This window comes from Shinella sp. WSJ-2 (genome assembly GCF_003432075.1).
Taxonomy (GTDB): Bacteria; Pseudomonadota; Alphaproteobacteria; order Rhizobiales; family Rhizobiaceae; genus Shinella.
The window spans coordinates 170,000-226,782 of record NZ_QWBU01000007.1; the positions used below are offsets into that span (position 1 = coordinate 170,000).

The window sequence follows — 56,783 nt, forward strand, 5'->3', positions numbered from 1 at the left end:
ATGGGCGCCCAGTCCGTCGACGTGCTGACCAATGCTTTCCGCGAGATCGCCGCAATGAAAGCGCAGGAACGCGTTGGCCAGAACTGAGTGGCCTACGTCATTAGATAGGAGGGGCGCGTTTTCATCCGACCCAACCAAGCTTCGATTTGCGGGAATGCGGCGATGAGCGCCGCTCCTTCCGGGGCTTTTTCAAACAGGTCGAACATCGGCACGGCATGAAAATCCGCCAGCGACGGCCGCGAACCGGCAAGCCACTGTTGCCCGCCGAGCATATCCGAAAGCGCTATGATGAAGGCACGCACCTTGTGGAGGCCGGACGCGATGCGAGCCTCGTCCAGACGCTCGCCTTCCCGCGGCTCGACGCGCTGGACATAGACGTCCCAGACCATCGGCAGATAAGCGTAGTTGTCGAGCATCGCGATGATCTGGTTCATCCGTGCCCGTTCACGTAGCTCTACAGGCTGAAGCGCCGGTCCGGGGAAGGCTTCATCGACATAACGCGTAATGGCGCTGGTCTCGTAGAGCGAAAATCCATCATGTTCGAACGAGGGAATGCGGCCGAACGGGTGGCGGACGAAATGGTCGGCCGGCACGCCGTGCTCCGCAAAGACATCTACCGGAACAAGGTCGTATGCTACCCCCTTCTCTTGAAGGGTAATTCGCACAATCCGCACATAGACACTATAGGCTGCGCCGTAGACGATGACGGATGAACGCATCTTATTTCCTCGCTGCAGCACAATACTGCTTCAATTATGCCTGCTGTTTCGCGAGACCCGCCAGTTGCGTCATCACCTGCGCAGCTCCCGTCAGGCGCTTTTCCGGCGTCGGATAATCGCGTGACAGGAACAGGCTCTGGTCGGCGCGGATCTTCACCAGCGTGCCCTGCTTGGCGATGTAGCCGACAAGCGCCGCCGGGTTGGGAAACTGCTTGTTGCGGAATTGCACGACGACGCCCTTCGGGCCGGCATCGAGTTTTTCGACATTGGCCACGCGGCAGAGCGACTTGATGTAAACGATCTTCAGGAGGTGCTGCACCTCGATCGGCAACGGGCCGAAGCGGTCGATCAGCTCGGCGCCGAAGGCGTCGATATCGCCAAGCTCGGTGATCTCGCCGAGGCGGCGATAGAGGCCGAGACGCAGGTGCAGGTCCGGCACGTAATCGTCGGGGATCATGACCGGCGTGCCGACGGAAATCTGCGGCGACCAGCCACTGTCGGCCACCTCTTCATCACCCTTGATCTCGGCGACGGCCTCTTCAAGCATCTGCTGGTACAGTTCGAAGCCGACTTCCTTGATATGGCCTGACTGCTCTTCGCCGAGCAGGTTACCTGCGCCGCGGATGTCGAGGTCGTGGCTGGCGAGCTGGAAGCCCGCACCGAGCGTATCAAGCGATTGCAGCACCTTCAGGCGTCGTTCCGCCGTGCCCGTCAGCGTACGGTTAACCGGCAGCGTCAAAAGTGCGAAGGCGCGCACCTTCGAACGGCCGACACGACCGCGCAGCTGGTAGAGCTGGGCAAGGCCGAACATGTCGGCGCGGTGGATGATCATCGTGTTCGCCGTGGGCACGTCGAGACCGGATTCGACGATGGTCGTCGAGAGCAGCACATCGTACTGGCCCTCGTAGAAGGCGTTCATGATGTCTTCGAGTTCCGTCGCCGGCATCTGGCCGTGAGCGACCGCGACTTTCAGCTCCGGCACGTCCTGGCGCAGGAAATCATGGATTTCTGAGAGATCGCTCAAGCGCGGGCAGACATAAAAACTCTGGCCGCCACGATAGTGCTCGCGCATCAGCGTCTCGCGGATGACCAGCGGATCGAAGGGCGAGATGAAGGTGCGCACCGCCATGCGGTCGACCGGCGGCGTGGTGATGAGCGAGAGTTCGCGTACGCCCGTCATGGCAAGCTGCAGCGTGCGCGGGATCGGCGTTGCCGAGAGCGTCAGGACATGCACGTCGCTCTTCAGCTCCTTAAGCCGCTCTTTGTGCTTCACGCCGAAATGCTGCTCTTCGTCGATGATCAGCAGGCCGAGATTGGCGAACTTGATCGACGAACCGAGCAGCGCGTGGGTGCCGACGACGATATCCGTCTTGCCCTCGGACAATTCCTTCTTCGTCAGCGCCAGCTCCTTGCTGCCAACGAGACGAGAAGCCTGCTGGACGCGGATGGGCAAGCCGCGGAAGCGTTCGGAAAACGTCTTGAAATGCTGGCGGGCGAGCAGCGTGGTCGGCACGACGACGGCCACCTGCACGCCATTCATCGCCGCGATGAAGGCGCCGCGCAACGCCACTTCCGTCTTGCCGAAACCAACGTCGCCGCAGACGAGGCGGTCCATCGGACGCCCGGCGCCAAGATCCTCGCGCACCGCGTCGATGGCATTGGCCTGGTCGTCCGTCTCGTCATAGGGGAAACGGGCGGCGAATTCGTCATAGATGCCATCAGGTGCTGTTAGTACCGGAGCATGGCGCACGAGGCGCGCGGCGGCGATCTGGATCAGGCCGCCGGCCATGTCGAGCAGGCGCTTCTTCAGCTTGGCCTTGCGCGCCTGCCAGGCGACGCCGCCCAGCTTGTCGAGCAATGCATCGGTGCCCTCGCCGCCATAGCGCGAGAGAAGGTCGATGTTTTCGACCGGCAGAAAGAGTTTTGCCTCGTCCGCATAGACGAGTTCGAGGCAGGCATGCGGCGCGCCCGCCGCCTCGATGGTGCGAAGTCCGACGAACCGGCCGATGCCGTGCTCGGCATGCACGACGATCGAGCCTTCATCGAGGCCGGCGACTTCCGTGAGGAAATCCGCGCCGCGCTTGCGCCGCTTCGAACGCCGCACCATGCGGTCGCCGAGAATATCCTGTTCGCCAATCACGACGACATCGCCCGCTTCGAAGCCGCTTTCGAGGCTGAGCACGGCAGAACCCGCCTCGCCCGGCTTCAGTTTCGCGAGATCCCCGAATTTCTCGACCGGCACGACATTGCCGAGGCCGTGTTCGGAGAGAACTTGCAGCAGACGGTCGAGCGAACCTTCCGACCAGCCGGTGACCAGAACCTTGGCGCCGGACGCGCGCCGGTCGGCGATATATTTGACAGCCTGATCGAAGACATTGACGCGCGCGCCTTCGGCATCCTCGCTGCCCGCCGGCCGCGCCCAACGGACACCCGTGCGCGCCTCGACGGTCACGACCTGCCGCGCCTCGCCTTCGTGCTCGTTGAAGGGCGTCAGGCGGATGGCGTTGCGCTCGTCCAGCTCGCGCGCGAAGCGCTCGGCATCGAGATAGAGGAGACCGGGCGGCACCGGCTTGTAGGGGGTCGATTGCGCGATTTGCCCTTTGCCGGGCGTCGCGGAGGCAAGGCGGGCATCGTAATAGTCGCGCACGAGGCGGGAGCGTTCGACGGCGGCCTCGCGGACGGTATGGTCGGTGACGATGCGAAAACCGTCGAGATAATCGAAGGCGGTTTCCAGTTCGTCGTAGAAGAGCGGCAGCCAGTGCTCCATGCCCGCATAGCGCCGGCCCTCGGAGACGGCCTGATAGAGCGCGTCGTCGCGCGTCGCAGCACCGAAGGAGGAGAGATATTGCTTGCGGAAATGCGAGATCGTCTCCGGCGTCAGCGTCACCTCGCTCATCGGGTTGAGATCGAGGGATCGCGCCTGCCCCGTCGTGCGCTGGCTGGCCGGATCGAAGGAGCGGATGCTTTCCAGCGTATCGCCAAAGAAATCGAGACGCACCGGCTCCAGGCTGCCGGGCACGAACACGTCGAGAATGCCACCGCGCACCGCGAATTCACCGACCTCGCGCACCGTCGCGACGCGGTCGAAACCGTTGCGCTCCAGCCGTGCGGCGATATCATCCATGCGGATCGTGTTGCCGGGTTTTGCGGAGAAAGCCAGGCTCTCGATGGTCGGCCGCGGCGCCGTCTTCTGCAGCATGGCGTTGACCGTGACCAGCACGATGGCCGCATGCGGCTTCTTCTGGTGCGCAATGAGAGCCGACAGCGCCGAGAGGCGGCGTGCGGACACTTCGGCGCTCGGCGAAACGCGGTCATAGGGCAGGCAATCCCAGCCTGGCAGCGTCAGCACTGGAATATCCGGCGCGACGAAGCCGAGCATCTGCTCCAGATCGGAGATGCGCTGGCCATCGGACAGCACATAGGCGACGGGGCCGGTCTTGCGGGCGAGATCGGCGAGGATCAGCGGCTCGACGCCCGCGGGAACGGCGCCGATCGTCAGCGGTCGGCCGGCGGCCGCGATGCGTTCGGGAGAAAATCCGGGGATCATGCGTTTGCGTCTTTGAAGAGCGGAGAGAAATTGGGGCGGTAGGCGGCAATACGCGGGAAGAGACCGTCGCGGAATTCTTCCGGCACCGGCTTTTCGCCGGTCACCCATTTGACAAGATCGTTGTCCTCCTCGGACATAATGCGCTCCAGCTCATCCAGTTCCATGTCGGAGAGCGTGGCGATCTCGGCATCGGCGAAACTGCCCAGCACCAGGTCCATCTCGCGGATGCCGCGGTGCCAACAGCGGAAGAGGATGCGCTTGCGGCGCGGGTCGATCTCGGCGCTCGAGCGTGTCGTTCCCGTCATGATCGTCCTGCCTTCCCTGAAATGCGGTCCGGCGCTTCTATAAACCGGCAAAAGCCGCTTGTCAGCCTTGCCAAAGGCACCATCTCCGGCGATTTTGCCGGCCATGAGACCCGCATTGCTTGATCCCCTCTTCGCACCTCTCTCCACGCTTCCCGGCATCGGCCCGAAGCTGGGCGAACTGTTCGCGCGCCTCTTGGGGCAGGAAAGCATCGAGGATTGCCGGGTCATCGATCTCGTCTTCCATTTCCCGCATTCGATCGTCGACCGGCGCAACCAGCCGGGCATCGCCAATGCCCAGCAGGGTGTCATCGTGACGATAACCGGCCGCGTCGACCGCCACCAGCCGCCACCGCCCGGCAAATCGAACATGCCCTACCGGGTCTTCCTGCATGACGAGACCGGCGATCTGGCGCTCACCTTCTTCCGCGCCAAGGGCAACTGGCTGGAAAAGGCACTACCGATCGATGAGACCGTCGTCGTCAGCGGCAAGGTCGACTGGTTCAACGGCCGCGCCTCCATGGTGCATCCCGACTATATGGCGCGGCTCGGCGAGGCCGACAATGTGCCGCTGGTGGAGCCCGTGCACGGCCTCACAGCCGGCCTTACCTCGCGCGTATTGCGCAAGGCGGTAGAGGCGGCGGTCGCCCGCGTGCCACATCTTCCGGAGTGGATCGATCCGCCGCTTGCCCAGCGCCAGAGCTTTCCCAGTGCCTATGATGCGATCCATCGCCTGCACGACCCGCGCGACGAGACCGATCTCGACCCGCAGGCCCCTGCCCGCCGCCGCCTCGCCTATGACGAATTCCTGGCCGGGCAGGTATCGCTCGCCCTCGTGCGCCAGCGCCTGCGCAAGGTCGCTGGCCGGCCCGTCATCGCGACCGGCGTACTCAGCCGTCCCGTCCTCGATGCCCTGCCCTTTTCGCTGACCAACAGCCAGCAGACGGCAATTGCCGAAGTGCTGAAGGACATGGCCGGCGAGCAGCGCATGCTGCGGCTTCTTCAGGGCGATGTCGGCGCCGGGAAGACGGCCGTGGCGCTGATGGCTATGCTCGCCGCCGTCGAATCCGGCGGCCAGGCCGTGCTGATGGCCCCGACGGAAATTCTGGCGCGGCAGCATTTCGCGACGCTGTCTCGCATGGCGGCACCCGCCGGCGTCACCATCGACGTACTCACCGGCCGCACCAAGGGCCGCGAGCGCGATGCCATCTTGGAGCGCATCGCATCGGGTGAAACGCAGATCGTCATCGGCACGCACGCGCTCTTCCAGGACAACGTCGCCTACAAGGATCTGGTGCTGGCGGTGGTGGACGAGCAGCACCGCTTCGGCGTGCACCAGCGCCTGCGGCTGACCGCCAAGGGCATTTCCCCGCATATGCTGGTCATGACGGCGACTCCCATTCCGCGCACCCTGGTGCTGGCCGCCTTCGGCGACATGGATGTCTCGAAGCTCACGGAAAAACCGGCCGGCCGCAAACCGATCCAGACCGTCATCATGCCGCAGGAGCGCGTCGGCGACATCGTCGACCGTCTGCGTGCGGCGCTGGCGGAGGGCAAGAAGGCCTACTGGATCTGCCCGCTGGTCGAGGAGACCGAGGAAAGCGAGCTGATGTCCGTCGAGGAGAGGCATGCGACGCTCGCCAGTTTCTTCGGCAATGCCGCTGGCCTCGTGCATGGACGCATGAGCGGGCCGGAGAAAGACGCCGCCATGCTCGCCTTCAAGAACGGCGAGACCCGCCTTCTCGTGGCAACCACCGTCGTGGAGGTCGGCGTCGATGTGCCCGATGCCTCCATCATGGTCATCGAACATGCCGAGCGCTTCGGCCTCGCGCAGCTCCACCAGCTGCGCGGCCGCGTCGGGCGTGGCGAGGAAGCGTCGAGCTGCGTGCTGCTCTATAAGGGCCCGCTCAGCGAAAATGGCCAGGCGCGGCTCTCCATCCTGCGCGAGACGGAGGACGGTTTCCGCATCGCCGAGGAAGACCTGAAGCTTCGCGGCGAAGGCGAGCTTCTCGGCACGAGACAGTCCGGCACACCCGGCTTCATCGTCGCAAGCCTCGAAGCGCATGGCGACCTGCTGGAAATCGCCCGCAAGGACGCCGCCTATGTGCTGGAGCGCGACCCGGATTTGACAAGCGAGCGCGGCGAAGCCATCCGCACACTGCTCTATCTCCACCGCCGCGACGAGGCGATCCGGTTCCTGCGGGCGGGCTAACCACAAAATCGTGATTTCGCTGATACCGGCCGTGAAGGCATACTTCTCGCGTAAAGCGAAGAAGGAGAAATGCCATGAAGACAGTTCTCGTAGTCGCAGCGACGCTCGGCCTTTCGGCATCCGCAGCCTTTGCGGACTGCGCCTGGCACAACAAGACCTCGGCGGAGGTCAAGGTCGACAAGACCATCACGACCGCTAGCGTCACCACCACGGAAAAGCAGTCCCGCCTGCCTGCCGAAGACGGCAAGGTGCTTGTGGGCGACCAAAAGAGCGCCGACGTCACGGAATAATGTGTTCGAGTCGTCTCGTTTTCGAGACGGCTCCAGATTCCGTTACGTCCGCCTCCCTCTCCTCCGTCATCCTCGGGCTTGACCCGAGGATGACGGAGGAGAGGGTCTTGTTCAGAAAAAGAAAGCGCTCGCGCGTTTTCCTTAGACTTATTTCTTTGCCTTGCGCTCTTCGTTCTCGATGAGTTGCAATGTCTTTTCCGGCGGCGTGACGAGGCCAACGGAGATGATAAGTTTAGCGGCATCCTCCGCGCTCATATCGAGTGGCACGAGTTTTTCCCTGGGAACATAGACAAGCCAACCGGCCGTCGGAAACGGCGTCGGTGCCACGAAGCAGGCGACCATATCCTTACCCATCGACTTGAATTTCGTCGCGATCTCGCCGCGTGCATCCGTCGCCACGAAGACGATGGCCCAGAGCCCCGGCCCCGGATATTCGATCATCGCGGCCTTGTTGAACGAGGTACCCTTGTCCTTCAGCACGGTCTCGAAGATCTGCTTCAGGCTCTTGTGCACCGTGCGCACCAGCGGCGTGCGGTTAAACAGCCCGTCGCCGAACTCGACGATGGAGCGGCCGATCAAGTTCTTGCCGAGGAAACCGACAAGCGTGATCATCACCAGCGCGATCAAGAGGCCGAAGCCGGGAATGGCGAACTGGAGGTAGCTTTCCGGGTTGTAGCGCGCGGGGATATAGGGCTTAACCCAGCTGTCGGCCCAGTGGATGAAGGTCCAGGTCAGCCAGATGGTGATGGCGATCGGCGCGCAGATGACGAGGCCGGTCAGAAAATTGTTGCGCAGGCGCGTGGCCAGCGACGGTCTCGGAAGAAGGTCGGTCATCGAATATCCAGCCTGGGCGAGCGTGGGAGGTCGCTCAGCCGTAGAAACCCGGATGATAGGTAACGGTTCCCCCGCCGTAAACCGGAGAAAACGCCACATGCATGAAATACTCTGGAGGCACACCGCCCAGCGTCAGCGCGCTGTCTGACACGAAACCGAAGCGGCTGTAATAGGCCGGATCGCCCAACAGCACGCAGCCGGCGGCACCGAGCGCCTTCAACCGCGCCAGCCCTTGCTGAATAAGCTTGCCGCCAATCCCCTTGCCCTGATGCGCAGGATCGACCGAAATCGGCCCGAGACCGTACCAATCCGCTGTGCCATCAAAAAGCGTAACCGGGGAGAAGGCGACATGACCGATGATTCGGCCATCCACTTCCGCCACCAGAGAAAGGGTCAGCGCCCCGGCCGCACGCAGGCGATCAATGATCAAATGCTCGGTACCATCCGCATGCGGCGCGCTCCTGAAGGCCGTTTCCGTCAGTGTGCGGATCGCATCGACATCGCCTTCGCCTTCCTGCCGCAGGATCATTCCACCGTCACCGATTTTGCGAGGTTGCGCGGCTGATCGACGTCAGTGCCCATGAAGACCGCCGTATGATAGGCGAGCAGCTGGATCGGCAGCGAATAGATCATCGGCGCGATGATCTCGTTAACCTCGGGCAGGATGATCGTCGCCATGGTTTCCAGCTTCGAGGCGGCCGCACCCTTGGCATCGGTGATGAAGATGATCCGGCCGCCGCGAGCCGCGACTTCCTGCATGTTCGATACGGTCTTTTCGAAGAAGCGGTCATGGGGGGCAATGACAATGACCGGCATGTTCTCGTCGATCAGCGCAATCGGACCGTGCTTAAGCTCGCCGGCGGCATAGCCTTCGGCATGAATGTAAGAGATTTCCTTGAGCTTCAGCGCGCCTTCCATAGCCAGCGGATAGCTGGTGCCGCGGCCAAGATAGAGCACGTCCTTGCACTTCGAAAGATCGCGCGAAAGCTGCTCGATCGACGGCTGGATCGTGTTGAGAACGCTCGCCATGATGCGCGGCATTTCAGAAAGATGACGCACCAGCTCGTTTTCGTCCGCCTCGCTGATCACGCCGCGCGCGCGGCCGGCACCGATGGCAAGGGCAGCAAGAACCGTAAGCTGGCAGGTGAAGGCCTTGGTCGAGGCAACGCCGATTTCCGGGCCGGCAAGGATCGGGAACACGGCATCCGATTCGCGGGCGATCGTCGATTCCTTCGCATTGACCACGGCGCCGATCTTCAGGCCGTGCTCCTTGCAATAGCGCAGCGATGCCAGGGTATCGGCCGTCTCGCCGGACTGCGAGATGAACAGCGCTGCCGATGCCGGGTTGAGCGGAATTTCGCGATAGCGGAACTCCGAGGCGACATCGATCTCGACCGGCAGGCGGGCATATCGCTCGAACCAGTACTTGCCGACGAGACCCGCAAGATAGGCCGTGCCACAGGCTGAAATGGCAAGGCTCGGGGTCTTTGCAAAGTCGATGTCTGCGGTTGCCGGACGCACGGTGTGCGAGAGGAAATCGACATAGTGGCTCAGCGCGTGTGAAACCGCTTCCGGCTGCTCATGGATTTCCTTTTCCATGAAGTGGCGGTGGTTGCCCTTGTCGACGAGATAGGCGGCAGCCGAAGATATCTGCTTGGGACGCTCGACCCTCACGCCGTCAACGTCGAAGATATGTGCGCCATCGCGACCGAGGATCGCCCAGTCGCCGTCGACGAGATAGGTAATCTCGTTGGTAAAGGGCGCGAGCGCAATGGCGTCCGATCCCAGGAACATTTCGCCCTTGCCATGTCCAATGGCGAGCGGCGGGCCGTTGCGCGCGGCCATGATGGTCGACGGGTCGTCCTCGAAGATCACGGCGAGCGCATAGGCGCCGGTAACGCGGCGCAGCATGGCATGCATGGCCTCGCGGCGGCCGAGGCCGTCCCGGCGCAGTTTCGCGATCAGCTGCGCGACGACTTCCGTATCGGTCTGGGTCGTGAAGGTGGCGCCGGACGCGGCAAGCTCATCCTTCAAAACTGCAAAATTCTCGATGATACCGTTATGCACGAGAGCGACGCCGTCAACGAAATGCGGATGGGCATTGCCTTCCGTCGGCGCGCCGTGGGTTGCCCAGCGGGTATGCGCGATACCGATCTTGCCCGCGAGCGGTTCCTCATGAAGGCGCTTTTCAAGATTGAACAGCTTACCCTCGGCGCGACGGCGCGAGAGCCTGCCATCCGAAATCGTGGCAACGCCTGCGGAATCGTAGCCACGATACTCGAGGCGCTTAAGCGCATCGACAAGGCGCCCGGCGACAGGCTCGGTTCCGACGATGCCAACAATTCCGCACATAAAAAGCTCCAGATTCCAGACGGTCTTTGTGTGCTCTTTCGTAGAGTTTTTTTACCGCGGCGCAACGCGGCCGTGCTCACTTTCGATTGCAAGCGTTAATGTGGGCGCGCCCACAGGGTGACTCATTGGCCGGCTTTCTTCTTCGCGTCCTTGATCGCCTGGTTGCGCTCGCGGATGAGCACGGCGCGGCCTTCCTTGTTTTCCTGGCGCGCGCGGCCGAAGGCGACGGCATCATCCGGCACATCGGCGGTGATGACGCTGCCGGAGGCGACATAGGCGCCTTTGCCGACCGTCACGGGTGCGACGAGCGCCGTGTTGGAGCCGATGAAGGCATCCGCGCCGATACGGGTGATGTGCTTGTTGATGCCATCATAGTTGCAGGTGATGGTGCCTGCGCCAACATTGGTGTGCGCGCCGATGAAGGCATCGCCGATATAGCTGAGGTGGTTGACCTTGGCGCCTGCGCCGATCTCCGCCTTCTTGATCTCGGTGAAATTGCCGACCTTGGCACCTTCGCCAAGCTGCGCACCGGGGCGCAGACGGGCATAGGGGCCGATTTCGGCGTCGGCCCCGACCTGCGCACCCTCGATATGCGAGAAGGAATGGATGACGGCGCCGGTCTCGATGGTAACGCCTGGGCCGAATACGACATTCGGCTCGATGGTCACGTCGCGGGCGATCATCGTATCGAAGGACAGGAAGACAGTCTCGGGTGCGATCATCGAGACGCCCTCGATCATCATCTGATGCCGGCGGCGCTGCTGCCAGAGGCGTTCGATGACGGCGAGCTCGGCGCGGGTGTTGCAGCCGGTCAGCTCCTCCTCGGGTGCCTCGACGGCAATGGCGCGCCCGCCATCGGCTCTGACGACCTCGACGATATCGGTCAGGTAATATTCGCCCTTGGCATTGTTGTTGCCGATGCGGTCGATCAGCCCCAGCGCCTTGCGGCCGTCGATGGCCATCAGGCCACCGTTGCAATAGGTGATGGCACGCTCGGCCTCGCTGGCATCCTTGTGTTCGCGAATGGCCAGAAGCGCGCCGTTCTCGGTGAGCAGACGCCCATAGCCCGTCGGATCGGCGGTGCGAAAACCGATGACCACGACATCGGCACCGTCGGCGAGTCCGTCGCGGGCGGCGATCAGCGGCGTTTCGGTGATGAGCGGCGTATCGCCGAAGACGACGAGCACGTCGTCATAACCCTTGGCGATCGCGTTACGGGCGGCCAGCACGGCATGGGCGGTGCCTAGTCGTTCGGTCTGGATATGGACGGAACTTTGCACGGCGGCGTTCCTCGCCGCGGCTTCGACCTTCTCCGCATCGCGGCCGAGCACCAGCGCGATATCCGAAATGCCGGCCTTCGCTAGCGCGTCGACCACATGGGCGATCATCGGGCGGTTGGCGACGGGATGCAGCACCTTCGACTGCGCGGACTTCATGCGCGTGCTTTCGCCTGCGGCCAGGATCACGGCCAGGCAGGTGCGTTTCGTCCGGTCAGCAGTCATGGAATCCCTCGTTCATCCGAATTGACGGCGTTCCTTAGCAAAAACGCGGCAAGGAAGACAAAGGGATTTCTTACTTGGCGCTGCGCAGGCGGCTTTCGGTCAGGAGGCCGTTTTCGTCGAGGATCGGATAGGCGACGGAGACGAGATGCGCGTTGACGCGTTTGAGGTCGCGCAGCATGTCGAGATGCAGCGAGCTCGTCTGGAGGCTGTCGAGACGGCCGTCGCGCAGACGCTCCAGGTGCCGTTCGGAGGATTGCTTCTCCATGCGCCGCACGTCGACCTTCACTTCCATCAGCTGGCGGGCAAGGCCGGCGTCGCGCGTGACGAAAATGGTCTGCGCGATACGCAGGTTCTCGATCGTCAGGTTGAAGAGGTTGGCAAGCTCCTTATAGCCGTCGTCGGAGAACTTCAGACCATTTGCGATCTTCTTGCGTACCTGCTCCTGCAAGCCCTTTTCGATGATGTCGCCGACATGTTCGAGATTGATGGCATAGTCAATGATGACGATAGAGCGCGCGGCACATTCGCCCGTCACGCCCTGGCGGCCGAGACGAGAGAGATAGATCTTCACGTCCTGCTGCAGCGCATCGACCTGGCGTTCCAGTTCGCCGATATCCTTCATCGGCGCGAGATTGTTGTCGTTGAAGGCCCGCATTGTGCGAATCAGCATGGATTCAATGAGATCGCCGACACGCAACACTTCGCGCGTCGCACCCGAAAGCGCCACGACAGGGCTCGAAAGCGCAGTCTCATCGAGGTATTTCGGCCCGGTCTCCGGCTGCTTTTCCTCTGGAATGAGTTTTTCCATGAGGCGCGACAGCTGGCCGGACAGCGGAAAAAGCACCAGCGCGACCACCACATTGAACGCAAGGTGCACATCGACGGGCAGCTTGGAGGCGGGAATGGGTAGCGTCGCGAGGAGCGCTGCGACCTGTCCGGCAAAAGGCAACACGACAAGGCACCCGACACCGCGCACCAGCAGGTTCCCGAGCGTCACGCGCCGGACCGAGGCAGTCGATTTCAGTGTCGCTATGACCGGCGGAACTGCGCCTCCGAGATTGGCGCCAAGCACGAGGATAACCGTAAGGGCCGGCGACAGAATGCCCATGGCGGTCAGCGACAGGATCAGCACCACCACCGCGAGGCTGGAGGACGAGATGATCGCCAGCACCGTCGAGAACGCGAGCGCGACCGGCCAGGCGCCGTCGAGCAGCTTCAGAAAAGCGGCGAGCGCCGGCGACTGGCGCATCGGCTCCGTCGCAAGGCTGAGCAGATGCAGTGAAAGCAGCATGAGGCCGATACCGACAAGCGCGGAACCGAGGCCCTGCCGGGCCGTCGAACTGCTCGACTTATAAAGCACGACGCCAACGAGGATGATCAGCGGCGAGATCGATTCGATGCCCGTCGCGACAAGCCACGCGGTGACCGCCGTCCCGACATTGGCGCCAAGCAGCACGATCTGCGCCATCCGGGCGCGCACCAGATTGCGTTCGACGAAGGAGGAGACCATCAGCGCCGTTGCAGTGGAGCTTTGCAGGGCAACTGTGGCGACGAATCCGGCAAAGAAGGAGCGGAACGGCCCGCGCGTGCCGAGCGCCAGCCCGGAGCGCAGTTTCACACCAAAGGCGCGCGTCATGCCATCCTTCACCTGTGCGAGGCCGAACAGGAGCAGCGCGACCGCGCCGAACAGGTTGATCATGACAACAGTCGATTCCACCGTAATATTCCTCCTGGCCCTCAAAAGGGACTCAAACCCGCTTCCCCCCGCATCGGATCACGATCTACGCCATACCGATAGCGTATTGTGACGGGAATACGTCAATAATTTCAAAAATATTTGTTTCGCCGACGAACAAAATCGGCAAGCACTGTCCAAGCTGCGCCAGGTGTGATTTTCCCGTGGCATCAAGGCGGCCTGCGCACTTCAATTCGCGCAAACTTTCCGATAAGAGACGAACTCCGGCCGCATGGCCGCCGATTTTGAGGAAATGTAGACGATGCTCGAAGCCCTGAGAAGCGCCGCCCAGACCTGGGTGGCAAAAGCCCTGATGATCGTATTGGTCGGTTCCTTTGCGATCTGGGGTGTTTCGAGCTCATTGGTAACGGGCGCTTCGAATTCCGTCGTCACTGTCGGCGATGTCAGCGTTTCGCCGACGGATTTCCGCCTCGCCTATGAGCGGCAGGTCGCAACGCTCTCGCAGCGCTTCGGCACGCGTCTCAATGCCGAGCAGGCTGGCGCCTTCGGCGTCGAAAACCAGGTCTTTGCCGAACTCGTCGCCGGCGCGGCGCTCGACCAGCTGTCGCGTGACATGAACCTCGGCCTCTCCGAGGGCCGCCTTGCCCAGCTGATCGCCGACGATCCGGCCTTCAAGGGCGTCAACGGCCAATTCGACCGCACCGCTTTCTCCGCCGTGCTGCGGAACGCAGGCCTGCGGGAGAACGACTATATCAACAACCGCAGCCAGGTTGCCGTGCGCACGCAGATCGTCGAAGCGGTTTCCGACGGCTACAAGGCACCCGAAGCGCTGACCACGGCGCTACGCCAGTATCGCAACGAATCGCGCACCATCGACTTCCTGCTGCTCAGCAACGCCAATATCGACCCGATCAAGACGCCGGGCGACGACGTGCTGGCGCCCTGGTTCGAACAGAACAAGGCGAAGTACCGCGCGCCGGAATATCGCAAGTTCGTCTATGTCGCGCTGGAGCCGAAAGACCTCGTCGACACCGCCGCCATCACCGAGGACATGGTGAAGGCCGAATACGAGCGCATCAAGGACAAGTATCGCACGCCGGCCACGCGCACGATCGAGCAGCTGACCTTCAAGGATCGCGCCGCCGCCGATGCCGCCGCCGCCAAGCTTGCTTCCGGCACCACCTTCGACACGCTGGTGACCGAGGAAGGCAAGACCGCCGCCGACGTACTGCTGGGTGATTTCACGCAGGCGAACGTTCCCGACCAGAAGCTCGCCGAGCCGGCCTTCGCCGTTGCGGCCAATGGCGGCACGACGCCCGTCATCGACGGCACCTTCGGCCCGATCATCTTGCGCGTGACCAATATCCGCCCGGAGACGACCAAGACCTATGATGAGGTGAAGGAAGAGCTGCGCAACGAGCTGGCGCTCTCGGAAGCCGCCGATGGCATTCTCGCCGTGCACGACCGCATCGAGGATAGCCGTGCCGAAGGCCTGACGCTGGCCGAGGCCGCCGCCAAGAACAACCTGAAGGCCGTCACGGTCGAAGCCGCCGATGCGCAGGGCAACGACCAGAAGGGCGACGAGATCGCAGCGCTTCCGGAAAAGGCCGCCCTGCTCGGCGAAGTGTTCAAGACCGATGTGGGTACCGAAACCCAGCCGATCAATGTCGGCCGGGAAGGCTATGCCTGGTTCGAAGTGCTCGACGTGATCCCGGATCGCGACCGCACGCTCGACGAAGTGCGTGACCGCGTCGCCGCGGACTGGACGGCCGAACAGCAGCGCCAGGCGCTGGCCAAGAAGGCCGGCGAACTGGCCGAGCGCGTACGCAAGGGCGGCGATCTCGCCACCATCGCCAGCGAACTGGGCCTGAGCGTCGAAAACAAGACAGGCCTGCACCGCGGCGCCCAGGATGCCGTCCTCAGCCCTGCGACCATCGCCTCGGCCTTCTCCGGTCCGGTCGGCACGGTTGCCAACACGCCGGGCACGGATGGCGAAGGCCAGATCCTGCTGAAGGTTACGGAAGTCAATGCAGACGCGACGACCGATGCGCTGTCCAACGATGAACAGCAGATCGAAGCGGTCGCCCGCGCCAGCGGCGACGACATCCTCGACCAGATGGTGAGCGCGCTCCAGACGTCCTACGGCGTCTCGATCAACCGCACGCTCGCCGAGCAGAACATGACGCGATAGGGAGACGGGAGCCGCATGTCCGACCTGAAACCCTTTATCGCCAAGGTCGCCGCCGGCAATGCGCTGGACCGCGAGGAAGCCCGCGGCGCCTTCGAGATCATCATGTCGGGTGCCGCCACCCCTTCGCAGATCGGCGGTTTCCTTATGGCGCTGCGCGTGCGCGGCGAGACCGTGGACGAGATCTACGGCGCTGTCGGCTCGATGCGTGCCCGCATGCTGCCGGTCAGCGTCCCTGCCGATGCGATGGATATCGTCGGTACGGGTGGTGACGGTGCGGGCACCTACAACATCTCGACGCTCGCGGCGATCATCGTCGCGGGTGCCGGCGTTCCGGTCGCAAAGCACGGTAACCGTGCGCTTAGCTCGAAATCCGGCACGGCGGATGCACTCTCCTGCCTCGGCGTGAAGCTCGATATCGGCCCCGCCGAAATCGCCCGCTGCGTGCACGATGCCGGCCTCGGCTTCATGTTCGCCCAACTGCACCATTCCGCCATGAAACATGTCGGCCCGTCGCGCGTCGAACTCGGCACGCGCACGATCTTCAACCTGCTCGGGCCTCTGTCCAACCCCGGCGGCGTCAAGCGCCAGCTGCTCGGCGTCTTCTCGCCGCACTGGCTGGTGCCGATCGCCGAAGTGATGCGCGACCTCGGCTCGGAAAGCATCTGGGTCGTGCATGGCGAAGGTCTCGACGAGATCACCACCACGGGCACGACGCAGGTCGCAGCCCTCGAAGACGGCAAGATCCGCACCTTCGAGCTGACGCCGGCCGATTTCGGCCTGCCGCAGGTGGCGCTCGATGATCTGCGCGGCGGTGACGGCACGCACAATGCCGCAGCCCTCCTCTCGGTGCTTGGCGGGGCGCATATGCCCTACCGTGATATCTCGCTGGCCAACGCCGCCGCCTCCCTCGTCGTCGCCGGCAAGGCCGAGACGCTGAAGGACGGCATGAAGCTCGCAACCGAATCGCTTGAAAGCGGCCGTGCCCGTACCGTGCTGGAACGCCTCGTTGCGGTTTCCAACGAAGGCGCGGCGGAGTAGGATTGGCCATGACCGATATCCTGAAGAAGATCGAAGCCTACAAGCTCGAAGAGATCGCCGCCGCCAAGGCACGTGTCGCGCCGGCCGAGCTGCGCGCCCGCATTCGCGACCAAGAGCCGCCGCGCGGCTTCTTCGCCAGCCTCAAGGACAAAAAGGCTCAAGGCCGGTTCGGCCTGATCGCCGAGATCAAAAAGGCCAGCCCCTCCAAGGGCCTCATCCGCCCGGATTTCGATCCGCCGGCGCTCGCCAAGGCCTATGAGGCCGGTGGTGCCGCCTGCCTTTCCGTGTTGACGGACACGCCGAGTTTCCAGGGCGCACCTGAATTCCTCACCGCCGCCCGCGACGCCTGCGCGCTTCCCGCGCTGCGCAAGGATTTCATGTTCGACAGCTACCAGATGCTGGAAGCCCGCGCCTGGGGTGCGGATTGTATCCTGCTCATCATGGCTTCGCTCAGCGATGAAACCGCCAAGATGCTGGAAGACGCCGCCTTCTCGCTCGGCATGGACGTGCTGATCGAGGTGCATGACGAAGAAGAGATGGAACGGGCGTTGAAGCTCAAGTCCAAGCTCGTCGGCATCAACAACCGCAATCTGCGCACTTTCGAAGTCGATCTCGCCGTTTCCGAAAGGCTCGCCGGCATGGTGCCGGACGATCGCCTGCTCGTCGGCGAAAGCGGCGTCTTCACCCATGCGGATTGTACGCGCCTCGGCAAGGTCGGCGTCTCCACTTTCCTCGTCGGCGAAAGCCTAATGCGCAAGGACGACGTGACGGCGGCAACGCGCGAGCTGCTGACCGGCGCTGCCGGTATGCTGGCGGCGGAATAATGGCCGAAGAGGCTCGCACGCTCACCCATATCGGTGTCTCCGGCGAAGCGCATATGGTCGATGTCGGCGACAAGGCCGAGACCGTGCGCATCGCCGTCGCCGAGGGTTTCATCCGTATGGCGCCGGAAACGCTCGACCTGATCCTCAAGGGTGACGCCAAGAAGGGCGACGTGATCGGCACGGCGCGGCTGGCCGGCATCATGGCCGCCAAGCAGACGTCCAATCTCATCCCGCTCTGCCATCCGCTGATGCTGACCAAGGTGACGGTCGATATTCGCGAGGATCACGCCCTGCCCGGCCTGCGTATCGAGGCCATGGCGAAGCTCACCGGCCGCACCGGCGTCGAGATGGAGGCGCTGACCGCCGTCAGTGTCGCATGCCTCACGATCTACGACATGGCCAAGGCCGCCGACCGCGAAATGGAGATCGGCGGCGTGCGCCTTGCCGAAAAATCCGGCGGCCGCTCCGGTGATTACAAACGCAGAGATCCCTGATGTCCCTTCTTCCCGTTGCCGACGCCCTCGAGCGCCTGCTTTCCGCGGCCAAGCCCACGCAACGGACGGAAAAGGTCTCGCTTCATGAGGCCGACGGCCGCGTGCTGGCCGAAGACGTCGCCGCCCTCCTCACCCAGCCGCCCTTCGACAATTCGGCCATGGACGGCTATGCCGTCCGCCACGCCGATATCGCCGGACTCGGATCGATCCTCAAGGTCGTCGGCACCTCGGCCGCCGGCCATGCCTTCGACGGCACGGCCGGCCCCGGCGAGGCTGTGCGCATCTTCACCGGCGCGCCGCTGCCCGCTTTCGCCGATACCGTTCTGTTGCAGGAAGACGCGGAAAAGCTGGATGGCGACCGTATCCGCACAACGTTCCTGACGCCGAAGGGGCGCCATATCCGCCCGCGCGGCCAGGATTTTGCCGAAGGCGACGTGCTGCTCAGAGCCGGCGACGTGCTCGATGCCGGCCGCCTCACCGTCGCTGCCGCGATGAACCACGCCGAACTCGCTGTCTACGCCCGCCCCCGCATCGCCGTGCTCGCTACGGGTGACGAGCTCGTCACGCCCGGCACGCCGCCCGGCGTCAGCCAGATCATCGCCTCCAACACCTACGGCGTCTCCGCCATCGCCCGCGCTTCCGGTGCTGAAATAATCGACCTCGGCATTGTCGGTGACGACAAGCAGACTATCCTTGAAGCCGTACAGAAGGCGCTCGCGCTGGATATCGACGTGCTCGTCACGCTCGGCGGCGCGTCGGTCGGCGATTTCGACCTCGTGCAGCCCGCACTCGGCGAAGCCGGCATGGAACTCGATTTCTGGCGCATCGCCATGCGCCCCGGAAAGCCGCTGATGGTCGGCCGCCTCGGCGATGTCAGGATCGTCGGCCTGCCGGGCAATCCCGTCTCCAGTCTTGTCTGCTCCTTGCTGTTCCTGGAGCCGCTGGTGCGCTGCCTCGCCCACCTTCCGGCAAAGAACCGCGTTCACAAAGCCATCGCCACCGTGCCGGTCAAGGAAAACGACCATCGGCAGGACTACATTCGCGCCCGCATCACCCGCGGTCCGGATGGCTTGCTACGCGTGACGCCCTTCGACAAGCAAGATTCCTCGATGATGCGGATTTTCGCCGAATCCGAAGGTCTGCTCATCCGTCCGCCGAACGCGCCTGCCATAGAAGCGGGCGCGGCGTGCGACGTGCTCCTCATGCGCCAGCCAAGCCCCTGAACAGTATTATTGTTTCAGCAGCCTCTTGCGGAACACATATGGAACAGATAGTGTCTGTTCTGGATTTGTTTCACGATTCTCGGTGGAGATGCCATGCTGACGCGCAAACAACAGGAACTGCTCCTGTTCATTCACGAGCGTATGAAGGAATCCGGTATTCCGCCGTCTTTCGACGAGATGAAGGATGCCCTGGATCTGGCCTCCAAATCCGGCATCCACCGTCTCATAACAGCCCTTGAGGAGCGTGGCTTTATTCGCCGCTTGCCCAACCGCGCGCGGGCGCTGGAGGTCATCAAGCTTCCTGAAGCCTATGCGGCGGCGAGTCAGCAACCCCGCCGCGGCTTCTCGCCTACGATCGTCGAAGGCAGCCGCGGCAAGCAGCCGGTCGCGCCGACACCACCGCAGCGGGTCGCTGCGCCGCAATCGGATGTCATGTCCTCTTCGGTCTCGGTGCCCGTCATGGGCCGGATCGCCGCCGGCGTACCGATCTCGGCCATCCAGAACAACACGCATGACATCACTGTCCCCGCCGAAATGATCGGTAGCGGCGCTCACTATGCGCTGGAGGTCAAAGGCGATTCGATGATCGAGGCTGGCATCTTCGATGGCGACACGGTCATCATTCGCGATACCAGCAGCGCCAATCCCGGTGAAATCATCGTGGCGCTCGTTGACGATGAAGAAGCCACATTGAAACGCTTTCGCCGCAAGGGTGCGTCGATCGCACTCGAAGCCGCCAACCCCGCCTACGAAACCCGCATCTTCGGACCGGATCGCGTGAAGATCCAGGGCAAGCTGGTGGGCCTTATCCGGCGCTATAACTGAACACACCTCACTAGAGGCGCTCGTCGGCTAGCTTGCGCTCAGAGAGTGCGTAGCTACTCTATCAATTATGCGCCTTGATATGAAGGACGCCAGGCTTGCGGTTCTGGGACTGGTTTTCTAGATTTTGCCAATCCAGATGTTGGACTCAAAAATCGTTCGAGCTAGTCGCCGCGGCTTCTTCGACCTCGCCTTGGGGTCTACTCTGGGCACGGTCTCCCTCGGCGTTGCTGGTCGCGTAAGTTCCGGTTCGCCAGTCGTAGGTGCGGTGGCGCGACCATGGGCGATCCAGCGTTTCGACGGCAGGCGTGATGCTGGCTTCGAGTACGAAGGGAGCATTTTCCTCCTCGCCGGGGATGATCTCCAGAGCTCCGGTTCTCCGCAGGTGACGGGCGGTGATGAGCTTGGCGCCGGAGCGGCAGGCAGCGATCCGAAGCGGCACCTGCGTGACGACGAGGTCTGCGAGATCACACGCGATGCCGAGGAAGGCAACGTCTTCCAGCGTAACGATACGCCATTCGTTTGGTGAAACGGCCACGCAGAAAGCCTTGTTCTCGCAGATGAAATCCGCCTGCTTTGCCGCCGTCGCGAGCGCGGACAGCATGGCCGCTTTCGCCCTTTCGCGATTTGCCTTGTGGCGTGACGATTTTCGCTTTTTCGTGGTTTCGACAGCGGCAGCTTCCTCTTCAACTGTCAACCCGGCGGTCTTTCTCATCGTCGGCTTGATGACCTCGCCCAGCCGCAAGGCCCGGCGCCATTGCGCATAGATAAAATCCGGCGGCCTGGCACGGTTAATCGCAATGCCACTGTCGCGCAGGATGGCGACGAGGCGACCGTCTTCCGAGATCAGGACCTCGGGCCTTCTGTGATCACCCGGCCAGAAGGCGATGCCAATGCCGATCAGCACAAGGAATGTTCCGGCATGGCGAAGGCGCGTGCGCAGGATGCAGACCAGCCCGCCTCCGAAGCCGATCAATAGAAAGGCCGTGGGCGGAATGCGGCCAGTGACGATCTCGCCCTTCCAACTCGCCACCCAGTTGGACAGGGCGATCATCCACTCGATCCCCTTGCCCATGATGGCGAAGGGAACGGCATCCAGCCCGAAGGGCATCAGCAGTACAGCGACGAGGCCGAAGGGCATGACTATGGCGCTTATGGCGGGCATGGTCAGAAGGTTACCAGCCAGCCCATAAGCCGGAATCCGGTTGAAGTGGCCGACCGAATAGATCAACGTCGAAAAACCGCCGATCAGCGAAGAAAGGACCAATCCACCGAGGAAGCGGCCGGCCGAACCGCCCGCGGTCGGCAACACCCCGCCCCGGCTCTCCGGTTTCACCGGCCGTTCGCGCCATGCCGCATAGCCGGCGACAAGTCCCAGCGTTGCGGCATAGGACATCTGGAAACCGGGATTGGTGACCGCCGACGGCGTGACCACCAAAATGAGGATGGCCGAAAGCGCGACATTGCGCAGGCTGATCGCCGACCGGCCGAACAGAACGGCGACGAGCATAACGCAGATCATAATCCACGACCGAACTGCCGAAATCGCCCCGCCCGAGACGAGAATATAGAGCGTCACCATAACGAGCGCTCCGGCGGCGGCAATTTTCTTTGCCGGATATCGCTCGGCAAAGCCGGGAATGAGCGCCATAAGCATGCGTGCGCCGACGAGAAACGTGCCGGCCGCCAGCACCATGTTGAGCCCCGATATCGCCAGCACATGGGCCAGCCCCGCCTGCCGCAACGCCTCCACCGTTTCCGGGCTGATCGCACGCTGTTCGGCTGTCACCAGGGCGGCGGCGATAGCGCCGGCATCGCCGCCGATCCGGCTGCGGATATGCTCGGTCAAATTGTTGCGCCATGTCGCAATTTCCCGCCGGATCCGCTCTTCAAGACCGGCCGGTTTCGCTGCAACCTGTTGCGGTGCTTTGTAGAAATAGCCCACCGCGCCATTACCGGCGAAATAGGCGTCGAAGGCGAAATCGTTGAGCCCGACCAACGCGGGGCCGGAGGGCGGATTGAGCCGTGCACGACCGGCAATGCCACCGCCGATTGGGATCGGTTCGTGCAGGTTGCGCGCGAGAATCGTCACAACATTCGGCGCTCGTTTTAGGATGGGATCATGTGTTGCCGTCAATGCAATGCGGTAGCGAATAGCGCCCCGCTCGTCGCTTTCGCGCGACAGCACGCGGCCGGTAATCTGCGTGGTCACGGGTGCGTCGAGCAGGACAGTATCAAGCCGTGCGCTTTCGAAGGCTGCAAGCAGCATGCCGATAGGAACGAGAAATGCCGCCCCCGCGGCGAGCGCCAGCCAGTTCTCACGGTGGCGCAGGCGCCAGGCGGGCCAGAAGGCGGTACAGGAGAAAAGAAAAAGGGCGAGAACAGAGGGATCGGAGAGGGCGGCAAACCAGAGAGCGGCTCCCACCCCGAGGGAGACCGGTACGAACAGAAAGAAGTGGCCATGTACCCGCTCCTCAGCAAAGGCAGCGCGCATGTTTTTGGGTGGAAAAAGGGTGTGACGAAGCCGGCCTTCGACCCTTCTCAGAGCGGCAGGCAAGGCACCGCCGTGCGGCACGTCATCGAGTACACTTGGTAGGGATGGGACGTCGGAAAACGTTCGCCAGGCGTCGGCCTCGCGCAGTGCCTCCCGTTTCTCCGCTTCCTTCACCCTGGCCATGAACCCGGCCCCTTTTTCTGCCACCATAATGCAATCAGCCGCAAAAATCTTCAATCAACAGTAGGCGAATAAAATACTAAGCCAGCAAGATAGGATGCGCCCTCCGCAATTGCGCGGACACGCGCAAAGGTTGCTTGCAACTTCGTCGAAAGGGTAGATATTGCGTTGCCGGAACGCCTATTTTCGCAGTGCACAATTTGCCTTTCGTATTGCTTGGCAGAGCACCGTAAATGGGCTAGCAAAACGAGCATGTTCATGGGTGCGGCACAACTGCGTGCCACCATTCGAAACAACGGAGGATCGTCATGACAGGAACTAGCGCGGGTGTATCGATCGGTGGGAAGACAGTCGAGCTGCCGACGCGATCCGGGACGATCGGCCCCGATGTGATCGACATCGGCACGCTCTACAAGAATACCGGCGCCTTCACTTACGATCCTGGTTTCACCTCAACCGCATCCTGCGAATCGAAGATCACCTATATCGACGGCGACGAAGGCGTACTGCTGCATCGCGGCTATCCCATCGACCAGCTGGCGGAACATGGCGACTTCCTGGAAGTCTGCTACCTGTTGTTGTACGGCGAACTGCCGACGAAATCTCAGAAGGACGATTTCGATCATCGCGTGACGCACCACACCATGGTGCACGAGCAGATGAGCCGATTCTTCACGGGCTTCCGTCGCGATGCCCATCCGATGGCCGTTATGTGCGGTTGCGTCGGCGCGCTGTCGGCTTTCTATCACGACTCCACCGACATCACGGATCCGCACCAGCGCATGGTCGCGTCGCTGCGCATGATCGCCAAGATGCCGACGATCGCTGCGATGGCCTACAAATATCATATCGGCCAGCCGTTCGTTTATCCGAAGAACGACCTCGACTACGCGTCGAACTTCCTGCGCATGTGCTTTGCCGTGCCCTGTGAAGAATATGTTGTGAACCCGGTTCTGGCCCGCGCCATGGACCGCATCTTCATCCTGCATGCCGACCACGAGCAGAACGCCTCGACCTCGACCGTTCGTCTTGCCGGTTCCTCGGGCGCCAACCCGTTTGCCTGCATCGCGGCCGGCATTGCCTGCCTCTGGGGGCCGGCCCATGGCGGCGCCAATGAAGCGGCACTCAACATGCTCGCCGAAATCGGCTCGGTCGAGCGCATTCCCGAATATGTCGCTCGCGCCAAGGACAAGAACGACCCGTTCCGCCTGATGGGCTTCGGCCACCGCGTGTACAAGAACTACGATCCGCGCGCCAAGATCATGCAGAAGACGACGCATGAGGTTCTCGGCGAGCTCGGCATCAAGGACGATCCGATGCTGGAAGTCGCGATGGAACTCGAGCGCATCGCGCTGACGGACGAGTACTTCATCGAGAAGAAGCTCTACCCGAACATCGACTTCTATTCCGGCATCACCCTGAAGGCGCTGGGCTTCCCCACCACCATGTTCACCGTGCTCTTCGCGCTCGCCCGCACGGTCGGCTGGATTGCCCAGTGGAACGAAATGATCGAAGACCCGGAACAGCGCATCGGCCGTCCGCGCCAGCTCTATATCGGCGAACCGAGGCGCGATTACATGCCGGTCTCCAAGCGCTGATCGCAGAGATCCCTAAAAATAGCAAAGCCCGGTCAAAACTGACCGGGCTTTTTTGTTGCGAGAAGATCGAGGATCACCGTCGCCCCGGTCTCTCCCGGCGGACGCGCCGTCTGCATGCGGCCATAAACGAGGTCATAGCCTTCCAGCATGGCGCGGCGTTCCGCAGTCTCCGCCGACAGGCGCTCGAACCAGCGTGCGAGGCTGCCGGGGCGGACCTGCTCGTTCAGATATTCCGGCACGACCGTGTAATCCGCGATGAGATTGGGGATCGCTGCAGTCCATATCTTGATCTTGCGCAGGAAAAGATTGGCGAGCCAGTCGAACCTGTAGGTGGAGATGACGGGCACGCGGGCGAGCGCGAGTTCCAGGATAACTGTGCCGGATGCTGCAATCGCCGCATCCGCCTGCGCAAAGGCCTGCCACTTCTCGTCCTGCGAGACGGTGATGACGGGCTTTACCGGCCAATCGGCCGTCAGCCTCCGCACCAGCGCCTCCTGACGCGGCACGGTGGGCAGAAGGAAACGAATGCCGGGATTGCGGGCGGAAAGCTCACGGGCTGCATCGCCGAACACCGGAAGCAACCGGGTGATTTCCGTGGAGCGCGAACCGGGGAGCAGCAGGCACGTTTTTTCGGAAGGGTCGTAATCGGTCCGGCCAAGCCTTGCATCACGAACGTGCTGGACCTGCGGATCGCTGACCAGGCGATGGCCGACATAGACGGTCTCCGGGCCGCCGAGGCGCTGCATGGCGGCGGGTTCGAAGGGTAGCAAGGCGAGCACGCGATCGACGTAGCCGCGCATGCGCGGAGCGCGCTCTTCCTTCCAGGCCCAGACGCTCGGGCAGACATAGTTGACGACCGGCAGGTCCGGCAGGGCCTTTCGCACGCGCCGCGCGACGCGATGGGTGAAATCCGGGCTGTCGATAATGACGAGCACATCGGGGCGGGCGGCAATCAGGGCGTCTGCCGTCTGCCGAATGCGGCGCAGCAGCGACGGTAGGCGCTTCAGGACCTGCGAAATACCCATGATGGAGAGTTCGGAGAAGTCGAACAGGGATTTCAGGCCCTGCCGCTCCAATGCGTCCCCGCCGACCCCGACAAGGTCGACAGGGCCTCTATAGGTCTCCCGCAGCGCCGCGATCAGATCGCCACCCAGGAGATCACCGGAGACTTCGCCGGCAATGATGCCGATCCTAAGCGCCTTGTCCGCCATGCCTTCACTCCGTTCGCGATGGCGCGATGCCGGTGACGAAAAGGCCGTGCGCGTTCGCCTCCGCCACCACGGCGGCTCGCTCCAACACCAGCGAACGACCGGCCTCAATGGCGATACCGGCAAGGCCGGCGGCTTGCGCCCGGCGTAGAGTTTCAACTCCGATCGAAGGCAGGTCGGCGCGCAAGTCCTGTCCCGGCTTGCAGAGCTTGACCAGCACGCCCTTGCGCCGCTGGGAAATGCGCCCCTCGGCGCGCAGCTGCGCCACGCGCTCCAGCATGCCGTCGGTGCCTTCGGCGCCCTCCAGCGCCACAACACGGCCGCCGACAGCGACGGCACCCTGCCCCACGTCCAACCGGCCGAGCGCCAATGCGGCGGCGGCGGCGGCGGTGATATCGCCTTCTGCGGCAGTATCCGGCGCGACGGCTCCAAGCGGACCTTCCGAGCCGAGGAGATCCGGCACGATTTCATGCGCCCCGACGACGCGGACTCCCTCGCTCTCGATCAGGCGGATGACCATTTTCAAAACGGTGTCGTCCCCGCCTTTCACGAGCGTGCGCACAATCGACGGAACGGCAAGCAGCGCCTTCCAGGGCGCGTGAATATCCCGCCATTCGGGCCTGCGGCGCACGAAGCCGGAGAGCACGGCACGGTCGACGCCCTTTTCCCGGAATGCGGCGCCGATACCGGCATAGTTGCCGATGGAAATCACCTCATGATCAAAGCCGGACCAATTCTCGCCGGATTCGTTGCTGAGAGCCAGGATATAAGGATTTTCGCCGCGGGTACGGGCGGCGTCCGCCACATAGCGCGGCAACATGCCGCCGCCAGCGATGATGGCCAGCCGGCCGTCCGCCATGCCGGTCAGCCCTTGCCCCGGTTGGGCGAAGAGAGCGCCCGGTCGCTGTCTGCGGCGATGAAATCGAGGATATGCATGACCGGAACGCTGCCGGCATAGTCATCCCTGATCGCTGCAGCATTGGTGCGGATCGAGCCCTCGCCTTCGAAGATTTGCTTGAAGGCGCGACGAACCTCGTGGATCGCCGCCTTTTCCATGCCGGAGCGGCTCATGCCGACGACATTGAGGCCACCGAGAATGCCCGGATTTCCGTTCAGCATGCCATAGGGAATGACATCGTAGGACACCGCCGAGAGGCCGCCGATAAAGGCCTGTCGGCCGATGCGGGTGAACTGGTGCACTGCCGAACCGCCGCCCAGGATCACGCGATCTTCGACCACGACATGACCCGCCAGCATCACATTGTTCGACATGACGATATGGCTGCCGAGAATGCAATCATGCGCCACATGGGAATTCGCCAGGAAGAGATTGTTATCGCCAATAACAGTCTTGCCGCCGCCTTCGGTCGTGCCGGTATTGACCGTCACGCCCTCGCGAAAGGTGCATTTCTCGCCGATTGTGAGGGTCGTTTCCGCCCCGTCGTGATTCAGGCTCTGCGGATCGCCGCCGATCACCGCATTGGAAAAGACGCGGCATCCGCGGCCGACAACCGTGCGGCCGGTGACGACCGCATGCGCAAGAAGTTCCACATCATCGTGAAGAACGACCTTCGGCCCCACATAGCCGAAGGGGCCGACGACGACGTTCTCGCCGATGACCGCTCCGTCTTCCACGACGGAGAGCGGATGGATCTTCGCGCTGGCGGCAATCATTTTCAGGCGTTTTCCTTTTTCACGATCATCGCGCCGATATCAGCTTCCGCGACAAGTTGCCCATCAACTTTTGCATCGCAATGAAACTTCCAGATATTACCGCGCTGCTTCTGCTTGACGACATGGAACTCGACGCGGTCACCGGGCACGACGGGCTTGCGGAAACGGGCATTGTCGATCGTCATGAAATAGACGAGGTTCGAACCCGAACGCGATTTGCGCGCGCAGATCGCACCGGCCGTCTGCGCCATACCTTCGATCAGCAGGACACCGGGCATGATCGGGTGATCGGGGAAGTGGCCCATGAACTGGGGCTCGTTCACCGTGACGTTCTTGATACCGATCGCCGAATTGTCGTCGTCGATCTCGATGATCTTGTCGACGAGCAGAAACGGATAGCGGTGGGGAAGCAGCGTAAGAATCTCACGCAAATCAGCCACGCCGAGCGTCGCCTTGGTTTCCTCACTCATTGTTGCCCCCCTTTTTCTGGACTCGTGTGCTGGAGCGCGTGACGATCTCCGCCATGTCGCGCAGGAAATCGCGCATCGGGCGGGCCGGAACCCCGCCGTATTTCTCGCCCGCCGGAATATCGGCAATGACACCGCTCATCGCGGCGATCTGCACGCCGTCACCGATGGTGATGTGGCCGTTGATGCCGGACGCGCCGCCGATCATCACGCCATCGCCGATGCGCGTGCTGCCGGCAATGCCGACCTTGCTGACAATGCCGCAATGGCGGCCGATGCGCACATTGTGGCCGACCTGGACCTGGTTGTCGATCTTCGTCCCCTCACCGATCACTGTATCGTCCATCGTGCCGCGGTCGATCGTCGTATTAGCGCCGATCTCGACATGATCCTGGATGATGACGCGGCCGATCTGTACAATCTTGATCATGCCGGGCCTGAGGCCGGGCGCATAACCAAAACCGTCCTGGCCGATGCGGGCGCCGGGATGGATGATGACATTGTTGCCGATGAGCGCACATTGGATGGTCGCGCCAGCAGCAATGGTGCAGTCGCGTCCGATCTTCACATTCGCCCCGATGGTCGCACCGGCGCCGATATGGCTGCCCTCGCCGATCTCTGCACCCGCGCCGATAACAGCCATGGGCTCGATAGCGACGCCCGGTTCGAGGCGCGCGGCGGGATCGACATAAGCTGCCGGGGAAATCGAAGCCGTCGCGGAAGTCATAGCTTCCGGCCTCATTGCGGCCGGATACAGCAGCTCACCGGCCCGCGCGAAATCCGTGTGCGGACGCTTTGAGACCAGAATGGCAATATGAGCGGGAATAAGGGAGATCAGCGCGCGGTCGCAAAGGATCGCTGTTGCCTCACTCGTTTCCAGCTCGGCGCGAAATTTGCGTGACAGAATATAACAGAGGTCGCCATCTTTCGCCCGGTTGACGGGCGAAACACTGCGCACGATGCGATCGGCATGCGCAGCATCGGCAAGTTCCGCCCCAAGCGCGCTCGCAAGGTCACCCAGACGAAGACCGTCGTGGGGCGGAAAAAACCGGGTATGCTCCATCGGCAAGTCTCCAGAACGTCCATGTGCTCTGAGGTTCTGGACGGCCGTCGTCAGAACTGCGTCGCGATACCGAACTTGAAGCGCTGTACGTCGTCGTACTTTTCCTTCTTGATCGGAATAGCATAGTCGAAGCGCAGCGGACCGAACGGTGAGGCCCAGATCACACTGGCACCGACGGAAGCACGCAGGCTCATATCCGTACCTTGCAGCTTGTCCGAAGCGGCAGTCTTGACCTCATTGCCGTACAACGTACCAGCATCAACGAAGACCGCACCACGGAAGCCGGAGTCACGTGCGATACCCGGGATCGGGAACGACGCTTCGGCAGATGCGGTGAAGTAGGTCGTGCCGCCGATCGAGTCGCCGGTCGATGTCGCGCGCGGGCCGATGCCGCCCGATTCGAAGCCGCGAAGGTCGTTGGCCGACAGCGTGAACTGGTCGTACACCCGCGTCGTCCCGAAGCCCCACATATGGCCACCACTGACGGCCAGCGAACCGATCACATCGGCATCTTCCATAAGCGTATGGAAGTAACGGGCCTTACCGTAGATCTTGTAATATTCGGAATCGCCGCCAAGGCCGGCAACTTCCTGTGTGACCTGAGCGAAGATACCATCACGCGGCAGCGTGCGATCGTCGATCGTGTCGTAGGTGAAGCTGTGCGAAACAGCCGAACGCACCCACGGGCCATTCTTCACGACATCCCAATACGGCGTGGAGAGATCGGGATCGTCAACTTTCAGAGAAGAGTTGTAATCCAGCCGCGCATAGTTGTAGCGCAGCGTCGTCGACAGGTCTTCGGTGATCGGTGCCGTCACACGCAGGGTAAAACCCTTCGTGTTGAGCGTGTAGTAATCTTCGCTCTCGTCCTTGTTGCTGAAGATATCAAAACCTGCAGCGAGGCGGTAGCCAAGGAAATAGGGCTCGGTGAACGACAGGCTGTAGTCACGCGAGTGTCGGCCAGTACCGGCAGCGACACGGATGTACTGGCCACGGCCGAGGAAGTTCTTCTCCTCGATCGAAGCTTCAATCTTGAAGCCGCCATTCTTGCCCGTCTCGTAACCGGCGCCGATGCCGAACGAGCCCGTCGACTGGTCCTGAACATCGACGACGAGCACGACGCGGTCGGACTGGCTACCCGGCGCCGTCGTGATGTTGACCGACGAGAAGTAACCGAGCGCTTCCAGACGACGCTTGGCGCGCGTGATGACTTCCTGGTTGAAGGCGTCGCCTTCACCGATATCGAACTCGCGACGAATGACATAATCACGCGTGCGGCTGTTACCGCGGATTTCGATGCGTTCGACATAGGCGCGCTCGCCCTGGTCGACAAGATAGTCGACGGCGATCGTGCCATTGCCGAGGTCGCGGTTGCCGCGCGGCGTTACGCGGGCGAAGGGGTAACCGGCAGCAGCGACGCGCTGGGAAATGGCAGACATCGAGTCCTGGACGTCTTTTGCGCGGTAGGTCTTGCCTTCACGGGTCTCGATGAGGCCCTTCAGCTCTTCCGGATCGATCCCTTCGACGGTCGATTCGACATTCACGCCACCGAAATTGTAGCGCTGACCTTCGTCCACCGTGAAGGTCACGACGTATTCGTTCGAAGCTTCATCCAGCACGGCTTCCGAGGAGACAACGCGGAAGTCGGCATAGCCGTTGTTGAAGTAGAACTGGCGCAGCGCCTCTTCGTCGGCGCGCAGCTTCTCTTCGCTGTAGACGTCCTTACGGGTCAGGAACGACAGGAAGTTCGACTTCTTGGTGACGATGACGGCCTGCAGGCGGCCATTGCTGTAGGCCTGGTTACCGACGAAATTGATCTGCGAAATCTTCGTGCGATCACCTTCATCGACGACGAAAGCCAGGTTCACGCGACCGTTGCCGAGCGGATAGGTCTGCGTGGTGACCGTGGCGTCACTGCGGCCGATCGAGGCATAGGCGTCACGGATCGTCTGCTTGTCGGCTTCGATCGCGGTTTCGCTGTACGGACCGAGCGACTGCGAACGCAGCAGGCCCATCAGCTTGTCGTCCTTGATCTTCTTGTTGCCGTTGATGACAACCTGGTTGATCAGCTGATTTTCATTGACGGTGACGACGAGCGTGCTGCCGGAAACCGAAATCTTGACGTCCGAGAAATAGCCGGTCGCAAAGAGGCGGCGCACAGAGGCGTCGATATCGGCATTGGAGAAGCTTTTGCCGGGCTGGATGGTGACGTTGGCCTTGACCGTTTCGGCGCTCACGCGATCCGCGCCGCGGACCTGGATGCTGCGAATCGTGGCCGCTTCCGCGACGGATGCGGAGACAAGCGTGGCAAAAGAGCCGCCCGTGACAACCATACTGGCCGACAATGCAACGGCCGACACGGCGTTCAAAAAGTTTGAACCAGCTTTCATCTTCACTACTTACCTTCGTTTCAACGTCCCGGCGGGAGTGCACCCGAGTCCGGTCACGTTTGCCGTTTTAACCGCTTTTGCCATACAAGCAAGGTCACGCGTTAATTTCTGTTTACTTCAATTCAAACCGTGGCCCTAAGGCCACTACCTGCGTTTCATTACGGTAAACAGACCCTTAGCATTCACACCTGCGGCAGGCGGCTCCCCTTATCTTCCTCATCCGGCGAAAGCCGGCACTCTCAGCCCAGAAGCATCGAAATGTCGTTCCAGGTCGCAAAGACCATCAGCATAAGCACCAGCGCCATGCCGATGCGAAATGCGATCTCCTGCGCCCCGGGCCCGACAGGTCTGCCCCGGATTGCTTCCACCGCATAGAACATCAGATGGCCGCCATCAAGTACCGGAACCGGCATCAGGTTCAAAAGTCCAATGGAAACAGACAGAACGGCGGCAAGCTGCAGCACGGCGGCAACACCGAGTGTCGCCATCTGGCCGGAGGCCTGCGCTACACGGATAGGACCACCGAGCTGGTCAGCTTTCATGCGGCCGCTGATAAGATTCGACAGGTAGTCGAATGTGCCCGTTACGATATGCCAGCTCTGGAGAACGCCCTGCCCCACGGCTTCCACCGGCCCATATTCGACAACACGGAAGTTGCCCGTCTCCTGATTGGTGACGATGCCGATCAGCCCGAGTTCCATCTTGTTGCCAAACTGGTCGGTGATCTCGGTACGCTGCGGCGTCATCGGCAGGTCAAGGTCCGCGCCGTCGCGGCGCACGGTGACGGTGATCTTCAGTTCCGGCCGCACGCTGACATAGCGGCGGACGTCGTCGAATGTCGCGACCGGATTGCCGTCGAGCGCCACCAGCAGGTCGCCCTTCCGGACGCCGGCGGCTTCTGCGGCACTGCCCGGCCGCACTTCCGCGACGATCGGATCGGCGACCTGGCGACCGTAGATGGAAAACATCACCGCAAAGATGGCGATGGCCAGAATGAAATTGGCGATGGGACCGGCTGCGACCGTGATGGCGCGTTTCCACAGGGCAGCGCCCAGGAAGGTGCGCTTGCGCTCGGCTTCCGGCAGGGTGGCGAGCGCATCATAGTCGGGAATGGAGGCAGCATCCTCGTCGCCGAGAAACTTCACATAGCCGCCGAGCGGGATCGCTGAAAGCTTCCAGCGGGTGCCGTGCCTGTCGTTGAAGCCGATAAGTTCCGGCCCGAAGCCGATGGAAAAGGCCGTGATGCCGATGCCCGACCAGCGGCCAGCCAGATAGTGCCCGAGTTCGTGAATGAACACGATCAGCGTCAGCACGAGCAGGAAGGGAACGATATAGCCGGTCAAGAAAGCGACCGAGCCCGTCAGCATATCCATGTTTCAGTCCCCAGTCTTTCGTGAATACGGGCGCGGGTTACGGGCCGAAAAGGAACACGCCCGCCGGCGCGTTTGCGGCACCCGACACGATCGCATCGCCAAGTGCAATGAGGAACGCGGCGAAGCAGGCGAAAACAAGGCCATCAACGCGGTCCATCACCCCGCCATGGCCCGGAATGAGACGGCTGGAATCTTTCACGCCGAACCGGCGCTTGATGAAGGATTCGAAGAGATCGCCGATCTGACTGCAAACGGAGAGAATGAGCGCGATCACAGGGATCCACGGGCCGTTGAGCGGGAAGAAGGCGGCATGCACGAGCGTGCCCGCGACCACAGCCGATACAGCGCCGCCAATGGCGCCGGACCATGTTTTGCCTGGCGAGATGGATGGCGCCAGCTTCGGCCCGCCGATGGCGCGCCCGACGAAATAGGCCAAAATATCCGTTGCCCAGACGACGGCGAAGATGAAGATCATCGCGGCAAATCCTTCGCCGGTGTCGCCTCGGATGGCAGCGAGCGAAATGGCCGTCAGGCCCGAATAGACGATGCCGCCGGCAAGCCAACCATTTTTCGTGACGGCAAAGGCATAGAGAACGCTAAGGACGGTCGCGCTTAGGAGCACCGGCAGCGCCAATTCGTCGAAGCCGAAGATCACGAGGCCGGCAATCCCGGCGACGGTCGCCCAACCGAAGGCGTTACCACGGAAATCCGAATCGGGAAGGCGCGTGATCGTCGACCATTCGTAATAGACGAGCACGGAGATAGCGGCGGCAAGGAGGCGGAAGGCCAGGCCGCCATACCAGGTCGCGGCCAGAACCACGACGGCAAGCACGATGCCGGAGATGATACGCAGGCGAAGTTCAGTCTGCATCAGGAACCAACCGCAAGTGTGGCGGCAGGCTGCAAGCCGCCGAAACGGCGTTCGCGTGCAGCATAACGCGCCAGGGCCGCGCGGAACGTGTCGCGCGTAAAATCCGGCCAGTATTCAGGAACGAACATCAATTCGGCATAGGCCGCCTGCCAGAGCAGGAAGTTCGACAGGCGCTCCTCGCCGCTCGTGCGGATGACAAGGTCGGGATCGGGAATGCCTGCCGTGTCCAGCGAGGCGCCGATCCGTTCGGATGTGAGCTGCGACGGGTCGAGGCGACCGGCAGCGACGTCCTCAGCAAGCCTGCGCACGGTGCGGGCAATCTCGTCACGGGAGCCGTAGTTGAAGGCGATGACCAGTGTGATGCCGGAATTGCCGCACGTCGTCTCCTCCGCTTCGAGAAGCAGCGGCAGGATATCGCTCGACAGGTTTCCCCGATCGCCGATGACACGGATGCGGACATTCTGCTTGTGCAGCACGGCAAGGTCACGCCGGATGAAGGTCTTGAGCAGCCCCATGAGGTCTGAGACCTCGCTTTCCGGCCGGCTCCAGTTCTCCGAGGAGAAGGCAAAGAGCGTGAGATAGGACACACCGCATTCAGCAGCCGTCTTCACGGCCTCGCGCACCGCCTCGACACCCTTGCGGTGCCCCATGGCGCGCGGCAGGCCGCGTGCATTCGCCCAGCGGCCGTTGCCATCCATGATGATGGCGACGTGTGCCGGTACGGTGCTGGGCGAAAGCTGATTCATGGGCAATCCGGAAAAGAGAAAAAATACAGGTGGCGAAGGCCTTAAACCTGCATGATTTCCTTTTCCTTCTCGGCAAGCAAGCGATCGACGTCCAAAATCGTCTCGTCCGTCATCTTCTGCACCTTTTCGGATTGGGCGCGGCTCAGGTCCTGACCGATATCGCCATCCTTTTCGGCTTTCTTAAGGTCATCCATACCGTCACGGCGAACGTGGCGGATCGCGACCTTGGCCTTTTCGGCATAGTCATGGGCGACCTTGACGAGTGACTTGCGGCGCTCCTCGTTGAGTTCCGGCAGCGGAATGCGCAGGTTCTGGCCGTCGATGATCGGGTTAAGGCCGAGATTCGATTCGCGGATGCCGCGCTCGACGGCGCCGACCATGCCCTTGTCCCAAACGGAAACCGACAGCATGCGCGGCTCGGGAACCGAGATGTTGGCGACCTGGTTGAGCGGCACGCGCGAACCATAGGCTTCGACCTGCACCGGATCGAGCACGTTGGCCGAGGCACGGCCGGTGCGCAGCGACGCGATGTCGTTCTTGTATGCGGTGATCGCGCCATCCATGCGACGCTTCAGTTCCTTCAGGTCGATACCTTCACTCATCGGAATACTCCTATTTTCTCACAGAACGGCTGCACCTATGACGCGTGCGCCGACTCAGAATCAGTTGTCGGTTACGATGGTCCCGCGCCCGCCACCGGTCAATATTTCGGCGAAACCGCCCTTTTCATGGATGGAGAAGACGATGATCGGGATGTGGTTTTCACGCGCCAGCGCGACGGCGGCGACGTCCATGACGGCAAGGCCCTTTTCGAGTACTTCGCTATGCGTCAGGCGGTCGAAGCGGGTCGCCGTCGGATCCTTCTTCGGATCGGCGGAATAGATGCCATCGACCTGCGTACCCTTGAAGATCGCTTCCGCGCCCATTTCGGCGGCGCGGAGAGCCGCAGCGCTATCGGTCGTGAAGAACGGGTTGCCCGTGCCGCCGGCGAAGATCACTACGCGGCCGAGAGACAGATGATAGAGCGTCGCGCGCTGCGAGAAGCTCTCGCAGATTTCCGGCATGGCGATGGCCGAGAGTACGACCGTATCGATGTCGAGCTTGCGCAGCGAGGTCGCGAGCGCCAGTGCGTTGATGACGGTCGCAAGCATGCCCATGTGGTCGCCGGTGACGCGATCGCCGCCCTTGGAAGCCACGGCCACGCCGCGGAAGATGTTGCCGCCGCCGACGACGACGCCGACTTCAACGCCCATGGCGCGGGCTTCGGCGATATCGGAAGCGATACGGTCGGCAACAGCGACATCGATGCCGAAGCCCTGCGACCCCATCAGGGCCTCACCGGAGCATTTCAGCAGAACACGTTTATAGATTGGATTGGCCGTCATTGTCGCTCCTGAACTCGTGCGCCTGCTCACCCGATCCGGCCGCCCGGGCGGCAACCGGGGCGATTGCGCAAGGGGCAGCCATGGCCGCAGAGAAATTTCGGGGCAGGCATATCGGCAAGCCGGATACACGAAGGGCGCCACGTTGTCACGCGGCGCCCTCCGGTTTTCCCAAACGGGATAAATAAAATCAGCCCTTGGCGACGGCTGCGACTTCGGCGGCGAAGTCCGACTCTTCCTTCTCGACGCCTTCGCCGAGCAGGAGGCGGGCCATGCCGACGACTTCGATCGGCGCGCCGACGGTCTTTTCAGCTTCCTTGACGGCAGCGCCGACCGTGAGGTCGGGGTTCATGACGAAGGCCTGCGACAGCAGGGCGACTTCTTCGAAGAACTTGCGCATGCGGCCTTCGACCATCTTCTCGATGATGGCATCCGGCTTGCCGGAAGCGCGCGACTGCTCGATGAAGACGTTGCGTTCGCGCTCGGCGACAGCGGCGTCGACTTCTTCGGCGCGGATGGCGAGCGGCGCCGTTGCAGCAACGTGCATGGCAACCTGGCGGCCGATGGCGTTGAGCGCTTCCTTATCGCCGGTCGACTTCAGCGCGACGAGAACGCCGAGCTTGCCGAGGCGGTCAGCGGCAGCGTTGTGGATGTAGGTCGCGACGACGCCGTCTTCGACAGACAGCGCAACCGAGCGGCGCAGGTTCATGTTTTCGCCGATGGTGGCAACGGCGTCCTTGATCGTGTCGGTAACGGTCTTGCCGGTCGCCGGGTAGATGGCAGCACCTACGGCGTCAACGGTGCCGTCGGTGGTGAGTGCCACGTCGGCAACGCCGCGAACCATAGACTGGAAGGCGTCGTTACGGGCAACGAAGTCGGTTTCCGAGTTGACTTCGACGACGACGGCCTTGGTGCCGGCGCTGGCGATGCCGATGAGGCCTTCGGCAGCCGTGCGGCCCGACTTCTTGTCGGCCTTGGCGATGCCCTTGGCGCGCAGCCAGTCGATCGCTGCTTCGATGTCGCCGTCGTTTTCAGCCAGCGCCTTCTTGCAGTCCATCATGCCTGCGCCGGACTTTTCGCGCAGTTCCTTCACCAGTGCAGCGGTGATTTCAGCCATTGTGAGCCTCTTGTCGGTTGTTGCGTGCCGCCGGAAAACCGCGGCGAACTCAAGGTTTTGGGAACGAATGTACCCGGAAATGTGACAGGGTGATGAAGATCACCGCTGGCCTGCCGTTTGAAACCGCGGCCCTAGCGGACCAGATAAACTGACCGTGGGGTCATCGAAAAGCAGGACCTTTAAACAAGCCGAGGCCAGGGATCGTCTCTCTGGCCTCGGTTGAACAGGAAAGAAGGAGCGAAAGTGTCGCTCCGACCTTTGCCTTACGCTTCGGCTTCGAGAGCCGGCTCGACCGGAACTTCAGCCGAGGCGCCGAGGTCACGACCCGAAGCGCCCTGCTGGCGCGCGATGCCGTCGATGGCGGCGCGGGCGATCAGATCGCAGTAGAGGGCGATGGCGCGCGAAGCGTCGTCGTTGCCGGGGATCGGGAAGTCGATCGGGTCCGGATCGCAGTTCGAGTCGATGACGGCGACGACCGGAATGCCAAGACGCTTGGCTTCTTCGATCGCGATCGATTCCTTGTTGGTGTCGATGATGAACATCAGGTCCGGCGTGCCGCCCATGTCGCGGATACCGCCGAGAGCCTTCTCAAGCTTTTCGCGTTCGCGCTCAAGGTTCAGGCGTTCCTTCTTCGAATAGCCGGAGCCTTCCGAAGCGAGGATCTCGTCGAGCTTGCGCAGGCGCTGGATCGAGTTGGAGATGGTCTTCCAGTTCGTCAGCATGCCGCCGAGCCAGCGGGCGTTGACGTAGTACTGGGCCGAACGCTTGGCAGCGTCAGCGATGATGTCGGAAGCCTGACGCTTCGTGCCAACGAACAGAACGCGGCCACCACCGGCAACGGTGTCGGACACGACCTGAAGGGCGCGCGACAGCATCGGAACGGTCTGGGCCAGGTCGATGATGTGAACGTTGTTGCGATCGCCGAAGATGTACGGCTTCATCTTCGGGTTCCAGCGGTGCGTCTGGTGGCCGAAGTGGATGCCGGCTTCGAGAAGCTGGCGCATAGAGAAATCGGGCAATGCCATGCCTAGTTATCCTTTTCCGGTTGAACCTCCGCAAGGCGAACAGCACTTCCTGGGAAATGCCACCGGGCGGAACGATCCGGATTTCTCCCGGACAATCCCATGCCTCACGTGTGGAATGAGCGGCCCTTTACCCCTCGTTTCCCGGAAAATCAAGGGCCGCACGGTAAAAAACGCACAGAACGCCGCGCCTACTTGCATTCCTGCGGCTTGAACATCTCGAGCTTGGCTAGCTTGCCGGTCAGCACGAACTCACCGTAATCCATGGTGAGATCTCGCGTGACGCCGTTCTCGTAGAGCTTGAAGGCCATGCGATAGACCGGCAGCGCGTCGCCGTCATTGGTGTCGTTATAGTAAGCGATGGACACCGGCCAGAAGGCCTGCTTGGCGAATTTTCCCGCCTTGTCGGCATCGGGGTCACCCGCCTTCGGCATTTCCTTCTTGCCGACGACGGAAGTCGTCATCAGCGTCTTGTCGCCCGCGTCCGAGCCGTCATAGAGGCGTGATTCGAAGAAGCGGTCGCCCTTCTTGGCGTGCTCGATCACCTCAAGCATGTGTTCAGTCGGAAAACGGCTTTCCGCCAGTTCAAGCTTGCGCGCATCCGGCGCTGTCAGATCGACGCTGACACCTGTCTTGTCATCGCGTGCCGTGCCGCGCACTTCCTTGTCCAGCTTCTCGTCGGTGAAAGAGCGGGTCAAAAAGCGGAAGCTGCGGCTCTTCAGGTCCTCGTAGGTCGTGGTCTGCTGGTCGGTGAGGCGCGTCTCCTCGCCTGTATTGACCTGCGTGACGAAGCGGAAACTCACCGTGTAGCCGTCGCAGGGGCTACCGTTGAACTCATAGACCATGCGGCCATACATGCCTGCGATACCGGAACGTTCCGTGGCGTCCTTGAGCTGGAGGTCGTAGACGGCGCGGTGCGGCGCAAGCCCGCTCGCCGGGTTGGCAAAAGCGCTGGTCACGCCGCTGCCGGCGAGGCATGCCCCGGCCGTGGCGGCCGCGACAAAGGCTGAACGAAACATCCGTTTCCTCCTGTTGAAGTCGAGCGCGATGTTATATGAACTCTTTCGGCAAAAGCGAGGCAATATCCACGCGATGCCACATTCATTTCCAACATTGCCGCGGTCCCGCGATGCAATGCCCGTCACAGCCGCAGCGCGCCGTCCCTATGTAACAAGCCGGCGATCAAGAATGGAGACCGCAATGTCCGCTGAAATCGAAAAACGCGTCAAGGAACTGGGCTACGACATTCCGGTGGCGGCAGCACCTGCGGCCAACTATGTGCCCTTCGTCATCAGCGGCAACGTGCTCCACATTTCCGGCCAGCTCCCCATGCTTGATGGCAAGCTCGCAGTCACCGGCCATGTCGGAAAGGATGTCGACGTCCCCGGCGCCCAGAAAGCTGCCGAACTCTGCGCGCTCGGCCTGCTCGCCCAGGCAAAGGCGGCGCTCGGTGACCTCTCGCGCATCAAGCGCATCATCAAGATCAATGGCTTCGTCGCCTCCACGCCCGATTTCGTCGAGCAGCACCTCGTCCTCAACGGCGCCTCGAACTTCCTCGTCGGTGCGCTCGGCGAAGCCGGCAAGCACGCCCGCGCCGCCGTCGGCATGGCCGCCCTGCCGCTCAACGCGGCCGTTGAAATCGACGCCATCATGGAAATCGCCTGATGCACAAATTCAACTGGCTGACCGAGCGTCCGATCGCGCATCGCGGCTATCATGATCTTAACCGGGCCGTTTGGGAAAACACGCTCTCGGCCTTTTCCCGCGCCGTCGAGGCCGGCTTTGCCATCGAATGCGATTTGCAATATGCCGCCGATGCCATTCCGGTCGTCTTCCATGACGACGACCTGAAGCGCCTCTGCGGCATTGAGGGCGACGTGCGCCAACGTACCGCCGCCGAGCTCGGCCTGCTGACCATCGGCGGCACGGCCGACAAGGTGCCGACGCTGCGCCAGCTGCTCGACCTCGTGAAGGGCCGCGTGCCGCTCGTCCTGGAGCTTAAGGGCCGCAAGAGCGACGACGACGGCTTCGCCATGGCCGTGCTCGATACGATCGAGAACTATGAAGGCCCCATCGCCCTGATGAGCTTCGACACATGGCTGCTGAAGGACCTTAAGGGGCTCGGCACCACACGCCCGGTCGGCCTGACGGCGGAAGGCGCACGGCCGGAGAATTTTGCCGTGCATGAGGAGGCGATGCAGTACGGTCTCGATTTCATCTCCTACTACTACGGCCACCTGCCGAACGCCTTCATCAGCCGCCAGCGCGACCTCGGCAAGCAGGTCATCACCTGGACCGTGCGCGACGACGAGGCGCGCACGATCACGGCGCTCAACGCGGACCAGATGACCTTTGAAGGCTTCGACCCGCGCGAAGCCCTGACGGCCTGAGGTGATGGTGCGCATCCGCGTCGAAACGAGCTTTGCCAATATTTCGGCCGAAGACTGGGGGTGCCTTGCCGGCGCCTCCAGGGCGGATGCGCAAGCGCCCTACAATCCCTTCGTCAGCCATGCCTTCCTGTCGTCGCTGGAAGAATCGGGCTGCGCCACGGCCGATACCGGCTGGCTCGGTCAGCACATGCTTCTGGAGAATGACGAGGGCGCCCTCATCGGCGCCCTGCCCGCCTATCTGAAAAACCACAGCCAGGGCGAATATGTCTTCGACCACGGCTGGGCCGATGCCTTCGAGCGCGCCGGTGGCAGCTATTATCCGAAGCTGCAGGCCTCCATTCCCTTCACGCCAGCCACCGGCCCGCGCCTGCTTTACCGGGCCGATCAGCCGGTCATCGAGACGCAGGCGGCGCTTGCCGGCGGCCTGAAGGAACTCGCCAAGCGCCACGGCGTCTCCTCCGCCCATGTCACCTTCGTGCCCGAGGCGGAAATCCCGGTTTTCGAGGCGGCCGGCTATCTGCACCGCACCGACCAGCAGTTCCATTTCATCAACGGAGGCTATGGCTCGCACGATGACTTTCTGCAGACGCTGGCGTCGCGCAAACGCAAGGCGCTGAAGAAGGAGCGCCGCGCTGCACTGGAACACGGCATCGAGATCGACTGGCTGACCGGCGGGGACCTGACCGAGGCGATCTGGGACCAGTTCTTCACCTTCTATATTGACACCGGCAGCCGCAAATGGGGCCGTCCCTATCTCAACCGGGAATTCTACAGCCTGATCGGCGAACGCATGGCCGACGACATCCTGCTCGTCATGGCCAGGCGCGACGGTCGCTATATCGCCGGCGCGATCAATTTCATCGGCGGCGATACGCTCTACGGCCGCCACTGGGGCTGCATCGAAGATCATCCCTTCCTGCATTTCGAGGTCTGCTACCACCAGGCCATCGATTTCGCGATCGCCAGGGGCCTGAAGCGCGTCGAAGCCGGCGCACAGGGCGAGCACAAGCTGGCGCGCGGCTACCTGCCGACAACAACCCATTCCGCCCACTACATCACCCATGCGGGCCTGCGCCGCGCCGTCGCCGACTATCTCGAGCGCGAGCGCAAGGATGTGGAGATGATGGGCGACTATCTGGCCGAGCACGGACCCTTCCGCCGCGGCGAACACAACAACGAGACAGAATAAGACCGGGAGACGAGCATGAGCTACGACACCAACAACATTTTCGCAAAAATCCTGCGCGGCGAAATCCCCTCGCACCGCGTCTATGAAGACGAGCACACCGTCGCCTTCATGGATGTCATGCCGCAGGCGAACGGCCACACGCTCGTCATCCCCAAAACCCCGTCGCGCAATATCCTTGATGCCGATCCGGAAACGCTGGCCCGCCTGCTGCCCGTCGTGCAGAAGGTCGCCGTTGCGGCCAAGGAAGCCTTCGAGGCCGATGGCGTGACAGTCATCCAGTTCAACGAGCCGGCCGCCGGCCAGACCGTCTACCACCTGCATTTCCACGTCATCCCACGTATCGAGGGCCTGCCGCTCAAGCCACATTCCGGCACGATGGAGGATCAAGGCGTGCTCGCGGCCAATGCGCAGAAACTGCGCGACGCACTTTGAGCCTTGTCGCCCTATGCGGCGGCGGCGCGACGCTCCAGGGCCGGCGCGGCATGTCGGCGTAGGATCTGCCCCGACAGGACATAGGATAAGTAGAACACGGCAATCCCGCCGAACACATCCATCAGATGGTGTCCGCCTTGAACCAGAATGGCGGGTACCATCAACAGGTTGATGATGACGGCCGGGATCGCCAGAAACCGCACCCGCGCCAGAAAGACCACCGACATGCAAGCCATGATGGTGTGAAACGACGGAAAAGCGATAAGGCCCAGAACATTGTGCGGTGACAGCGCCGTCACGCCCTCGCGGCTCAGGCGGACCAGTTCGCGGCCATAGGCGGGATCGGCTGCCATTGGCATGCGCGCAAGGAGATCGGCCGGCAGGTCGTATACGGTCGATGTGCCGAAGGACGGGAAAAACGACCAGAAGAGGACCGCCAGCAGCGCGCCGAGGACGCCTGTCAGCATGAAGCGCTGCAGCTGTACGCTGTCGGCAAACAAGCCGAGCGCCAGAATGATGACTGCCATCTGCGGCAGCGAACTGAAATAGACGACCTGAAGAACCGAGCCGAAAAACGGAAAACCCGAAACCCAAGTGATAAAAACCGGCCAGTCGAAGCCCACAGCTGCATCGAGCCGCACCAGCAGCGGATCAATCGGCGTGAAGAAGACGGGCAGCAGCATATAGTTGAAGACAGACCCGGCCAGTGTGAACAGGATGAACACACCCGTTGCTGTCACAGAAGTGGCAATCTTCTCATCCGAGCGCACGCGCCGGTAATATTGCCCGAGGCCGACCATGGCGAGACCGCCTAAAATCAGCACGGCGTAGGCACCGACATCGACCGCCACACCCTTGACGGCGATCAGCGGCGCCGATAGCGCCAGCAGGATCACCGTCAGCAACAGGATCAGTCGCTCCGCAGGAAGAAACAGCATACCGGTCTCCTTGATCGGTCCGTCTCTATCGAATGTGTTTTAAAATTTGGATAAATACAGGCGGATAGGCTCAAAAACCGAGCATATGAAGGCCGAGAGCGAGGGTGGCGATCGAGGTGCCAATGCCAATGACAGGTCTGCGCCCGACCGCGAAGAATGCCGCGGCCCCGACAGCTACTGCACCCAGCCGCAGCCAGAGCGGAGAGGCTTCGAGAACACCGGTCGGATAGACGATCAACTTGGCGATGACGGCCGCCACCAGCGCGGTGGCAACGGCCCTCACCCAGTTCAGCACTTCGGACTTTTCATCGATCCGATTGCCCGCGATGACGCCGGACCAGCGCCAGAAATCGGTGGCGAGCCAGCCGGCAATGGCGATGTAGATATAGGGCCAAGGACCGTCGAAACTCATCGTGCGGCCTCCTTCCGCCGCAACATCCGCTCGACCCACCAAGCCAGCGTGCCGCCGATGATGCCTGCGAGCAGGATGTCATATTCGGGAGCGATCACCGCGAAGAGCCAGCCGAGCGCAAGGCCGATGCCGAGCGCCCAGTAAATCACGCGATGACGCGCGGAAACCCAGATCGAGGCAAGAAAATAGACCGGTGTCAGGAAGAACAGGCAGCCGGAGACGATGGGTGGGAACTCAGAGACGGCGCCATAGACGAGGCCGACCAACAGGATGTTGACCGTGGTCAGCGTCATGCCGAAGCCGGCGAAGAAGGCGACTCGGCCGCTGCGTGGCACGTCGCGCACATGCTCCATGGCGAAAACCCAGGCGGTGATCGCGACGAAATGCGAGACGATGAGCAGGAGCCAGGTCGGCGTGCGGCTGGTGCGGATCTCCGGGATCAGTGCCGCCACCATCGGCATCATGCGCACGGAGGAAAGCGTCACGGCCAGGAACGCCGTCGCGATATGGGCACCCGACAGCATGGAGCCGACGAGGATAACTTTCGCGGGCAATGCCCAGACTATACCAGTCATGAACATCACCTGCCCGACCGGAATCTTCGCCTCGGCCGTGAAGGCGGCGAAGCCGACGAAGGAGAGCATAAGAATGATCGCGGGCAGGCTGAACAATCCGCGCATGCCGACAAGGAACCAGTGTGTCTGGGAATGGTGGTCTGGCGCAGTCTCGGCAGTCATCGATATCTCGGATCATCGGCAAAAAGAAAGCCGGGCAGTTTCCTGCCCGGCCTGTATCATTTGTAAAGCCGTTATTTCTTGCGTGGCACCTTCGGAACCGCGCTTGACGATTTGCGCGGCGGCTCGCCCTTCGGTTCCTCAGCCTTGGCTTCCGCCGCCTTCTTGGACGACTTGGCCTTAGCGGGTGCCGCTTCGGCGGCGACGGTTTCCTTGGCCTTGCGCGGCTTGGCCTTCTTGGCGGCAGCCTCTTCCACTTCGGCTTTCGGCTTGATCGGCGCGGTTTCCGGCACTGCGTCGAGAATCAGACCCTTCGAGCCGTCTTCCTTGGTGCCGACGGAGACGCGAACGACACCGCCCTTCTTGAGCTTGCCGAAGAGGATTTCGTCGGCGAGCTTCTTCTTGATATTTTCCTGGATGACGCGCGCCAGCGGACGGGCGCCCATCTTCTCGTCGTAACCCTTCTCGGCCAGCCAGGCGATGGCGTCCTGCTGCAGGTCGAAGGTGACGTTGCGCTCGGCAAGCTGGGTTTCCAGCTGCATGACGAACTTCTGCACGACCTGATGGATGACCGGCGTCGGCAGCGAGCCGAACGGGATGATCGCATCGAGACGGTTGCGGAATTCCGGCGTGAACAGGCGGTTGATCGCCTCCATGTCCTCGCCTTCGCGCTTCGACGAGCCGAAGCCGATGGCGGCCTTGGCCATATCGGATGCGCCCGCATTGGTCGTCATGATCAGGATGACGTTGCGGAAGTCGATCTTCTTGCCGTTATGGTCGGTCAGCGAGCCGTGATCCATGACCTGCAACAGGATGTTGTAGAGGTCCGGATGCGCCTTCTCGATTTCGTCGAGCAGCAGCACGCAATGCGGATGCTGGTCGACGCCGTCGGTCAACAGGCCGCCCTGGTCGAAGCCGACATAGCCGGGAGGTGCGCCGAGCAGACGCGAAACCGTGTGCCGCTCCATGTATTCCGACATGTCGAAGCGCAGCAGTTCCACGCCGAGCGAGGCGGCAAGCTGCTTGGCGACTTCCGTCTTACCGACGCCCGTGGGGCCGGAGAACAGGTAGCTGCCGATCGGCTTGTTCGGTTCGCGCAGGCCCGCACGGGCAAGTTTGATGGCCGATGCCAGCGCTTCGATCGCCAGATCCTGACCATAGACCACCGAGCGCAGTTCCTTCTCCAGGTTGGAGAGCACCTGCTCGTCGTCCTTGGAAACGGTCTTGGCCGGGATGCGGGCCATGGTGGCGATCGTCGCCTCGATCTCCTTTTCAGTGATCAGCTTGCGACGCTTGCCGGCGGGCAGCAGCATCTGGGCCGCACCGGTCTCGTCGATCACGTCGATCGCCTTGTCCGGCAGCTTGCGGTCGTTGATGTAGCGTGCCGACAGTTCGACGGCGGTCTTGATCGCTTCGTTGGAGTATTTCAGCTTGTGATACTCTTCGAAGTAGGGTTTGAGGCCCTTCATGATCTCGATCGTGTCATCGATGGTCGGCTCGTTGACGTCGATCTTCTGGAAGCGGCGGACGAGTGCCCGGTCTTTCTCGAAGAACTGGCGATACTCCTTGTAGGTCGTCGAGCCGATGCAGCGGATCGCGCCGGAAGACAGCGCCGGCTTCAGAAGGTTGGACGCATCCATCGCGCCGCCAGAAGTGGCGCCGGCGCCGATGACCGTGTGGATCTCGTCGATGAACAGCACCGCACCCGGATAGTCCTCAAGTTCCTTGACGACCTGCTTCAGCCGCTCTTCGAAGTCACCGCGATAACGCGTGCCGGCAAGCAGCGTGCCCATGTCGAGCGAGAAGATCGTGGCGTCTGCCAGCGCTTCCGGCACCTTGCCTTCGATGATGCGCTTGGCGAGACCTTCGGCAATCGCCGTCTTGCCCACACCGGGATCGCCCACGTAAAGCGGGTTGTTCTTGGAGCGGCGGCACAAAACCTGAATCGTGCGGTTCACCTCGGCATGGCGGCCGATCAGCGGGTCGATCTTGCCGTTGCGGGCCTTCTCATTGAGGTTGACACAATAGGCGGTCAGGGCATCCTGCTTCTTGGCAGGCTCTTCCTGCTCGGAGCCTGCGCCGCGCGTCTGCTTCTGCTCGTTTTCGGTTTCCTCGGCGCCGCGCACCTTGCGCTCTTCGGAGGAGCCCGGCCGCTTGCCGATGCCGTGCGAGATGAAGTTGACGGCGTCATAGCGCGTCATCTCCTGCTCCTGCAGGAAATAGGCGGCATGGCTCTCGCGCTCGGCGAAGATCGCGACGAGCACATTGGCGCCGGTCACTTCCTCGCGGCCGGAAGACTGGACATGGATGACCGCGCGCTGGATGACGCGTTGGAAACCGGAGGTCGGTTTGGAATCCTCCTCATAGCCCGTCACCAGATTGGCGAGGTCATGATCGACGTAGTCGGTGACGGTCTTGCGCAGCACGTCGAGATTGACGTTGCACGCGCCCATCACGGCGGCGGCGTCGCCATCGTCGATCAGCGCAAGAAGCAGGTGTTCCAGCGTTGCATATTCGTGGTGGCGCTCGTTCGCATAGGTCAGTGCCTGATGGAGCGCCTTTTCAAGGCTTGCAGAAAATGTCGGCACGGTCGTTCCTCATTTCTTTTCCATGACACATTGCAGCGGATGCTGGTGCTGGCGGGAGAAATCCATCACCTGTGTCACTTTGGTTTCGGCAACCTCGTAGGTAAACACGCCACACTCGCCTACGCCATGATTGTGCACATGCAACATGACCCGTGTGGCCGCTTCGCGGTCTTTCTGGAAGAAACGCTCCAGAATGTGGATCACGAATTCCATGGGCGTATAGTCGTCATTGAGAAGCAGCACGCGGTACAGGCTCGGCTTCTTCGTCTTAGGCTTCGTGCGGGTGATGACGGAGGTGCTGCGACCGGGAGTGCCGCCGCCCTCATCACCGTCCTGCATTGTGACCCGTCTCACAGTCATTTTCGTGGTCATTCCCTGATTACGAGTCCTTTTACGGCCGCTTCCTTCGTGGCGCGTCGTTCGGCTGAGGTAGCCTTTGGACCTGTTATCTAATGTTTCGTCACAAGATTGTAAGACCCCTGCTTCGCACTGCAATCATAATCGCCGGCTGTCCGAAGGAAATAGCGAAATTTGCTGCCGTTGCGTCAGCCCCGCGCAACCTCCGAAACGCAAATCGGCCGGCCGCGGTTGCCCGCGGCCGGCCGATAAACGTTATACGCGTATGCTCTGCTGAAACCTTAGGCGGCGACGGCCGACTTGGCAGCAGCGGTGGCTTTGGCAACCGGTGCTTCGTAGGGCTTGTAGGCGCCCTTGGCGAGGTCGGCGTACATTTCGCTGAGCTTCGTGGCTTCGGCGACGAAACCTTCATAGGAGGATTTCACGAAGGCGGTCTGGAGTTCGACGGCAGCTTCGACGCTCTTGACGCCGGACAGCTTTTCGAAGTGAGCAAGGCCGTTTTCAAAGGACTTCTTGGAGAAGTCGGCGGTCTCGGTGGCGATGGCCTGCCAGCCCTGAGCAGCCGTCGTGTAGCTCTTCACGAACGTGTCCACGGCTTCCTTGCCCTTCTTGTTTGCATCGTCGAAATTGAACATCGAAGTCTCCTTTGGATCCCGGTGGTATGGTCCGAAATCTATATGCAATGCACAAAAAAGTCAACGAAATGGTGCGACGCAATATTTTTTAGCCAAAGCAACATCTTGGGCGATAGGTATGATTATTGGCGTTGCGAAAAGCCAAGCTGTCGCAAAACAATAATAATCGGCGTCGGAACCAGAACAGCTTGGGTGAATTGCGGCTTTTAGGCGGACAGCAGGCCTCACCTCTCCTGTTGTATATTTGTCCCCGCTGGGTGGTGACGCTAAGAGGCTGCCACCATCGCCCGCCCCTCCCTCCACGTCATCCTCGGGCTTGACCCGAGGATCCATGCCACAAGCGAGGCGGTGCGGAGGTGTGGATCCTCGGGTCAAGCCCGAGGATGACGGAGGAGAATGACGAGCCACGAGCAGAAGTGGGCGCCAGACACGAAGAAGCCCGGCGCCAAAGTCGGCCGGGCTCTTTAAATTCGAGCAATACCCGGGGATCACAGATCGATGTCGAGGATCGCCATGGAGAAATTGTAGGAGAGCTCGCCGTCCTCGTCGTCGCGGAACACGACGCCCAGGAATTCATCAGCAAGATAGACCTCGGCCGATTCATCCTTGCGCGGACGCGCCTTGATGACGATCTCCTTGTTGATGTTCCGCTTGAAGTAGGCCTCGAGCTTCCTGATTTCTTCCGGCTTCACGACATGTCTCCGTCAATGATTTGATGTGCCGCGCTTCTCGCACCTGCTCCGGAGCCTGTAAACCCTCGAAGTCCGATGCGTGTCGACTTTTCCGCCTCAGAGATCGTAGTCGAAGGCCGCCAGCAGCTGGTCCATGGCGCGCGACGGCTCGTTGCAGCCCGCCTCTCCGACGACCTTGGCCGGCACACCGGCCACCGTCGATTTCGGCGGGACCGGCTTGAGTACGACGGAGCCCGCGGCAATGCGCGAGCAATGGCCGATATGGATGTTGCCGAGGATTTTCGCGCCAGCACCAATCATCACGCCGTCGCCGATCTTCGGATGACGATCGCCACCCTCCTTGCCGGTGCCACCGAGCGTCACGTTATGCAGGATCGAGACGTTGTCGCCGATGGAGGCGGTCTCGCCGACAACAAGGCCTGTCGCGTGATCGAGGAAGATCCCCTTGCCGATATGGGCCGCCGGGTTGATATCCGTCTGGAACACGCTGGAGGAACGGCTCTGCAGATAGAGCGCGAGATCGCGCCGGCCGCTGGTATAGAGCCAGTGCGCGACGCGGTGCGTCTGGATGGCGTGGAACCCCTTGAAATAGAGCACGGCATCCAGGAACCGCAGGCATGCTGGGTCGCGGTCGTAGACGGCCTGGATATCGACGCGCAGGATGCTGCCCCATTCCGGCCAGTCTTCAAGCATTTCGTCAAAAATCTGATGCAGGAGATTGGCCTGAAGGTCCGGATGATCGAGGCGCTCACAGACGCGATGGATCACGCTTTCTTCCAGCGAGCGGTGGTTCAGCACCGTCGAATAGAGAAAGGCCGCCAGCAGCGGCTCGGCCTGGGCGGCAACGCGGGCTTCCTCGCGCAGGCTGTCCCAGATCGGATCCATGGCCTTGAGCTTGTCACCGGCCCTAAGTTCATTCGTCGCGACCATCGCCGCACTCCTTCATCATCTACAGGACCCTATATAAAGCAAAGCGCGCCCGAGCGGAATGGCCGGACGCGCTTTGTCGTAAACGGGGTCTCAGCGCGCGCCAATCTCCGCATAGAAATCCAGCACAGCACGCTTAAAAACCTTGTCGCCGACGGCAAGCATGTGGTCGCGGCCGGGAATATCGAGCGCGCGTGCATCCGGCATCAGCGCGGCGAGATCCTGCGGATTGCCGGCAATGTCGTCCTTCGTGCCGACGCCGATCAAAGCCGGCACGTCGATACGGCCCATGTCCTCGACGGTCAGCAAATCCCGCGAGGTCATGATGCAGGCGGCAAGCGCCTGGCGGTCGGATTTCGTCTGTTCCGCGAAGGCGCGGAACATGCGGCCGCGCTCATGGGTCACGACATCGAGCGAGGGTGCGAGCAGCGCATCCGCGATCGGATCCCAGTCGCCCACACCTTCCACCATGCCGATGCCGAGCCCGCCGAAGACGACGGAGCGCACGCGGTGCGGATGGGCCAGCGCCATGAAGGCAGTGATGCGCGCGCCCATCGAATAGCCGAAGACATGGGCTTCGGGGATGCCGAGATGGTCGAGCAGGGCTGCCGCATCACCCGCCATCAGCGGCGGCGTATAGAGCGCCGGATCGTGCGGCTTGTCACTGGCGCCGTGGCCGCGATTGTCGAGCGCGATGACGCGGTAGCCCGCATCGCCCAGCGTCTTCAGCCAGCCGGGAAACACCCAGTTGACATTGGCACTGGAGGCAAAGCCGTGGATCATCAGCACCGGATCGCCCGACGGGTCGCCCTCGTCGAAAAAAGCGAGCTCCAGGCCCTCATGGGTGAAACGGGAAAAGGGCGGGGGATCAAGGTTCATCGCAGGCCGTCTTTCGTTTTCTCGACCCTGCTCATACTGCCCTTTGCCCGCGGAGAAAACGGCAGCGGCACGGAAATCTGTCTCATGTTTAGTCGCCGATGATTGAAATCGATACCAATTTCAATCATTGGGGTCCGCGACGGTTTTGCATCTACACATTTCACCGGAAGGCGACTATGGTCCGCGCCAGAAAACGGACTTCCACGGAGCATGACATGGCTGGGCACAGCATTCCCCATTTCCAGAACGACGGCGGCCATGGTGTCATCGAGATCGGCGTGAAGGAATTCATGTGCGTCGGCGCCTCGGTGCCCTACGACCACCCGCATGTCTTCCTCGACATGGGCGACGACAACGAAAAGGTCTGCCCCTACTGCTCAACGCTCTACCGCTACAATGCCAGCCTGAAGGCCACGCAGACGGAACCTGCTGGCTGCACCTTCACCAACCAGGCGGCGGCGTGACGGCCCAAAGGGCCGCACCATCATGTCTTCTTTAACCTCCGCGACCATCGTCGGCGCCGGCATTGCCGGCCTGACGACAGCCCTTGCGCTCGCCCGCAAGGGCATCTCTTCCCATATCCTTGAGCAGGCCCCCGCCCTCGAAGAGGTCGGCGCCGGCCTTCAGCTCTCGCCAAACGCCTCGCGCATCCTCGCCGATCTCGGCCTCATCGACGCGTTGAGCGCCCGCTGGAACGAGCCGGATCATATCCTGCTCGCCTCGGGACAGACGCTGTCTCCACTCGCTTCCGTTCCCGCCGGCCAGGCGGCCCGCAGCCGCTGGGGCTCGCCCTATGGCGTCCTGCACCGGGCGTCGCTCCAGACCGTGCTCATCGATGCCGTCAGGCAAAACCCGTTCTGCACGCTGACGACGGGGGCGCGAATCGAAAGCGTTGAAGCAGCCCGCGCCGTTGCGCCGGCCGATTTGCTCGTTGCCGCCGACGGCGTCTGGTCGCGCCTGCGCCAGGCCGTGCCGGGCGCCCTGCCCGCCCGCTATTCCGGCAACATTGCCTGGCGCTTCCTCGTGCCCTACGGCCTGGCACCGGCCTTCCTCAATCCGCGCACCGTGACGGCCTTTCTCGGCCCGCATGCGCATCTCGTCGCCTATCCGCTGGCGGAGATGCAGGCCTTCAACATCGTCGCCATCCATGCGCAGGCCGATGCGCCTCCGGAAGGCTGGACGCGCAAGGGCGATGCCTTGACACGTGGCCGTCTTCAGGAGGCCTTTGCCGGCTGGCACACGGGCATCCGCCGCCTCATCGCGGAGGCGCAAAGCCCTATGGCATGGCCCCTGTTCGGCTGCGCCGACGGTGCCTGGACGGATGGAAAAGGCATCGTGCTGATCGGCGACGCCGCCCATGCCATGACGCCCTTCGCGGCCCAGGGCGCCGCCATGGCGATCGAGGATGCGGCCCTGCTGGCAAACCGCCTCGCCGGCACCAGCGAGATCGGACCGGCCTTGCGCCGGTTCGAAAAGGAACGCCGCGAACGCGTCGAAAAAGTCCGCAGCCGCGGCGCTTTCAACCGCTTCGCCTATCACGCCCGCGGCCCGGTGGCGCTTGCCCGCAACCTCGTGCTTTCGCTGCGCAAGCCGGAACAGCTCGCTGGCGATCTGGACTGGCTTTACGGCTACCGCACGCCGGATTGAACCCCTCACCCGGCAAACCGGATGAGGGTAATTTTCGTGTCAGGCGGCGCGCGCCGCGGCCAGCCCGCGCTCGATATCCGCCTTGATATCCTTGACGTCCTCGAGGCCGATCTGCAGGCGCAGCACCGGACCTTCTTCCGGCCCCTTGGCGACGCGGCGGTCGTTGAGGTTCACATGCACTGCAAGGCACTCGAAACCGCCCCAGGAATAGCCGAGGCCGAAGATGCCGAGGGCATCGAGGAACGCATGGGCCTTGGCCTTGTGGCGCTCCGGCGCGCCGCCGTCGAGCACGATGGAGAAGATGCCGCTCGAGCCCTTGAAGTCGCGCTTCCAGAGATCGTGGCCCGGAAAACTCGGCAGGGCCGGATGCAGCACGCGCGACACGTCCTCGATACCTTCCAGCCAGCGCGCCAGCTCCAGCGCGCTTTCCTGATGCCGCTCCAGCCGCACGCCCATGGTGCGCAGACCGCGCAGCACCTGATAGGCATCGTCCGGCGATGCGCAGGTGCCGAGGGTGATCTGCGTGTCGTGCAGTTGCTCCCAATGGGCGGCATTGGCGGAGACGGTGCCGAACAGCACGTCGGAATGGCCGGCCGGATACTTTGTCGCTGCATGAATGGAGACGTCGACGCCAAAATCGAGCGGCTTGAAATAGAGCGGCGTCGCCCAGGTGTTGTCCATGGTGACGACGGCGCCGTGCTTGTGCGCGGCAGCGGCAGTCGCCGGGATGTCCTGCATTTCGAACGTGTTGGAGCCCGGCGCTTCCGTGTGCACCAGCTTGGTGTTCAGCTTGATCAGGGCCTCGATACCCGCGCCGATCATCGGGTCGTAATATTCGACGGTTACGCCGAGCCGCTTCAGCATCGTGTCGCAGAAATGCCGCGTCGGGTGATAGACGGAATCCACGATCAGCGCATGGTCGCCGGACGAGAGATAGGCCAGAAACGGTACCGTTACGGCGGCTAGACCCGACGGCACGAGAATGGTTCCGGCAGAGCCTTCAAGCTCGTCGATCGCCGCACAAAGCGCATCCGTCGTCGGCGTGCCGCGCGTGCCATAGGTGTATTTCTGCGCCCTGCTTTCCATCGTCGCGGCATTCGGGAAAAGCACCGTCGAGGCATGCACGACCGGCGGGTTGACGAAACCATGATACTCAGCTGGATCGTTTCCGGCATGGGCAAGGCGGGTGTTAGCGCCGGCGCCGGCGAGGATTTCGTCTCTGTTTTTCATGGATCAGTCCGGAGGAAATTCGAGGGATGTAAGCGAAAGACTCTTGGATAGGCACACGGGCGGGTCAAGCCCCAACTTGTCTCCATGACATGCGCCCAAAGCGCTTCAAGTGTTAATTACGCGGATATTTTGAGCGATTTACTGCACATATCCCTATTTTTCTGCCCAAATTCCCGCCAAACATCGACAAATTTCGCTTACTGACTGGAAAATAAGCCCGATCACTTGACCCTGCGAAAATTTGAGCATGAGATAAGCAACCTCGCGCCGGGAGGGTGGCGAGTTCCGCAACGTGCTGATTTCAACGCGTGACCAGCGGACAAAACAAAGACAACAGAAAAAGGTTGTGAAAAAATGGCAAAAAAAATCGTGACAGCGCTCGTTGGCGCTGCCGTGCTGGGGCTTGGCGCAACGGCTGCTCAGGCAGATACGCTCTCTGACGTGAAGGCCAAGGGGTTCGTGCAGTGCGGCGTGAACGGTTCGAACCTCGCCGGTTTCGGCGCGCAGGATTCGGCCGGTAACTGGGCCGGTCTCGACATCGATCTTTGCAAGGCCGTGGCCGCTGCCGTCTTCGGCGATGCCACCAAGGTGAAGTTCACCCCCCTTTCCGCCAAGGACCGCTTCCCGGCCCTGCAGTCGGGTGAAATCGACCTTCTGGCCCGCAACACCACCTGGAGCGTCAGCCGCGATTCGCAGCTCGGCTTCGATTTCCGCGCTGTGAACTACTATGACGGCCAGGGCTTCATGGTGAAGAAGGAGCTCGGCGTGAAGTCGGCGCTCGAACTCTCCGGCGCATCGGTCTGCGTGCAGTCCGGCACGACGACGGAACTGAACCTTGCCGACTACTTCCGCTCCAACAACATGGACTTCAAGCCGGTCGTCTTCGAAGCGCAGGATGAAGCAGACGCCGCCTACAATGCCGGCCGTTGCGACGCGTACACGACCGACGCTTCGGGCCTCTATTCGATCCGCCTGAAGATGGCCAATCCGGACGACCATATGGTCCTGCCGGAAATCATCTCCAAGGAGCCGCTCGGCCCGGCCGTTCGCCAGAACGACTCCAAGTGGTTCGATATCGTGACTTGGTCGCACTATGCGATGGTCGCCGCCGAAGAATTCGGCATCACCACCGCGAATGTCGAAGAGATGAAGAAGTCCGCCAACCCGGATATCAAGCGCTTCCTCGGCGAAGAAGCTGACAGCACCATCGGTGCCGACCTCGGCCTGCCGAAGGACTGGGCCGTGCAGATCATCAAGGCCGTCGGCAACTACGGCGAATCCTTCGATCGCAATGTCGGCGAAGGCTCCCCGCTCAAGATCGCCCGTGGCCTGAACGCTCAGTGGACCAAAGGTGGCCTGCAGTACGCGCCGCCGATCCGCTAAGCTGCGATCAGACGTGACGATCGGGAGGGCGCATAAACGCCCTCCCCTTTAAAACAAACGCCCGGAAAACAGGGCGAACCAACGTCAGGGGAAATGCATGGCTCTTGCGGATGCCCGAACAGGGTCCGGCGAACCGCCGAAGGTATCGCTTCTTTACAATCCGGCGCTCCGAAGCGTCGTCTATCAGGTCGTCACGCTCGTCGTGATCATCGGCGCCGTCTGGTACGCCTGGAACAACGTCGTCCAGAACCTCGCCCGCGCCAACATGACGGCGGGCTTCGGCTTCCTGAACAGCCGCGCCGGTTTCGACCTTGCGCAGGCACTGATTCCCTATTCAAGCGACTCGACCTATTTCCGGGCGCTGCAGGTCGGCCTTTTGAACACGCTCGTGGTCGCCGCCGCCGGCATCGTCACCGCGACGATCGTCGGTCTGCTGGTCGGCGTCGGGCGCCTGTCGCACAACTGGCTGATCGCGCGCCTCTGCACGATCTATGTGGAAATCTTCCGCAACATCCCGCCGCTGCTCGTCATCTTCTTCTGGTATCTCGGCGTTCTCGCCCTTCTGCCCTCCATCCGCACGATCTTCCAGAATCTCAAGGAAGATCCGAACGCGGTGTTCTTCATCTCCAACCGCGGCATCTACATGCCCGCCCCGGTTTTCGGTGAAGGTTTTGGCGTCGTGCTCGTCGCCCTGCTGATCGGCATCGTCGCGGCCATCGTGTTCACGATCTGGGCGAATGCCCGCCAGCGCGCCACGGGCCAGCGCCCGCCGGTTCTCTGGATCAATCTCGCTCTCGTCGTGCTGCTGCCGCTTGCCGTCTTCATTGTCATGGGCCAGCCCCTGACGCTGGATTACGCGGTGCCGGGCTCCTTCAACATGAAGGGCGGCATGGTCATAGGCCCTGAATTCCTGGCGCTCTATCTGGCGCTGTCGCTCTATACGGCCTCGTTCATCGCCGAAATCGTGCGCGCCGGCATCCGCGGCGTCTCGCACGGCCAGTCGGAAGCCTCCTACGCGCTCGGTCTGCGCCCCGGCCAGGCAACCCGCCTCGTCGTGCTGCCGCAGGCGCTGCGCATCATCATTCCGCCGCTCACCTCGCAATATCTCAACCTCATCAAGAACTCCTCGCTCGCGGTGGCCGTCGGTTATGCCGATCTCGTCGCGGTCGGCGGTACCATCCTCAACCAGTCCGGCAAGTCGATCGAGATCATCTCGATCTGGATGCTGATCTATGTCTCGATCAGCCTCATCACGTCGCTGTTCATGAACTGGTTCAATGCCAAGATGGCCCTGGTGGAGCGCTGAGATGACCGAGACCATTACCTATGTCCGCGACCGGTTCCTCGAGCAGGAAAAGCCGCCGCTGTCCGATTCGACGGCTATCGGGTGGATCCGCAAGAACCTCTTCGCTTCGGTGAAGGACAGCGTCCTGTCGCTCGTTGCCCTTGCGGCGCTCGTTTACTTCCTGCCGGGCCTGATCAACTGGCTGTTCATCTCTGCCGTCTGGACCGGTGCGGACCGCACCGCCTGCCTGACGACCGATCAGGGCGGCCAGCTGCCGGCCGGCTGGAACGGCGCCTGCTGGGCCTATGTGAACGACCGCTTCGTACAGTTCATGTTCGGCTCCTATCCGCGTGACGAGCTGTGGCGGCCGCTTCTGGTCGCTGCCATGTTCGTGGCGCTGCTCGTGCCCTTCCTGATGCCGAAGATGCCGCGCAAGGGGCTGAACGCGCTGCTGCTCCTCATCGTCTTCCCGGTCGTCTCCTTCTTCCTGCTGCTCGGCGGCGTCTTCGGCCTGCGCCATGTGGAGACGTCGCTGTGGGGCGGCCTGATGGTGACGCTCATCCTGTCCTTCGTCGGCATCGTCGTTTCGCTGCCGGCCGGTATCCTGCTGGCGCTTGGGCGTCGTTCCAGCATGCCGATCCTCAAAACGGCCTGCATCACCTTCATTGAACTGATCCGTGGCGTGCCGCTGATCACCGTTCTGTTCATGGCGAGTGTGCTCCTGCCGCTCTTCCTGGAGCCGGGCAACAATATCGACAAGTTCCTGCGCGCGCTGATCGGCGTGTCGATCTTCGCATCCGCCTATATGGCCGAGGTCATTCGCGGCGGTCTTCAAGCCATTCCGAAAGGACAATATGAAGCGGCCGATGCTCTTGGTCTAAACTACTTCCACAAAATGACCTTCATCGTGCTACCGCAGGCCATCAAACTCGTGATCCCCGGCATCGTGAACACCTTCATCGGCATGTTCAAGGATACGTCCCTCGTCACGATCATTTCGATGTACGACCTGCTCGGCATTGTGAAGGCGAGCTTTGGGGATTCGGGCTGGATCACGCCGGTCACGCCGCTGACGGGCCTGATCTTCGCCGGCTTCACATTCTGGATTTTCTGCTTCGGCATGTCGCGCTACTCGGCCTTCATCGAACGCCGCCTCGACAAGAGCCACAAGAGATAAGTGAGAGGAAACACACATGGCCAACCAAGCCCAGGCGCAAAAGATGACGGTGTCGGCGACGGATGTCGCGGTCGAAATCACCAACATGAACAAGTGGTACGGTGACTTCCACGTTCTGCGCGACATCAATCTCAAGGTGATGAAGGGCGAGCGCATCGTCATCGCCGGACCCTCGGGCTCCGGCAAGTCGACGATGATCCGCTGCATCAACCGGCTGGAAGAGCACCAGAAGGGTTCGATCGTCGTCGACGGTATCG

53 protein-coding genes (1 of these 53 cut by a window edge) are annotated in these 56,783 nt (G+C 62.2%); 20 read left to right on the plus strand and 33 right to left on the minus strand.

Going from position 1 to position 56,783, the window contains the following annotated elements; genetic code table 11:
* On the plus strand, positions 1-87 hold the 3' end of the coding sequence (locus tag D0Y60_RS16890; protein ID WP_117371126.1) for a DsbA family oxidoreductase. Its footprint begins 585 nt before the window's first position; only the last 87 of its 672 coding nucleotides appear in the window; its start codon lies beyond the left edge, outside the window; it ends in the stop codon at positions 85-87.
* Between the two features lie 5 nt (positions 88-92).
* On the opposite strand, the gene D0Y60_RS16895 is transcribed toward D0Y60_RS16890, so the two are convergent.
* The 3 genes from D0Y60_RS16895 to D0Y60_RS16905 are packed head-to-tail and all read right to left on the minus strand — an operon-like array spanning position 93 to position 4,571.
* Entirely contained in the window at positions 93-719 is a 627-nt protein-coding gene (locus D0Y60_RS16895) for a glutathione S-transferase family protein (RefSeq protein ID WP_117371127.1), read from the minus strand.
* A 34-nt stretch (positions 720-753) separates the two neighbouring features.
* Complete coding sequence (mfd, locus tag D0Y60_RS16900; RefSeq protein WP_117371128.1) at positions 754-4,266, minus strand: transcription-repair coupling factor; 3,513 nt, start codon at positions 4,264-4,266, stop codon at positions 754-756.
* Entirely contained in the window at positions 4,263-4,571 is a 309-nt protein-coding gene (locus D0Y60_RS16905; protein ID WP_117371194.1) for a succinate dehydrogenase assembly factor 2, read from the minus strand. Before D0Y60_RS16905 ends, mfd begins: the two co-directional genes overlap by 4 nt.
* A gap of 103 nt (positions 4,572-4,674) precedes the next feature.
* Between D0Y60_RS16905 and recG the strand changes: the two genes are divergently transcribed.
* Both recG and D0Y60_RS16915 read left to right on the plus strand, forming a co-directional pair.
* The gene (recG, locus tag D0Y60_RS16910) at positions 4,675-6,780 is read left to right on the plus strand and encodes an ATP-dependent DNA helicase RecG (RefSeq protein WP_117371129.1); all 2,106 of its coding nucleotides are present in this window, start codon (positions 4,675-4,677) and stop codon (positions 6,778-6,780) included.
* 74 nt (positions 6,781-6,854) lie between these two features.
* Positions 6,855-7,070: a hypothetical protein gene (locus tag D0Y60_RS16915; RefSeq protein ID WP_117371130.1), complete on the plus strand. Its 216-nt coding sequence runs from the start codon at positions 6,855-6,857 to the stop codon at positions 7,068-7,070.
* 147 nt (positions 7,071-7,217) lie between these two features.
* Here D0Y60_RS16915 and D0Y60_RS16920 read toward each other — a convergent pair whose 3' ends face one another.
* The 5 genes from D0Y60_RS16920 to D0Y60_RS16940 all read right to left on the minus strand — a co-directional run bounded on the left by D0Y60_RS16920 (position 7,218) and on the right by D0Y60_RS16940 (position 13,475).
* Positions 7,218-7,904, minus strand: coding sequence for a DUF502 domain-containing protein (locus tag D0Y60_RS16920; protein ID WP_117371131.1), 687 nt, complete (start codon positions 7,902-7,904; stop codon positions 7,218-7,220).
* Positions 7,905-7,938: 34 nt separating this feature from the next.
* Positions 7,939-8,433, minus strand: coding sequence for an N-acetyltransferase (locus D0Y60_RS16925; protein ID WP_117371132.1), 495 nt, complete (start codon positions 8,431-8,433; stop codon positions 7,939-7,941).
* The gene (gene glmS, locus D0Y60_RS16930; RefSeq protein WP_117371133.1) at positions 8,430-10,256 is read right to left on the minus strand and encodes a glutamine--fructose-6-phosphate transaminase (isomerizing); all 1,827 of its coding nucleotides are present in this window, start codon (positions 10,254-10,256) and stop codon (positions 8,430-8,432) included. The genes D0Y60_RS16925 and glmS overlap by 4 nt, the downstream gene beginning before the upstream one ends.
* A gap of 122 nt (positions 10,257-10,378) precedes the next feature.
* The gene (gene glmU / locus D0Y60_RS16935) at positions 10,379-11,758 is read right to left on the minus strand and encodes a bifunctional UDP-N-acetylglucosamine diphosphorylase/glucosamine-1-phosphate N-acetyltransferase GlmU (protein WP_117371134.1); all 1,380 of its coding nucleotides are present in this window, start codon (positions 11,756-11,758) and stop codon (positions 10,379-10,381) included.
* A 70-nt stretch (positions 11,759-11,828) separates the two neighbouring features.
* Positions 11,829-13,475: a Na/Pi cotransporter family protein gene (locus D0Y60_RS16940; RefSeq protein ID WP_117371135.1), complete on the minus strand. Its 1,647-nt coding sequence runs from the start codon at positions 13,473-13,475 to the stop codon at positions 11,829-11,831.
* A gap of 280 nt (positions 13,476-13,755) precedes the next feature.
* Here D0Y60_RS16940 and D0Y60_RS16945 point away from each other — a divergent pair, with 280 nt between their 5' ends.
* The 6 genes from D0Y60_RS16945 (at position 13,756) to lexA (ending at position 20,049) form a co-directional block, all read left to right on the plus strand.
* Positions 13,756-15,645 (plus strand): peptidylprolyl isomerase, encoded by a 1,890-nt coding sequence (locus tag D0Y60_RS16945; protein WP_117371136.1) that lies wholly within the window; start codon positions 13,756-13,758, stop codon positions 15,643-15,645.
* Positions 15,646-15,660: 15 nt separating this feature from the next.
* Positions 15,661-16,683: an anthranilate phosphoribosyltransferase gene (gene trpD, locus D0Y60_RS16950; RefSeq protein ID WP_117371137.1), complete on the plus strand. Its 1,023-nt coding sequence runs from the start codon at positions 15,661-15,663 to the stop codon at positions 16,681-16,683.
* Positions 16,684-16,691: 8 nt separating this feature from the next.
* Positions 16,692-17,507 carry an indole-3-glycerol phosphate synthase TrpC gene (gene trpC / locus D0Y60_RS16955; protein ID WP_117371195.1) on the plus strand — a complete coding sequence of 272 codons (816 nt, stop codon included), beginning with the start codon at positions 16,692-16,694 and terminating at the stop codon, positions 17,505-17,507.
* The gene (moaC, locus tag D0Y60_RS16960; RefSeq protein WP_117371138.1) at positions 17,507-18,001 is read left to right on the plus strand and encodes a cyclic pyranopterin monophosphate synthase MoaC; all 495 of its coding nucleotides are present in this window, start codon (positions 17,507-17,509) and stop codon (positions 17,999-18,001) included. Before trpC ends, moaC begins: the two co-directional genes overlap by 1 nt.
* On the plus strand, positions 18,001-19,224 hold the full coding sequence (gene glp / locus D0Y60_RS16965; protein ID WP_117371139.1) for a gephyrin-like molybdotransferase Glp: 1,224 nt from the start codon (positions 18,001-18,003) through the stop codon (positions 19,222-19,224). The genes moaC and glp overlap by 1 nt, the downstream gene beginning before the upstream one ends.
* Before the next feature lie 93 nt (positions 19,225-19,317).
* A complete protein-coding gene (gene lexA / locus D0Y60_RS16970) occupies positions 19,318-20,049 on the plus strand; it encodes a transcriptional repressor LexA (RefSeq protein WP_117371140.1) in 732 nt (243 codons plus the stop codon).
* A gap of 145 nt (positions 20,050-20,194) precedes the next feature.
* On the opposite strand, the gene D0Y60_RS16975 is transcribed toward lexA, so the two are convergent.
* Positions 20,195-22,723 carry a ComEC/Rec2 family competence protein gene (locus tag D0Y60_RS16975; RefSeq protein ID WP_245409210.1) on the minus strand — a complete coding sequence of 843 codons (2,529 nt, stop codon included), beginning with the start codon at positions 22,721-22,723 and terminating at the stop codon, positions 20,195-20,197.
* A gap of 305 nt (positions 22,724-23,028) precedes the next feature.
* Here D0Y60_RS16975 and gltA point away from each other — a divergent pair, with 305 nt between their 5' ends.
* Complete coding sequence (gltA, locus tag D0Y60_RS16980; protein WP_117371142.1) at positions 23,029-24,318, plus strand: citrate synthase; 1,290 nt, start codon at positions 23,029-23,031, stop codon at positions 24,316-24,318.
* Between the two features lie 32 nt (positions 24,319-24,350).
* Here gltA and lpxB read toward each other — a convergent pair whose 3' ends face one another.
* From lpxB to D0Y60_RS17050, 14 genes are all read right to left on the minus strand, one after another.
* Complete coding sequence (lpxB, locus tag D0Y60_RS16985) at positions 24,351-25,529, minus strand: lipid-A-disaccharide synthase (protein WP_117371143.1); 1,179 nt, start codon at positions 25,527-25,529, stop codon at positions 24,351-24,353.
* A gap of 4 nt (positions 25,530-25,533) precedes the next feature.
* Positions 25,534-26,385 (minus strand): LpxI family protein, encoded by an 852-nt coding sequence (locus D0Y60_RS16990; protein WP_117371144.1) that lies wholly within the window; start codon positions 26,383-26,385, stop codon positions 25,534-25,536.
* 5 nt (positions 26,386-26,390) lie between these two features.
* Positions 26,391-27,206 carry an acyl-ACP--UDP-N-acetylglucosamine O-acyltransferase gene (lpxA, locus tag D0Y60_RS16995; RefSeq protein WP_117371145.1) on the minus strand — a complete coding sequence of 272 codons (816 nt, stop codon included), beginning with the start codon at positions 27,204-27,206 and terminating at the stop codon, positions 26,391-26,393.
* On the minus strand, positions 27,203-27,670 hold the full coding sequence (gene fabZ / locus D0Y60_RS17000) for a 3-hydroxyacyl-ACP dehydratase FabZ (protein WP_117371146.1): 468 nt from the start codon (positions 27,668-27,670) through the stop codon (positions 27,203-27,205). The genes lpxA and fabZ overlap by 4 nt, the downstream gene beginning before the upstream one ends.
* A complete protein-coding gene (gene lpxD, locus D0Y60_RS17005) occupies positions 27,663-28,730 on the minus strand; it encodes a UDP-3-O-(3-hydroxymyristoyl)glucosamine N-acyltransferase (protein ID WP_117371147.1) in 1,068 nt (355 codons plus the stop codon). The genes fabZ and lpxD overlap by 8 nt, the downstream gene beginning before the upstream one ends.
* 50 nt (positions 28,731-28,780) lie before the next feature.
* Entirely contained in the window at positions 28,781-31,120 is a 2,340-nt protein-coding gene (gene bamA, locus D0Y60_RS17010) for an outer membrane protein assembly factor BamA (protein ID WP_117371148.1), read from the minus strand.
* Between the two features lie 239 nt (positions 31,121-31,359).
* The gene (rseP, locus tag D0Y60_RS17015) at positions 31,360-32,493 is read right to left on the minus strand and encodes an RIP metalloprotease RseP (protein WP_117371149.1); all 1,134 of its coding nucleotides are present in this window, start codon (positions 32,491-32,493) and stop codon (positions 31,360-31,362) included.
* Positions 32,494-32,530: 37 nt separating this feature from the next.
* Positions 32,531-33,364 carry a phosphatidate cytidylyltransferase gene (locus tag D0Y60_RS17020; RefSeq protein ID WP_117371150.1) on the minus strand — a complete coding sequence of 278 codons (834 nt, stop codon included), beginning with the start codon at positions 33,362-33,364 and terminating at the stop codon, positions 32,531-32,533.
* Positions 33,364-34,110, minus strand: a complete 747-nt coding sequence (locus tag D0Y60_RS17025) for an isoprenyl transferase (RefSeq protein WP_117371151.1) — start codon at positions 34,108-34,110, stop codon at positions 33,364-33,366. Before D0Y60_RS17025 ends, D0Y60_RS17020 begins: the two co-directional genes overlap by 1 nt.
* A gap of 41 nt (positions 34,111-34,151) precedes the next feature.
* Positions 34,152-34,712, minus strand: coding sequence for a ribosome recycling factor (frr, locus tag D0Y60_RS17030; RefSeq protein ID WP_117371152.1), 561 nt, complete (start codon positions 34,710-34,712; stop codon positions 34,152-34,154).
* A 60-nt stretch (positions 34,713-34,772) separates the two neighbouring features.
* Positions 34,773-35,495, minus strand: a complete 723-nt coding sequence (pyrH, locus tag D0Y60_RS17035; RefSeq protein WP_117371153.1) for a UMP kinase — start codon at positions 35,493-35,495, stop codon at positions 34,773-34,775.
* 187 nt (positions 35,496-35,682) lie between these two features.
* Entirely contained in the window at positions 35,683-36,609 is a 927-nt protein-coding gene (tsf, locus tag D0Y60_RS17040; RefSeq protein ID WP_117371154.1) for a translation elongation factor Ts, read from the minus strand.
* Positions 36,610-36,872: 263 nt separating this feature from the next.
* Entirely contained in the window at positions 36,873-37,634 is a 762-nt protein-coding gene (rpsB, locus tag D0Y60_RS17045; protein ID WP_117371155.1) for a 30S ribosomal protein S2, read from the minus strand.
* A gap of 188 nt (positions 37,635-37,822) precedes the next feature.
* Entirely contained in the window at positions 37,823-38,650 is an 828-nt protein-coding gene (locus D0Y60_RS17050) for a cell envelope integrity EipB family protein (RefSeq protein ID WP_117371156.1), read from the minus strand.
* A gap of 181 nt (positions 38,651-38,831) precedes the next feature.
* Here D0Y60_RS17050 and D0Y60_RS17055 point away from each other — a divergent pair, with 181 nt between their 5' ends.
* Genes D0Y60_RS17055 through D0Y60_RS17070 form a run of 4 tightly spaced genes read left to right on the plus strand, consistent with a single transcriptional unit; the run spans position 38,832 to position 41,642 of the window.
* Positions 38,832-39,296 carry a RidA family protein gene (locus D0Y60_RS17055; RefSeq protein WP_117371157.1) on the plus strand — a complete coding sequence of 155 codons (465 nt, stop codon included), beginning with the start codon at positions 38,832-38,834 and terminating at the stop codon, positions 39,294-39,296.
* Entirely contained in the window at positions 39,296-40,021 is a 726-nt protein-coding gene (locus D0Y60_RS17060) for a glycerophosphodiester phosphodiesterase (RefSeq protein WP_117371158.1), read from the plus strand. Before D0Y60_RS17055 ends, D0Y60_RS17060 begins: the two co-directional genes overlap by 1 nt.
* Before the next feature lie 4 nt (positions 40,022-40,025).
* On the plus strand, positions 40,026-41,210 hold the full coding sequence (locus tag D0Y60_RS17065) for a GNAT family N-acetyltransferase (RefSeq protein ID WP_117371159.1): 1,185 nt from the start codon (positions 40,026-40,028) through the stop codon (positions 41,208-41,210).
* Between the two features lie 15 nt (positions 41,211-41,225).
* Positions 41,226-41,642: an HIT family protein gene (locus D0Y60_RS17070; protein WP_117371160.1), complete on the plus strand. Its 417-nt coding sequence runs from the start codon at positions 41,226-41,228 to the stop codon at positions 41,640-41,642.
* Between the two features lie 11 nt (positions 41,643-41,653).
* Here D0Y60_RS17070 and D0Y60_RS17075 read toward each other — a convergent pair whose 3' ends face one another.
* The 9 genes from D0Y60_RS17075 to D0Y60_RS17115 all read right to left on the minus strand — a co-directional run bounded on the left by D0Y60_RS17075 (position 41,654) and on the right by D0Y60_RS17115 (position 49,804).
* Positions 41,654-42,580 carry a phosphatase PAP2 family protein gene (locus D0Y60_RS17075; RefSeq protein ID WP_117371161.1) on the minus strand — a complete coding sequence of 309 codons (927 nt, stop codon included), beginning with the start codon at positions 42,578-42,580 and terminating at the stop codon, positions 41,654-41,656.
* Between the two features lie 70 nt (positions 42,581-42,650).
* On the minus strand, positions 42,651-42,992 hold the full coding sequence (locus D0Y60_RS17080; protein ID WP_117371162.1) for an AzlD domain-containing protein: 342 nt from the start codon (positions 42,990-42,992) through the stop codon (positions 42,651-42,653).
* The gene (locus D0Y60_RS17085; protein ID WP_117371163.1) at positions 42,989-43,729 is read right to left on the minus strand and encodes an AzlC family ABC transporter permease; all 741 of its coding nucleotides are present in this window, start codon (positions 43,727-43,729) and stop codon (positions 42,989-42,991) included. The genes D0Y60_RS17080 and D0Y60_RS17085 overlap by 4 nt, the downstream gene beginning before the upstream one ends.
* Positions 43,730-43,800: 71 nt before the next feature.
* A complete protein-coding gene (clpA, locus tag D0Y60_RS17090; protein ID WP_117371164.1) occupies positions 43,801-46,314 on the minus strand; it encodes an ATP-dependent Clp protease ATP-binding subunit ClpA in 2,514 nt (837 codons plus the stop codon).
* A gap of 9 nt (positions 46,315-46,323) precedes the next feature.
* Entirely contained in the window at positions 46,324-46,653 is a 330-nt protein-coding gene (clpS, locus tag D0Y60_RS17095) for an ATP-dependent Clp protease adapter ClpS (RefSeq protein ID WP_245409211.1), read from the minus strand.
* A gap of 299 nt (positions 46,654-46,952) precedes the next feature.
* Positions 46,953-47,306, minus strand: coding sequence for a phasin family protein (locus D0Y60_RS17100; RefSeq protein WP_117371166.1), 354 nt, complete (start codon positions 47,304-47,306; stop codon positions 46,953-46,955).
* A gap of 488 nt (positions 47,307-47,794) precedes the next feature.
* Positions 47,795-47,998 carry a DUF3126 family protein gene (locus D0Y60_RS17105; RefSeq protein ID WP_117371167.1) on the minus strand — a complete coding sequence of 68 codons (204 nt, stop codon included), beginning with the start codon at positions 47,996-47,998 and terminating at the stop codon, positions 47,795-47,797.
* A 96-nt stretch (positions 47,999-48,094) separates the two neighbouring features.
* Positions 48,095-48,928: a serine O-acetyltransferase gene (gene cysE / locus D0Y60_RS17110; protein ID WP_117371168.1), complete on the minus strand. Its 834-nt coding sequence runs from the start codon at positions 48,926-48,928 to the stop codon at positions 48,095-48,097.
* Between the two features lie 90 nt (positions 48,929-49,018).
* Entirely contained in the window at positions 49,019-49,804 is a 786-nt protein-coding gene (locus D0Y60_RS17115; RefSeq protein ID WP_117371169.1) for an alpha/beta hydrolase, read from the minus strand.
* A gap of 215 nt (positions 49,805-50,019) precedes the next feature.
* Between D0Y60_RS17115 and D0Y60_RS17120 the strand changes: the two genes are divergently transcribed.
* Complete coding sequence (locus D0Y60_RS17120) at positions 50,020-50,268, plus strand: zinc-finger domain-containing protein (protein WP_117371170.1); 249 nt, start codon at positions 50,020-50,022, stop codon at positions 50,266-50,268.
* Positions 50,269-50,290: 22 nt separating this feature from the next.
* Positions 50,291-51,451: an FAD-dependent monooxygenase gene (locus D0Y60_RS17125; RefSeq protein WP_117371171.1), complete on the plus strand. Its 1,161-nt coding sequence runs from the start codon at positions 50,291-50,293 to the stop codon at positions 51,449-51,451.
* A gap of 39 nt (positions 51,452-51,490) precedes the next feature.
* Here the strand turns inward: D0Y60_RS17125 and D0Y60_RS17130 are convergent, their stop codons facing one another.
* Complete coding sequence (locus D0Y60_RS17130; protein WP_117371172.1) at positions 51,491-52,681, minus strand: cystathionine beta-lyase; 1,191 nt, start codon at positions 52,679-52,681, stop codon at positions 51,491-51,493.
* Between the two features lie 354 nt (positions 52,682-53,035).
* Between D0Y60_RS17130 and D0Y60_RS17135 the strand changes: the two genes are divergently transcribed.
* From D0Y60_RS17135 to D0Y60_RS17150, 4 genes are all read left to right on the plus strand, one after another.
* Positions 53,036-54,064 (plus strand): amino acid ABC transporter substrate-binding protein, encoded by a 1,029-nt coding sequence (locus tag D0Y60_RS17135; RefSeq protein WP_117371173.1) that lies wholly within the window; start codon positions 53,036-53,038, stop codon positions 54,062-54,064.
* Between the two features lie 97 nt (positions 54,065-54,161).
* The gene (locus D0Y60_RS17140) at positions 54,162-55,370 is read left to right on the plus strand and encodes an amino acid ABC transporter permease (RefSeq protein WP_117371174.1); all 1,209 of its coding nucleotides are present in this window, start codon (positions 54,162-54,164) and stop codon (positions 55,368-55,370) included.
* Between the two features lies 1 nt (position 55,371).
* Positions 55,372-56,526, plus strand: a complete 1,155-nt coding sequence (locus D0Y60_RS17145) for an amino acid ABC transporter permease (RefSeq protein WP_117371175.1) — start codon at positions 55,372-55,374, stop codon at positions 56,524-56,526.
* A 16-nt stretch (positions 56,527-56,542) separates the two neighbouring features.
* A partial coding sequence (locus tag D0Y60_RS17150; RefSeq protein ID WP_147324534.1) for an ATP-binding cassette domain-containing protein occupies positions 56,543-56,783 on the plus strand: 241 nt, incomplete at its 3' end.

Bases quoted from the DNA above. Each gene is read 5' to 3' on its own strand.
- D0Y60_RS16895 (WP_117371127.1), bottom strand. From the start codon at position 719: ATGCGTTCATCCGTCATCGTCTACGGCGCAGCCTATAGTGTCTATGTG.
- mfd (WP_117371128.1), bottom strand. From the start codon at position 4,266: ATGATCCCCGGATTTTCTCCCGAACGCATCGCGGCCGCCGGCCGACCG.
- D0Y60_RS16905 (WP_117371194.1), bottom strand. From the start codon at position 4,571: ATGACGGGAACGACACGCTCGAGCGCCGAGATCGACCCGCGCCGCAAG.
- recG (WP_117371129.1), top strand. From the start codon at position 4,675: ATGAGACCCGCATTGCTTGATCCCCTCTTCGCACCTCTCTCCACGCTT.
- D0Y60_RS16915 (WP_117371130.1), top strand. From the start codon at position 6,855: ATGAAGACAGTTCTCGTAGTCGCAGCGACGCTCGGCCTTTCGGCATCC.
- D0Y60_RS16920 (WP_117371131.1), bottom strand. From the start codon at position 7,904: ATGACCGACCTTCTTCCGAGACCGTCGCTGGCCACGCGCCTGCGCAAC.
- D0Y60_RS16925 (WP_117371132.1), bottom strand. From the start codon at position 8,433: ATGATCCTGCGGCAGGAAGGCGAAGGCGATGTCGATGCGATCCGCACA.
- glmS (WP_117371133.1), bottom strand. From the start codon at position 10,256: ATGTGCGGAATTGTTGGCATCGTCGGAACCGAGCCTGTCGCCGGGCGC.
- glmU (WP_117371134.1), bottom strand. From the start codon at position 11,758: ATGACTGCTGACCGGACGAAACGCACCTGCCTGGCCGTGATCCTGGCC.
- D0Y60_RS16945 (WP_117371136.1), top strand. From the start codon at position 13,756: ATGCTCGAAGCCCTGAGAAGCGCCGCCCAGACCTGGGTGGCAAAAGCC.
- trpD (WP_117371137.1), top strand. From the start codon at position 15,661: ATGTCCGACCTGAAACCCTTTATCGCCAAGGTCGCCGCCGGCAATGCG.
- trpC (WP_117371195.1), top strand. From the start codon at position 16,692: ATGACCGATATCCTGAAGAAGATCGAAGCCTACAAGCTCGAAGAGATC.
- moaC (WP_117371138.1), top strand. From the start codon at position 17,507: ATGGCCGAAGAGGCTCGCACGCTCACCCATATCGGTGTCTCCGGCGAA.
- glp (WP_117371139.1), top strand. From the start codon at position 18,001: ATGTCCCTTCTTCCCGTTGCCGACGCCCTCGAGCGCCTGCTTTCCGCG.
- lexA (WP_117371140.1), top strand. From the start codon at position 19,318: ATGCTGACGCGCAAACAACAGGAACTGCTCCTGTTCATTCACGAGCGT.
- D0Y60_RS16975 (WP_245409210.1), bottom strand. From the start codon at position 22,723: ATGGCCAGGGTGAAGGAAGCGGAGAAACGGGAGGCACTGCGCGAGGCC.
- gltA (WP_117371142.1), top strand. From the start codon at position 23,029: ATGACAGGAACTAGCGCGGGTGTATCGATCGGTGGGAAGACAGTCGAG.
- lpxB (WP_117371143.1), bottom strand. From the start codon at position 25,529: ATGGCGGACAAGGCGCTTAGGATCGGCATCATTGCCGGCGAAGTCTCC.
- D0Y60_RS16990 (WP_117371144.1), bottom strand. From the start codon at position 26,385: ATGGCGGACGGCCGGCTGGCCATCATCGCTGGCGGCGGCATGTTGCCG.
- fabZ (WP_117371146.1), bottom strand. From the start codon at position 27,670: ATGAGTGAGGAAACCAAGGCGACGCTCGGCGTGGCTGATTTGCGTGAG.
- lpxD (WP_117371147.1), bottom strand. From the start codon at position 28,730: ATGGAGCATACCCGGTTTTTTCCGCCCCACGACGGTCTTCGTCTGGGT.
- bamA (WP_117371148.1), bottom strand. From the start codon at position 31,120: ATGAAAGCTGGTTCAAACTTTTTGAACGCCGTGTCGGCCGTTGCATTG.
- rseP (WP_117371149.1), bottom strand. From the start codon at position 32,493: ATGGATATGCTGACGGGCTCGGTCGCTTTCTTGACCGGCTATATCGTT.
- D0Y60_RS17020 (WP_117371150.1), bottom strand. From the start codon at position 33,364: ATGCAGACTGAACTTCGCCTGCGTATCATCTCCGGCATCGTGCTTGCC.
- D0Y60_RS17025 (WP_117371151.1), bottom strand. From the start codon at position 34,110: ATGAATCAGCTTTCGCCCAGCACCGTACCGGCACACGTCGCCATCATC.
- frr (WP_117371152.1), bottom strand. From the start codon at position 34,712: ATGAGTGAAGGTATCGACCTGAAGGAACTGAAGCGTCGCATGGATGGC.
- pyrH (WP_117371153.1), bottom strand. From the start codon at position 35,495: ATGACGGCCAATCCAATCTATAAACGTGTTCTGCTGAAATGCTCCGGT.
- tsf (WP_117371154.1), bottom strand. From the start codon at position 36,609: ATGGCTGAAATCACCGCTGCACTGGTGAAGGAACTGCGCGAAAAGTCC.
- rpsB (WP_117371155.1), bottom strand. From the start codon at position 37,634: ATGGCATTGCCCGATTTCTCTATGCGCCAGCTTCTCGAAGCCGGCATC.
- D0Y60_RS17050 (WP_117371156.1), bottom strand. From the start codon at position 38,650: ATGTTTCGTTCAGCCTTTGTCGCGGCCGCCACGGCCGGGGCATGCCTC.
- D0Y60_RS17055 (WP_117371157.1), top strand. From the start codon at position 38,832: ATGTCCGCTGAAATCGAAAAACGCGTCAAGGAACTGGGCTACGACATT.
- D0Y60_RS17060 (WP_117371158.1), top strand. From the start codon at position 39,296: ATGCACAAATTCAACTGGCTGACCGAGCGTCCGATCGCGCATCGCGGC.
- D0Y60_RS17065 (WP_117371159.1), top strand. From the start codon at position 40,026: ATGGTGCGCATCCGCGTCGAAACGAGCTTTGCCAATATTTCGGCCGAA.
- D0Y60_RS17070 (WP_117371160.1), top strand. From the start codon at position 41,226: ATGAGCTACGACACCAACAACATTTTCGCAAAAATCCTGCGCGGCGAA.
- D0Y60_RS17075 (WP_117371161.1), bottom strand. From the start codon at position 42,580: ATGCTGTTTCTTCCTGCGGAGCGACTGATCCTGTTGCTGACGGTGATC.
- D0Y60_RS17080 (WP_117371162.1), bottom strand. From the start codon at position 42,992: ATGAGTTTCGACGGTCCTTGGCCCTATATCTACATCGCCATTGCCGGC.
- D0Y60_RS17085 (WP_117371163.1), bottom strand. From the start codon at position 43,729: ATGACTGCCGAGACTGCGCCAGACCACCATTCCCAGACACACTGGTTC.
- clpS (WP_245409211.1), bottom strand. From the start codon at position 46,653: ATGCAGGACGGTGATGAGGGCGGCGGCACTCCCGGTCGCAGCACCTCC.
- D0Y60_RS17100 (WP_117371166.1), bottom strand. From the start codon at position 47,306: ATGTTCAATTTCGACGATGCAAACAAGAAGGGCAAGGAAGCCGTGGAC.
- cysE (WP_117371168.1), bottom strand. From the start codon at position 48,928: ATGGTCGCGACGAATGAACTTAGGGCCGGTGACAAGCTCAAGGCCATG.
- D0Y60_RS17115 (WP_117371169.1), bottom strand. From the start codon at position 49,804: ATGAACCTTGATCCCCCGCCCTTTTCCCGTTTCACCCATGAGGGCCTG.
- D0Y60_RS17120 (WP_117371170.1), top strand. From the start codon at position 50,020: ATGGCTGGGCACAGCATTCCCCATTTCCAGAACGACGGCGGCCATGGT.
- D0Y60_RS17125 (WP_117371171.1), top strand. From the start codon at position 50,291: ATGTCTTCTTTAACCTCCGCGACCATCGTCGGCGCCGGCATTGCCGGC.
- D0Y60_RS17130 (WP_117371172.1), bottom strand. From the start codon at position 52,681: ATGAAAAACAGAGACGAAATCCTCGCCGGCGCCGGCGCTAACACCCGC.
- D0Y60_RS17135 (WP_117371173.1), top strand. From the start codon at position 53,036: ATGGCAAAAAAAATCGTGACAGCGCTCGTTGGCGCTGCCGTGCTGGGG.
- D0Y60_RS17140 (WP_117371174.1), top strand. From the start codon at position 54,162: ATGGCTCTTGCGGATGCCCGAACAGGGTCCGGCGAACCGCCGAAGGTA.
- D0Y60_RS17145 (WP_117371175.1), top strand. From the start codon at position 55,372: ATGACCGAGACCATTACCTATGTCCGCGACCGGTTCCTCGAGCAGGAA.